Consider the following 57,671-nt stretch of genomic DNA (forward strand, 5'->3'; position numbering starts at 1 on the left):
CGGCAGCTGCACCGGCCGCGAACGGCAGGGCGAACAACACCAGCGCAGCGCTGGTCCAGAGCACTCCCTCGAGCGGCTCGGGTTCCGCACAACTGAGGAAGCACCCGGAGAACGACGCGACGGCGCCCACCACGAGCACGAACACCGGGAACGCCACGACCACAGCCGTCAGCAATCCGATCAGAATCCCCAGCAGTGGCCTGCGCTGTCCCCCGGTGTCCGGCACGGCCACCACCTCCCCCGGGTGAATCATCGCAGGTGCTGCTCCGCGACTCCGAACTCAGCGCCGATCAGCAGGTCGACCTGCTGATCGAAGCCCAAAGTGGTTAATCATCGCGCCGCACTGTTTCGGACGCGCGCACAGTGGAATACGGCCTGCCATGAGCGATTCGTCCGAGTTGGTCGTGACACTTGCCCGCGGCCGCCGTCACCGCTGTGGAGCAGCGCCTGGTCCTCGGGTGAACTCACCTCACCAGAAAATCGCCGAGCGCCCGCCCAGCAGGAGGGCGCGGCAGGGAGTGCCGCCACCGGCAGAAGAGCTGATGACACGTGTCGCCAACGGTGACGAGCAGGCCTTCGCTGCGCTCTACAACCACGGCGCCGGCCCGGTATTCGGCATGATCAGCCGGATCCTGGCCGACAGGCCGCATGCTGAGGAAGTCACCCAAGAGGTGTGGCTGCAGGTGTGGCAAACCGCTGCCCGATACGACGCGAGCAAGGCCTCGGTGATGTCGTGGATCATGACGTTGGCGCACCGCCGCGCGGTCGATCGGGTCCGTTCGGTCCAGTCCTCGCGGAACCGGGAGCGCAGCGCCCTGTTCGAGAGCGTGCTCAACCGCCCTTTCGATGAAGTCACGGAATCCGCGGAGGCCGCCGAGGAGTGCCGCCGGGTCCGCCGCTCCCTCTTCGCACTGACAGAGCTGCAGCGTCAAGCGTTGCTCATGGCCTACTACCAGGGCCATACGTATCAGGAGATCGGACAGGCGTTGCATGTCGCGCTGCCAACGATCAAGTCCCGCATCCGCGACGGGCTGATGCGACTTCGAGACTGCCTGGAAGTCACCCCGGATCGTTAGAACGACATTCTCGCCGTCAGAGGGCGCGAACTAGATCAACATCTAGCGATGAAACCCCGGTCAAACACTGTGGGCCTAACGTGTCAGCATACGAACCGCGAAGTGCTGGTTGAAGGCCCTGAAATCACGGTTTGCCCAGTCGGCACGCGGCGGGTCGCAGCGGCGGGAGGTGCGCTGCGGTGAGCACCGCGACATCCCCGGTCCGGCGGGACCGCGCGCTGTGGGTGCAGTGCGCCTGTACCGCGCTCGTCGCGCTGGGCGCGGCCTACGCCTCCTACCGACACGGACGAGAGTTCGCTATGCGATTCGGCGCGGACGAAGCCACGGCCGCCATCTGGCCGTTGATCGTGGACGGCATCTTGACCACGGCCACAGTCGAGCTATGGAAGACGACCAACCCCGGCCGCTCCGCTGGTGGCGGTCGGTGGGCTGCCTGGCTGGCCTTCGTGTTCGGCGTCTGCCTCTCGCTCTGCGCGAACGTGGCGGCGGCTCCCGAGTTGAGCGTGTTCGCCGTCGCGGTGGCAGCGTGCCCGCCGTTGGCGCTCCTGCTTGCGGTCGAACTGCTCAACCGCGCGCTGAAGCGGCACCGCGCCGAGACCGCGAACGACACCATCACCGAGAACGGCGAGACACCCGAGATCGGGTACGAGACGGGGCGGGTGGTGCGTCTCGCGGTCGTCCCGGAGCAGTCGCGACCGACGGCCGACCCCACGGCAGAGCAACGGATGTGGGCGTACTACGTGACCGAGCACTCCAAGGGACGCACGCCGACCGGCGCGGAGCTGGACCGGATCGCTGGGACAAACAACTACGGCCGAAAGGTACTGCAGCGGTGGCGGCAATCCAGGCTCCTTCCACCCGGCTGAGACCGCACCCCAGGGGGTGTGTCCCCGCCGAGGCCACACCTAGGCGAGTCCTTTGATGTACGCGACCCGGCCCGCGATCGCGGCCGTCAGGTTGCGTGTGGACACCTCTGTCATCGGTTCCTCGTAGATGCCGCCACCCTTGACTGTGCTAATAAGGCATGCAGCGTCATATAGGCGTTCGCGTACGAGGCGCTGGAAGAGGAGTTGATAACGGGTTGTGTAGGAGGAGTTGTCAAAGGCTGGGTCAGTTCGGTACAGCGACTTGCCCCGGTCGCGGACCGGCTCCGTTGAACCGGGAGCACGTTCGAACACGAGGGCGAAGCCAAGCCATGGCTTGATCGCCCCCACAAGCCCGGCCTCGTAGGCACGCCACAGGTCAACAGCGTTACCGATCGCTTCCTCGGTCCGGTTGTTGAAGTTGTTGCCGAACGAGCCGACCTGAGACTTGCACTCGATGGCTGCTACCAAGGTGTCTTTGTAGGTCACCACGATGTCCCAGTTCTTCGCGCGCCTGTAGTAGCCAGGAAGCGAGATGATGCCGGTCTGTCGCACGGTGGCGCCGAGGTCAGCAAGCGGAGCGAACTCGCGCGCGATCAACTCTTGCAGGGGGTTGAGATGCAGTCCACCGGTCACCGACCCGCGGGCACCAGCGTCGACCTTCCCCGTTTCGATCTGCTTCTGTGTCTGAAGATCACGGCCCGTCCAGAATGCCTTGACCGCTGCGTTGTAGTCCTCGTAGCTCGCCGTCACGTCGCGCTCTCCCTGCCTCCAGAAGGCGCCAGGTCGTATTGCTTCAGATCGATGCCGTAGGCAGCAGCTGCCGCCTGTGTCGCGGCGTTGGTGTCACGGGTCCGAAACGCGCGTCGTAGGGCGTCCTCGATGTCCGCATCGATCTCTTCGGGCTTGGGTACCCGGATGCGTTTGAGATACTGGGCTTGGAATCGAAGGGTGCCGCCCCGCATCCGCACGCAGTACGCCTCGATGAATGCTTGGGCGATCTGGGATAACAGGATGCCGCCGAGGACCTCCATGTCCCAGGTATCAGAGATGACGTAGTACAAGTTGTGGTGGGGGTAGTAGCCGCCCGTCTCTAGCACGGGGTGGATGGTCGTCTTCATGTCTTGGAGGAGCAGCTTCGACTTGCCGGTGAGGCTGGACTGCACCTTGTCGATCGTGCGGTACCAGGACCGGGGGTCCTTCTTTGCCACGAACCGCTCACGCAGACTCGGATGGTTAGACAAGTACGCCGCCATCTGGGGATAGTCGGCGAGCGATACGAGCGACCCGTCCTCGGCCCACGGATTGATCAGGTAGTTGCCCTGCCACTCGAACTTGCCGGACATGAGGTCGCGGCGCATTGCGAGCGGGAGAGCACGGTCTGATTCCACAACAGTCGGGTCCTGGATGACGTACACCTTGTCCGCTCCGGTCGCGACCCCAATGGAGACCTTCGTCTGGGTGTTCAGGTCATGTAGAGGACCGAAATGGTCATTGAGGTATTCGATCAGCGCCAGCCGCGCGGGGGAGCCAGTGGGCCACGATTCATCGCCGTCGAACCAGTGCGGAAGCCGATGAGCCGTCACCCCTTTGCCGACGAATTCCTCGAAACCGTCGTCCTGGGCAGCCTTCGCCAGCGCGTTCGCGCTGGCAGCCCCGAACTCACTGGTCGTGTCAGCAACGACGGCTGAGGCCTGAGCGTGGTTGCCGAGCACCGTAATCGCTGGGTACGCCGAGACCGACAGCTCGAACGCGTCGACGTCGTGCATCGTCCAGATGTGCTCAACGGCGTAGTTGTGAGCCACCAGTTTGCGCAGGTCAGACCCGTACTGGTTCCGCATCCACCGGTCGGCGCAGATGAAGCCGACCTTGCCATCGGGCTTCAACAGGCGAAGTGACCGTTCGATGAACCCGACGAAGATGTCACCACGGCCGCGCATCGTCAGCCACGTACTGCGGTACCGCGCTGCGAGGTCATCCGAGAGATCGTCATAACGGATGTATGGCGGATTACCGATCACCACGTCAGCGGCATTGTAGTCCACCTCGGGTAGCAGGAAGTCGGCGTGGTTGATCCACTCTGCAGCGAGCGCCGCTGCGGTCGACCCAGGTGCACCGGCTGTGATCAAGAGGTCACGACAGAGCGCACGAGAGATCTCCACGTGCTCGGCTTGGAGGTCGTACGCTCGGATCGCATCACCAAGCGAGGCGAGGTCGCGTTCGTAGGTGCGGGCGCTTGTAATGAGGCGCTCGACGACGGTTCCAAGGAATGCCCCGGAACCGCACGATGGTTCCACGAGGTGGAGTGAACCAAGATCACGGTCGGCGGTGTACCCGGTCAGATCGAGCAGTACCTCGACCACCCATCGACGGGTAAACACCTCGCCGTAGTTTTGGATGGCGGGGGTCGCTACAAGTGTCACGGGCACAGCTTAGGGACCAGCACTGTCGGTCCCTACGTAGACACGCCCCAAGACGTTCAAACGTGGTGGACCGGCAACGGATGTGGGCATGTTCGTAACCGAGCGGTCGAAGGTCCGCACGCCGACCGGCGCGGAGCTGGACCGGATCGCCGTAACCAACGGCCGGTTAGTCAGCGGGCCTGCCTATGACTCTGGCCCGCTGACTGACCTTGGCGCGAAGGTCCCGCCGCAACGGGGGTTTGCATTCGGCTGGAAACCTATGCGGCGTAAGCGATCGCGTCGAACTCGTGCTTCGCGACGCCATCCTGAAACGCGGCAACCTCGGCCTCGGTGAACGCCAGCTCGACGCCCGCCCAGCCGCTACGTCGGAAGAGGTGTATCCCGTCCTCGCGGCGCGTGATCTCCAGGCAGAGACCACCGGTCTCGCCCGCACGAGAGCCGACGAGGTAGGCGTCGAACTCCTCGGCGGTGAACACGAGCCGATGGTCATCGGCCGCGCCGAAGGTGGTCTTGTCGTCGCGCAGCTCGACCCAGCCGTTCCGGCGGGCAACACGCACGCATTGCTTTTCGGGGTCGCTGCGAGTCGCCTTGCGGAACTCGACTTCTGCGAAGGTGGGTCGAGTGGTCTTCATACTGCGATCTCCCTGGGGGTTGGGGTGTTTCATTCGGTGAACTCGCGCACGACCTTCTTCATGAACGTGCGGCTCTCATCGAAGCGAAGTGCGGCGTTGGTGAGACGCGCCCAGGCTGACTCGTAGGCGGATAACGCCTTCTTGTCGTCCAGGTAACGAATCTCGCCTTCGCCCTCGGTGTACGCGAGTTCGAGTGGCCCGGCCGCGCCGGGCGACGGGACGCGAAGCAAGGTGAACCGGTTGCCGATCGCCGAGCGGCGGCCAGGTGGCACGTCGTACGGCATCACCTGGATCATCACGTTGGGGCGGTTCGAGAGCGCGACCAGATGCTCGATCTGCTCGCGCATCACATCCTTCGGAGCCCACAGGCGTCGCAGGCACGATTCGCTCAAGACGAACAGGACGCTGGGTGGCTCGGTCCTGTCGAGGATGTCCTGCCGCGAGAGCCGAGCCTGCACCAAGTCCTCGATGGTCACGCCATCGGCCGTTGGGCGGTCGGCATGCATGGCTCGGGCGTATGCCTCGGTCTGCAACAGGCCGGGCACGACCTCGACCTCAGTCGAGCGCATCTGGTCTACGTGCTTCTCCAGGTCGACCAGCAACCGCAGGTCTTCTGCGTAGACCCTGTTGTGGCCCGTGGACCAGAACCCGCGCTTGTGGTTGTCGCGCCGGAGATCTCGCAGCGACTCCAGATAGCCCTCGTCTTTGAAGCCGAGCCCTTGCGCGAGGAGTACAAGGTCGCCGGGCGAGATGCTGCTACCGCCGCTGATCAGACTGGCGATCCGAGGTTGACTGGTCTCGATGAGCTTCGCGGCCTCGGCCTGCGAGACTCCTGCACTCTCGATCATGTGCGCGATCTCGCGCCCGAGCAGCAGCTTCTTCGCCGTGCGAACAGTTGGTGCCATTAATGCGCCTCTCTCGTGGGCTTGATGAGCGGCATTCCGAGCAGGGCGATTCCTCCTTCCATCACAGAGGGTATCGCCTAGCGCCACTCGATTGGACAGGTGCTCAAGGCTTGATAATAGAGCCGAGCTGTATCAGACTGCATATCTACCAGGCGAAAATGGCCCGGTTCAGGATGTGGAGACAGTAGCTTATAAGAGAGGCACCTATGCAGACACCCCCCGCCATCACGAATACGCCCCCGACCAGGAGAGATGTCGGTTGTACCGACGGCTTTAAGCGGCCGAAGAAGGTCACCACCTACCTCGGCGGCGACCGCGTTGTCCTCCTTGCGCCCCCGGCTGAGGCGGCGCTGATGACTCCCGAGGCCGCGCGAGAGCTTGCCGACCACCTGAACGAGCACGCCGACGACGTCGAGACCCGGCGGCGGGTCGTGCCCTTCGCACGCCGATGAGACCAGCCCGGCCGACCTGCGGATCCCCAGGCGGGGCGAGCCGGGCCCATGTGGCGGGCGGCGCGACGTCGAGTCTGACGGTTCCCGCAAATACCAGACTCCGCGCGCCGCTCGCCGCCCCTCAATCAGGACGAGGTGAACGATGACCATCGAGGCCGAGCGCCTGTTCGTCACGTGGTTCCGCAGCGGAACCGACGGCCAGGACCACGCCATCACCGATGAGGCGAACGCGCTGGCGCACGAGCGCTGCGAGGACGCCGAGGCCGTCTGCGGGCACGTCGTGACCCCGGTGTCGCTGACCTTCCCTCCTGGACCGCGCTGTCCCGCGTGCGTGCGGTTCGTCCGCGCTCGCGAGACGCTGCGCGACTTCGATCTGTGGATGGACAGCTCACCCCGCCGTAGCCGCAAGCCGTCCTTCCTACGGCGGCTGTTCGCAAAGCCCCCTGTCCGATCCGTTGCCGCCGAGGCAATCCCCCGAGCGGATCGGCCAGGGCCAGACCACGGCGGCCCCGTTGAGACCCCGACCTCCGACGGGGCCGCCGTGCACCACCCCCCAAGGAATGATCATGGTCACGCCGCCCACCAGCGAAGAAGCCCCGCACATCGCCGCCCTGCGTCGGGCGGTTGAACTCGGGTTCCAGTTCAAGCCGCTCGCGTTCAAGCCCGAGGACGGTGGAGTACCGGCGGCGCTCTACGCCGAACGCTGGTCGCGTGACGGGGTGGTCGAGACCATCACCATGCAGGGGATGACGGAGGCCATCGCCGCGCGCATCCGCGTCGAGGACTACCCGCACGGCGATCCGATCTGGCAGCTCGCGGGCACGGTTGCCGAGGTCATCGCCGAACTGCTCGCCCTACCTGCGCACGATTCCCCCGGTGCGCCGACCCTCGCCCGTCGGGCGTCCAGCTCCCTATGGCTACCTGGCGACTCGTGACGCCGCAGTGGCCGTCGACCGAATGGCCCGGCTCCGAGTGGCCCGGCTACTTCACGCGGACGCTGCTGCACCACGTGGAGGCCAACAACTCCGAACGACTGTCGCCCGTTCTCGGCATCGCTGACTGCGGTGCCGTCTGCATCCGCCCGCGCAAGGGCGGCGACTACTCGTGGTGCTCACCCTGCCCGAAATGTTTCCCCCAACGCTGAGTAGGCAGATCGGCCCCGCAGGACCACTCGGCTAGTCCAGTGACGCCGTGATCCATCGCCGATACGTTCGATTGGTCAGGGAAAATCGCAGATCAGGAGGAGTGAAGCCGATGAAGCACGACTACCGGATCGAGGGTCACGTGAACGGGCGGCACGTGCTCGGGCGCGGCTCGGGAGAGATCGACCCATCGACCGGCGTCAGCGAGATGGACGTGCGCTTCGAGCGGATGGCCGACGGGTGGGACCCGCGCACGATCGTGCTGATGTGTTGCGACCGTGCGCTGATCATGGCTGCTCAGGAGACGATGGGAACGGTCGGCATGTACCGGGCCTCCGGCGGGGTGCTGTCGATCGGCGGACATCTGCCGGGCAACTCGCGCGACAGCGTGATGCGCACCGCCGACGGTGAGCTGATGGCGCACGTGCAGGCCACCTCGATGACCGACTTCCGCGCAGAGGAGGCGTTCGACCACTCGCGCATCGAGGGCGGGTTCTCCCACCTGCAGCGCGGGATCAACGGGATCAAGCACATCCCGGCGTTCGACGGCGTGATGATGCAGGCCGGACCGAACCTCGTGGTCGTCACGACCCGATTCAGTGCTGAACTGGAGGACGGCAGCACCATCTACGGCTCGACCAACTACCCGCACTACCTGCCAGAGCAGGCGGTCGAGATCCCGTACTACCAGCTCCTGCGGGTGGAGTCGGTGGAGCAGGAGTTGGACGGCAACCACCTGTACTCCAAGGTCACCACGCGAGTGCTGCCGCTGACGCCGCCCGGCGACGACACGGTGAGCGCGACGGTCGAGCGCCTGACGACGCTGGCCTGACCTCGACACGGAGCGGCGGCTACCTCACCACGGGTAGCCGCCGCTCCACGTCGTTTAACCGTTAGCCTTGGCCTCACCACTATCACGACCAACGCCCCGTAACTGGAGAGGCCCGATGTCCCGTCGTTACATCACGACCGCCATTCCGTACGTGAACTCCAAGCCGCACCTCGGCTTCGCGATGGAAATGGTGCAGACGGACGTCATGGCCCGTCACTGGCGGCACCGTGGACACGAAGTTCGCTTCCTGTCCGGCACCGACGACAACTCGCTGAAGAACGCCATCGCGGCCGAGGCCGAGGGTGTGCCGACCAGTGAGTTGGTGGACCGCAACGCCGCCGCGTTCTACGGGCTGCGCGACCCGCTCCAGATCAGCTTCGATGACTTCATCCGGACCAGCGCCGACCCGCGCCACAAGGTCGGCGTCGATCGGCTCTGGAAGGCCACCGACGCCTCCGCCGATCTGTACCGCAAGGACTTTGAGGGCCTGTACTGCGTCGGTTGCGAGCAGTTCTACAACGAAAGCGAACTGGTGGACGGGCTCTGCCCCGAGCACCTGACCGCGCCCGAACTGGTCAGCGAGGAGAACTGGTTCTTCAAGCTCTCCAAGTACGAGGACCGGCTGCGGGAGCTGATCGAATCCGGCGAGCTGCGCATCGAACCGGAGAGCCGCCGCAACGAAGTCCTCGGCTTCATCAAGACCGGCCTCCAGGATTTCTCGATCTCGCGCTCGACCGAGCGGGCGCGCGGCTGGGGTATTGAAGTCCCCGGCGACCCGTCCCAGGTGATCTACGTCTGGTGGGACGCGCTGGGTAACTACATCACCGCCCTGGATTACGGCACCGACGGCGAGAACTACCGCCACTGGTGGATCAACTCCGACGAGCGCACGCACGTGATCGGGAAGGGCATCGTCCGCTTCCACGCGGTCTACTGGCCCGCCATGCTGCTCTCGGCCGGGCAGCCGCTCCCGACGACGATCTTCGTGCACGACTATCTGACGGTCGAGGGCAAGAAACTCGGCAAGAGCCTCGGCAACGCGATCGATCCCGTGGCCATCGTCAACGACTACGGGGCCGACGCTCTGCGCTGGTGGCTGGTCCGCGAGGTGCCGCGCGTCGGCGACGCCAACTACACCACTGAGCGACTCATCGGCCGCTACCACGAAGACCTCGCCAACGGGCTGGGCAACCTGGTCAACCGGGCAGTCAGCATGGTCCACAAGTACCGGGGCGGCACCGTCCCGGCGCTAGCGGACCCGCTGCCCGAGCTGCCGCTGACCAAGCTCATCGACGCGGCCCCGGCGGCGGTGGACGCCGCGATGGACCGCTTCGACTTCCGGGCGGCCACGGCTGCGGTATGGCAGATCGTGGAGGAGGCCAACCGCTACGTCGTGGAAGTCGAGCCCTGGAACCTGGCGAAGGCCGAGAAGAAGGGCGACGCCGACGCGGGCCAACGACTCAGCGACGTGTTGGCGCTGCTCGTGCACGCCTGCCGCGCAGTCGCCGAGGAACTGCCCCCATTCCTCCCGGAAGCCGCCCGCCGGGTGGCCGCCCAGCTTGGCTCCGGGACCGATCAGCTCGACAAGCCGCAACCGCTGTTCCCCCGGATCGAGGTCCAGACAAACACCGCAACGGCATGACCTCGCATGCCCCACACCTTCCACGCCGGGGACTCTTAACGGCGACACCGAGATTCACCCGATTGGTGTATTGATATCGGGAATAAACGCAGGCATTCTGGATAGTCCTGGGTTGTGACGTCGAGTTGCCCGCCAGCTGACCGGAAGGAGAGTAGCGCGGGTGGCGGTGGTGTCGCAGCGTGGGCGTCACCCTGGTTGACCGGCCGGACGACCCTCCTCGGATGGGGGCGTTTGGAGTTGAGGTCCCGGTGGCGCGCAGCGTCCCGGCCGTGTCCAGCGCACGCGGCACCCCTGATGGGGTGTCTTGATGGTAATGAGGGTTCATGTACCGGCTATCTAGAGCCGGACCCCTTGAGCATCCGCGACAGTGCCCGAGACCGAAGGCTTCCGCGCTGCTGATTTTCTCGCCGTCCGGCGTTCTGACAATCCCTCGTGTACGCACCCGCTGGGTGCGCGCCTGATCGTCGTACGCCGCGCCCGGCAAGCCCCCTATTCCCTGTGCTGCGCATCCATGGCGGTGCCGTGTCTCCAAACGGGCTCAACGGTCTCTTGCCTCACGCGGCGGGCTGTTGGGGCGCTGTCCGGGTGAAGATGGCGTGCTTGGTGTCGAAAAACGGCGTTGTTTCCGGCTTCTTGGGGTGAGGCCGGTCTGCAAAAACCGGCGGGTAACCGCGCTTTAGAACAGTGAAGGGAGGGATGCCGCTGGCCTGACCGGGAGGCGTGAGCATCGCGAGTGCTGAGAACAACTGAACAGGAGATGTCTGTGGTCTCGCCTATACGGCGGACGGGTTCGTGCTACCCGCCCGTGTTATCGACGCATGTCTTCGTGGGAGGTTTTTCCGTTGCTACACAACAACTTTAACACGCCAGGGATAGCAAGTGCAGTCCCGGCCGTAAAGGGTTCGTCGTCGTGCACCGGGTCGCCGGTGGCGGGGTTGATGTGTGATCCGTGGCAGACGTTCAACGGGTTCATGTCGTGGGTGTCGTACACGCTGTGGTCGCTGATTCAAGTCTGGTGGCCGCTGCTGGTCGTCGCGGCCGTGTGCGCGTTGGTGGCGGGCGCGGTGCTGGCGCGGGTGGTGCGGTTGCGGCGGGCGCGGGAGATCGCGGGGGCGCGGTTTTTCGAGATCACCCCGCCGCACCGGTTGCCCTCTGAGGGGGCGGTGCCGTTGTGGCGGCTGCTCGCGGCGAAACTCGCCGAACGGCGGTCACGGACACGGGTCGCGTTGGAGCTGTGGGCCGACAATGCCGATGGCCGTATCCGCGCCGGGCTGTGGGTTCCCGGCGGTGTCGCGGCCGAGGAGCTGGCGGACGCGGTGGGGCAAGCCTGGCCCGGCTGCGGCCTGGTCGAAACCACCCCGCCCCAGTTGCCTCGGGGCGCGGTGGGGGCGACGGAGCTGGTGCCGGGTGAGGGGCCGTGGGCACCGCTGGTCGATCACCAGCACCGACCCGATCGCGGCCCGGTGGCGGTGGAGGACGAACCGTTGCGCGCGGTGCTGGACTCGCTGAACAACATCGCGACTGGGGGTTTGTTCGCGTCGGTGCAGGTGGTGGTGTCCCCGGCACGCGGCACCGGCCGGCGCGGCCGGGGCGCAGTCGGCCGGCGCGGTCTGGCCGGGTTGCTCGGCCTGGTGGCGCGCGGTCTGGTGCGTTGCCTGCTCTCGATCGTGGACCTGTTCCTCTCGTCGTCGTCTTCGTCGTCGCGGGGTTCGTCGTCGCCGTCGCGCACGGCCGAGGCTGATCCGCTGGTGGTGGCGCGGCGGCGGGCGCGGGAGGCCAAGCAGAAGGCGGGGCCGCATCTGCGGGCCACCGTGCGGCTGGTGGTCGCCGGAACTCGCAAAGCGGGTCCGGCGCGGCGGGGTAGTCACGACCTCGCGGGGGTGCTGGCCGCGTTGGCGACCGACGAACACGTCACCGCCCGGCTGCGGGTGCGCCGCGCGGTCGGGAAGGTCGATCGCTACGAGCACGGACGCGGGTTCATCGCCAGCACCCGCGAACTCGCGGCACTGTGGCATCTGCCGCACGAGCCCGGTAGCCACGGGCTGTCCCATCCGGAGGTGCCGCAACGCAAGGCCGACCGCGCCCTTCCCCGCTTGGATGACTACCGCCACCGCCGAGGAAACCAGGCACAGGACCGGCTTGGTTCGCGGCGCGGTCGCCGTGAGGGGTTCGGGGGTGAGCGCGATGCGGCCTGACACCGACCACCACGGCGCACACGATGCCGACCACGCCCGTAGCGGGCTGGCGGTGTCGCCGTTCACCGACCCTGCCCGGCAAGCGCCGAAGCTGCTGGGCGCGACCACGACCGGTCTCGCGGAACTGGTCGGGCTGGCCGTGCCCGACGCGCGGCACCACCTTCACGTGCAAGGGGTGACCGGGGTGGGCAAGTCCACGTGGCTGGCCCATCACGTGATCGGCGAGGCCGACGCCGGGCGCGGCGTGGTGCTGCTCGATCCGCAAGGCGACCTCGCCACCAACGTCCTCGACCGGTTGCCCGCCGGGTGCGGGGATCGGTTGGTGATCCTCGACCCCGACGAGCAGAAGGCCCCGGCGGCGTTCAACGTCTTGCACGCGGCCGATCCGGGGCTACGGGCGTTGGTGGCCGATGGGGTGGTGTCGGTGTTCCGCCGCCTGTATGCGGCGTCGTGGGGGCCGCGTATGGACGACCTCATGCGCGCGGCCTGCCTGACCCTGATTCGCCGGGAGGGTTCGACGCTGGCCGATATCGTGCCGCTGCTGCAACACGCGGCGTTTCGCCGTGAGGTGCTGGCCGAGGTCGGCGAACCGGAGGGGCTGGAAGGGTTCTGGACGGCGTTCGATGAGGCCACACCCGCCCAGCGCGGGCAGTTGTGCGCGCCGGTCACGTCCCGTCTGCGGTCGGTGCTGACGCGCCCGTTCGCGCGGACGCTGCTCGGTGCGCCCCGGTCGAGTTTCACTCTCGCCGATGTGCTCGACGGCGGCATTCTCATCGCCCGCTTGCCGAAGGGCGGCATCGGGGAAGACTGCTCGCGGTTGGTGGGGTCCTTGCTGATTGCCGGGTTGTGGCAGGAGATCACCCGCCGCGCGACCCGGCCGCCCGCGCGGCGGCCGGACGCGACGATCGTCATGGACGAGTGCCACAACTTCCTGCACCTGCCCATCGGCGTCGAAGACGCGCTAGCCGAAGCCCGCGGTTACCGGGTCTCGCTTGTGCTGGCGCATCAGCATCAGGCGCAGTTGCCGCCGGATGTGCGGGAGGGGATCGACGCGAACGCCCGCACTAAGGTGTACTTCACGGTGTCGCCGGACGACGCGCGCCGCCTGGTGCGGCACGTCGCCCCGGACATCGACGAACACGGGCTACGCCGCCGCCCGGCGTTTCAGGTCGTCGCCCGCGCCGTCGCGCATGGACGGGACACCCCGGCGTGCACGCTGGACACCCTGCCGTTGCCGCCCGCGCCGCGTGGCCGTGGCGCGGCGCTGCGGAAAGCAGCGCGCGCACGGACCGGGCTGTCACGACAGGCGCGCGGTGAGCGTGAGTCGGCGCGCAAGCTCGACACCACACCCGCCGCCAGCACGGCCGCGCAAGCGTTACGGCAGCACTGGAACACCAACCCCAGCAACGGTTTCGGTGACAGCAATTCGGTGGACAACTCGGTAGGCAACTCGTGGGCAGCTTATGAGCTGCCTACCGAGTTGCCGCCCGAGGCCGCCTAAAACCCCTGCGTAGGACCACTGTGGAGGACTCATGTCCGTGCCCCAACATCCTAGGAATACCTACCCCCAACCCCCAAGGGTGCAACTACAACCCGCCAGCAACGGCGAAGCACTGGCCCGCTCACGCGGCCTGACCGAGCGGGACATGTCGCTGCTGTCCTACCTGGACCGGCACCGCGTACTCACCGCCTTACAGGTCACGCGGCTGCTGTTCGGCTCGGCGCACCACGCCCGCCACCGGCTCACCGCGCTCTATCAGCGTGGGGTGCTGGCGCGGTTCCGGCGCGAGGTCTGGCCAGGCTCCCAACCGTGGCGCTACACCCTCGGCCACGTCGGCGCGACCGTGCACGCCGCCGCCACCGACACCCCGCTACCGAAACCCTCGGCGGTCACGGAAAAGGTGTTGCGGCTGGCGCACTCGCCGCACACCGAACACCTACTCGGCGTCAACGAGTTCTTCACCCACCTCGCCGGACACGCCCGTCTCCATGAGGGGTGCGCGCTGGGGCAGTGGTGGCCCGAGACCATCACCGCCGACGCCTGCGGCGGCATCGTCCGCCCAGACGGCTACGGCGAATACACCGACCCGAACGGCACCCTCGGGTTCTTCTACGAACACGACACCGGCACCGAAACCCTCCACACCCTCACCGACAAGATCACCAAATACGCCGAACTCGCCCAAGCAGGAATCGGCAAACCCGTCCTGTTCCGGCTACCCAGCGTCGCGCGCGAACGGCACTTGCACGAGGCCATCACGCGCCGATGGCCCGGCAGGCTCCCCGTCCCGGTCGCCACCTTCGCCGCCGATCACCCGGCACCGAACGAGCCCGCGACGGACGCGGTATGGCTACCTGTCGGACAGACCCGACGCCGCGCACTCACCCAGCTCCCGGCACCGCTCGGCGCACCCGCACACCGAGTGCCGCGACGGGGAGCAGCATGAACAACACCCAACACGCCACCGATCCGCACGGGTGCCGGTTGTCGGCGGCGCGGCTGGCGGCGATGGCCGCCGCCCTGTCGGTACCGGACGGCGGTTTCACCGTCGACCCCATCACCGGCACCGACACCCGCACCGGCTACGCCGTCTCCGTCCACCCGGAGTGCGAACGCCTCTACCGCCGTCGCGTCACCGCCGATGACCTCACCGACTACCTCACCCACACCCGGACCGCGCTCACACTGGCGTTGCCGGGGCGGGTGTTCGCGGCTGGCGCGACCCCGACACCGGCCGCATCTACCTTCGACGTGTCCGCCGTCGCGCCCACGCTGACCGCCGCGCTCGACCTCGGCCGCCGTGCCGGGCAGCGCGCCGTGTTCGACCTCGCCGCCGCACAGTCCATCCCCATCCCGGCACGCGCGAACGCGCGAGACGGGGCGGGAAAAGCGGTCTCGCGCGTCGCACCGGAACGAGACTTCGCGTCTCGGCCAGTCTCGCCGGTCTCGGAACCGGTCCCGCAACCTGTCTCGCCCACTGATTCGGAGGTGACCAACCCACCACACGCACACCCTGCCCGCCGACGCCGCCAAGGAGACACCCGCAATGCCCGCCTCCACGCCGCGCCCACCCCGCAACACCAACGCCCAAGCACACGCCGAAGCCGACAACGACCCCGGCGGCGTGGTGCTACCGTTCCGCCGACCGTCCACACGAGACCACACATGGACGGTCGAGAGCATCGATACCGAACCCCTGACCGCCCAGCAGTACGACGACGCGGTGACCGCGCTGGCCGCGCTCATCGGCCAATGGAAAACCCGCCACGATACCAACGGTAACAACGAAAAAGCCGCCTAAAGAGGCCGAGGAAACCCATTGTTCCGCTTCACTTTCCCGCCCGGATTTGGGACAATGGAAGCAATGGGGATCACGGCCGCTACCAGCGGTTTTCAGTGAATTTTAGTAGCGTGCCGGGGGCTTGCAGAAACCTTGCACCACCTGGTTTCACCGGCAAGTCCCCGGCACGCCCGCACCACACAGGGAGCCCGGTAACCATGACGCGATCGGCGACGAAACGGCGCGGTCTCAAGACCACCCGCACCCTCGATGACCTCGACACGGTACGGGTCGGGATCTACGTCAGGCGTTCCACCGACGACGAACACCAGCCCTACTCCATCGAAGCCCAAGACAACCGCCTGGAGTCCTACGTGGACTCACAACCTGAGTGGCGACTCACCAAGCGGTTTCACGATGACGCCTCCGGCGCGACCACCGACCGTCCGGGACTGCAACGCGCACTCGCCGCCGCGCGTGCCGGACTGATTGACGTGCTGCTGGTCTACCGGGTTGACCGGTTCTCCCGGAACCTGTCCCACATGGTGACCCTGCTAGACGAACTCGACCACGCCGGGGTGGTGTTCCGGTCGGCTACCGAGCCGTTCGACACCGCGACGCCGATGGGGCGGATGCTGGTGCAGATGCTCGGCATGTTCGCCCAGTTCGAGCGCGACACCATCATCGACCGGGTCATCAACGGGATGGAGCGCAAGCACGCCAACGGCAAGTGGAAGGGCGGGAAACGCCCGTTCGGCTACCAGGTGGACAAGACCACCGACACCCTCGTTCCCGACGAGTCCGAAGCCGTCATCGTCCGGTTGATCTTCGACCTCTACACCCGCGACCGGCTCGGCACCCGCTCGATCGCGAAGGTGCTCAACGACCGGGGCCACCGCACCACCACCGGCGGGCGCTGGTCCGGACACCAAGTACTCCGCGCCCTGAACAACCGCGTGTATCTCGGGGAACTGTCGTTCCGGGAAGCCACCAAGACCGACACCCACCCCGCACTCATCACCGCCGCAACATGGGAGAAGGCACAAACCATCCTCGACGCGCGCGGCGAGTCCCACGCCCACCGCGCCGCCTCCGGCTCCGACTACGTGCTGACCGGGCGTCTGCGCTGCCCCAAGTGTGATAAGGCCATGATCGGGACACGGGCGACCGGGCGGAACAAGACCTACCGCTACTACACGTGCTGGAACCTCGCTCGCTACGACGCCACCAAGTGTGACGCGAAACGGCTCAACGCCGACGCCGTAGACGCCGCCATCCTCGACGCGCTGACCGACTTCTACCGCACCCGACACGACCTCATCACCGACGCGATCACCGCCGAGCAAGCCCAGCACCGGGCCGCGCACGCCGACCGCCGCGCCGAACTCGCCACCATCCTCACACAGATCACCAACACCGATCAGGCCATCGACCGCTACCTGACCGCGTTCGAGAACGGCACGATGGATGAAGAACTCGTCGCCGACCGCCTCACCGGTCTACGGGCGCGGCTCAAGGAACTCCGCGCCCGCCGCAACGACCTCACCGCCGACCTTGACGACGGCCCCGCCGCACCCGACGCCGCCGCGCTCGCCGAGGTCGCCGACCACATCGGCGACGTGATCACCGAGGGCAGCCACAACCAGACCAAAGCCCTGATTGAAGCTCTGGTCGCCAAAGTCACCATCACCGGGCCGAACACGCTCAAGCCCGTGTTCCGCATCCCCCAACCCCGCAAAACAAACGAGGCCGCAACCGCTGTACCAGCAGAAACGGCCCCGAAAGGAGTGGTTCGCACAATGACTACATCGGTGGAGCTGAGGGGAATCGAACCCCTGACACCCAGACATCATCGACCTGGCTGAGTACGAGTTGCCCGTGCTCGACGAGCCGGTGCCGGCGATGTTCGCCGACTACCGCCACAGCCACACCAAACGATGGTCGACGGTGACCAACTCGTGCAACGCGTTCGTGTTCTTGATCTCGCCCGGCGTGCTCTCGCCAGGTGAGCACCGTTCCTGGAAGAGTCCCCCTCAGTCTGCTCAGCGTTGAGGGACGGCAGCGGCTGGTTGGTTACGCAGCGACTTCAGACGATCAGCGCCGTTAGGCGTTGCCGTATGACTGTGCTCGTCTCAGTCACGATTCTGTCAACGAGTTCGGCGACCGTAGGGATGTCCCGGATGATGCCTGTACCAGGCCCGCGCTCCAGATGCCGCCCTCCAGCTCCCCGTCGTCGAACACAATGCGCCCACGTGCCCCGGCGACGAGTTCGCGAACGTCAGGGAACTCCCCGCCGTTATCGAGGATGTCCACCACACGACGGCTGACCGTGTTGCTTGCCACTCACGCGGTGTTCCGCAGCGGCCGGAAGATCAGTTCGGTGTCCCGTTCGCTGTTAGCCACGATCTGTTCCTTGACCCGCTGATGCACCGGCGACTCGGCCGTGCACAGAAACCGGGTTCCCATGCTGATGCCGTCTGAGCTTGCCCCGGTGCCGCCACCAGGCCGCGGGCGTCGGCGAAACCACCGGAAGCCAGGATCGGCACGGATAGTACGTCTGCCGCAGCCGGCTTCGGGGTGGAGTTGTTAGAGGCCACGGTTTACGGCACTGCGAGCTGACGTCCGGCAAAGAAATCGTGCCTCTGGCGAAGGGACGATTCTTGGTCCGGTACTCAGACTCTTCGTACCTTTCCGGACACTGCGCCGGTTGCCTGTTGAGCGCTGCGGTTTCAGTTCCGCAGTGTGTATGGCTTGAGCTTCGGCTCCTGTGCGGCCTTCGGAGCGAGCGCGAGCTGGTCGGCGATGACGCCGACCAGCGCGGCGTAGTTTCCGGGGAACTGCACGGCATCGACACCGGGCATCAGAAGTTGCCCGCAAACCGCGCCGTCGATCCGTTTGGGTTCGGCGGGTCCGGGATTATCGAGTGCGTCGCGGGCGAGCGCGTAGGCGATTGGGTCGTAGGTGCCCACGGCCAGATGTTCTGACGTCAGCGCGGTGGGACACACATCCTGCAATGCGACGTTGGTGATGGCACCGCCTCCGCCATGCAGTGAGGTGGTACCGCTATCGTCGAGGTTGGGTTGGACGAACTCGTCGGTGCGCGTATAGATCTGGGTGTAGGAGATGCCAGGGAAAGTTTCCTGGTAGGAGTTTATCGCCTGGGTATAGTGCGAATTGAACTTCTGTTGCCACATAGACTCCGAACAGCCAGGCACACACATCGCGTTGATAACGATGCTGCCGTGATTGGTAGCGCCGAGTCCGATGTAGTCGTCGACCTTGTCCCGAAGATCAGGCCAGAACCGGAGGGCGAAGCGGGGTTCAGTTCCGCCCTGGCTGTGGCCGACGATGTCGACCTTGTTGCCGCTGGTCTCATACACCTTCCGAATGGCGTTGACCACGTACTCGGCCGAGATCTGTGCGTCCGTCATGGCATTGTTCGGTAGGGTCACCGAGCAGTAGGGCCGCCCGATTTGGTCCAGGGCTGGAAACCAGTTCCAGCCGTAGTCCTGCTCCGGCGTGAGTGTCGTGCCCGGCACGAATAAGACGACTTCTTCGCTGGTGTCTCGAGCGCTGGCAGTGCACTTGAGAGCTCCGTCGAGCACGGCCTGGGGGACTGACAGTGTCGGACCCGGCTGATCGACGGGCGCGAACTGCTCGTCGGGAATGGTCGGCGGCGACAGCGGCAGCACGGACGGGTTGACGATCCGGAACAGCGACTGGGGCGGCGGCGACGTGGGAGCTGCCGGGGCTGCCAGGGCTGACCCAGTCACCAGGCCACAGGCAGAGATGGATGCGATCGCCGCCACCGCGAGGCGCGGCAACATTTTTGTGTTCATGTTTGTCTCCGTTACACACACGACGTTGTGTTGCACGGCGGAGCATAAGGTGAACCATGTAAGATGTGCAACACAGGACCGTGGACGAGTCGGAAGTCAGGTGGCTAGTGGTGATCAACCCCGCGGGCGGTGACACTCCATTGCGGCCGACACCGCTGCAGCGGCAGCTTCAGCAGGGGCTCAGGTCACCGCGGGCCACACCTCTGGAGGCCCTGAAGATTGCGGGAGAGTGGTTCAAGCACGGTCGCCGCATCGACATCCAGGGACTGGCCGGCGAACTCGGCGTAAGCAGGGTGACGTTGCACCGTTGGGTGGGAACCCGCGAAGAACTGTTGATAGAGGTGCTCTGGGCCAGCACCGACCGGGCACTGTCCCGATTGCACGATCAGGTCGTGGGCGAGCAGGTAGCGACTAGCCATGCAGCGGAAGTACTCAGCAGATGGGCCGAGGAAGTCATCCGCCATCCCGGAGTCCGGCAGTTGCAGGCCGAAGAATGCGAGATGTTCGCTCGCCTGGTAACCCTGAATCACAGCGAGTTTCAGCGCAGGCTCATCGACAGGGTGGCACAGCTAATTGCCGACGATCGGCAACAGAATCGGATCACGATTGAGCTGGACGTCCACGAACTGGCGTACACCACTGTGCGCATCACCGAATCCTTCATCCACACTCCGGCGATCACCGGCGGTGCCCCAGACCCGAACAGCAACGCCCGCGTGCTGCACGCCCTCCTGCGCTGAAGCTCGGAGGACCATGTGGTCTACGAACGCCGACCTGGTACCCAGCCACTGAGATCCCGTGCCTGGGAGGTGCGTCGTATCGAGAACAGAGGCCGACTCTCCCGCGGCGCTCGATCGCACCCCGCGATCGAGCCTGTCCGCTCGCTCGTCTACCCACACGTTGGGAATACTCGATCCCACCACAGCTCCCAGGAACCGAAAGTTAGGGAGCCGAAATGGTGTAAAACCCCAGGTCAGACACTGTGGAGCTGAGGGGAATCGAACCCCTGACCCCCGCCTTGCAAAGGCGGTGCTCTACCAATTGAGCTACAGCCCCGGACGCGGGCGATGGCCCGCGGGACGATCAGTTGTTGCTGGAGGCGTCCGAAGAGTTTGCCTTCGCCGGTGCGCTGCCGTTGGTAGAAGCTCCACCCAGCGGCGTGCTGGTCGGCGCGGTGGCCTCACGCCACAGGTCGGCCTCGGCCTTGGCGTCCTTGTTGCGCTTGATGGCGAACAGTACGCCGCCCGCTACGGCCGCGAGCGCCAGCAGCTTCTTCACGTGAAGCCCCTCCCTCAACAACTTGTGAGTGTGCTCCTGCGATGTTACTGCACGCTCCCTGGCCGCCGTTTATCCGGTGGGGGTCACGGGTACGTCACTGGTGACGACGTCCTTTCGATGATTGGAGACGCCGGTGGCTGACAAGGATCAGCAGCAAGAAGGCATCAAGGGAGCTGTCGAGGACATCAAGGGCCGGGTCAAGGAAACAGCCGGCACCTTCATGGGCAACGACTCAATGGAGCGCGAAGGCGAGGCCCAGCAACAGAAGGCCGACGCCCAGCAGACCGCCGCGGAGAAGGAAGCCGAAGCGGAGCAGGCTAAGCACGAGGCCAACATCGCCGAAGGCCGCGAACGCTCCCAGCAGTAACCCCGACCGCCGCGAGTGCGCCAACGGGAGAACCCTGCTGGCGTTCTCGCGGTTCCACGTGGAACAGAGCGGACCGGGACCGTTCAGTCGATCCGATCCGCGGTCTTCGTCACCAGTGACCGCACGATCTCCACCCGCCCGCAGTCGGCATCCAGCATCGCCTTACGTGCCGCCAGGAAACCCTCTCCGAGTGACTGCCGTTCGCTCTCCGAAAGTTTCACTCGTGCGTCGTTGAGCAGCGTCTGCTCCTCTTCATTGGTGTGGTGGTTCACCACCTCCACCAACTCCTCCAGCTTCTCGTCGTAGGCCTCACCCTCGACGTCGCCCACTTCGAGGAACGCCAGCAGCGCCTGGTTGATCTCCGCGTGCTCCTCCTCCCCGTGCTCGACCTCTTGATCGGTCGACGACGCGTGCCGGCGCAGCTCCGGGTACACCTCCCGCTCCTCCGCATCTGCGTGCGCCACCAGCAGCGCGGCGAATTCGGATCGCAGCACGCTCCGCTCGGCTGAGACATCGCGGAGCCCACGCATCAACTCCTCGAACTCGCGGTGATCTGCCAGGATCAGTTCGACGACATCGGGCACGACGTGTCCTCCCGTGCTGAGGGCCAATTGGAGCTATCAGCTTCGCCATGCCGATCACAGTGCGCAAGTACTCCTGTGCGGAACGCGGGATTTCGGCATTTTCGACCGGCCGCACCAATCCGGAAACGCCGCGGCAGCGAATTAGAAGTGTGTGACCACCGTCATGCGCGCCTGCGCAGTGATCGTCCACACGGGGCGGTGTTACTGCGCCTTCGCAGAACGCGAACCAGGAGGATTTTCGATCATGCATAGAAAGGCACTACGAACTGGGCTCGGACTGGCAGCCGCTGCCGGACTGATTCTGACCGGCTCGGCCACCGCCGCGGCCGACCAATCCGATGGTCAGCACGGCAACCAGAACCGTACGGTGACCGTCTTCAAGCTCGACGAGCTGAACGACAGCGGCGCTCGCGGCATCGGTGTGGTCAAACTGAACGGCAACCAGGCCGATGTCCGGATCTTCGCGTCCGGCCTGCTCGCCGACCACCCACACGCTCAGCACTTCCACATCGGGGGTGCTGGCCAGTGTCCGACCAGCGAGCGCGACACCAACGGAGACGGCATCGTCAGCACGGTCGAGGGCCAGCCTGACTACGGATCCATCGGTACCTCGCTCACCACCAGTGGTGACACCAGTCCCGCCAGCGGCCTGGCCGTCGACCGCTTCCCGACCGCGCCGAACGGTTTCGTGCGTTACGACCGCACCATCACCGTCAGCGACGAGTCGGCGCAGAACTTGCGGGACGGCAACGCCGTGATCGTGCTGCACGGCATCGACGCCAACAACAGCGGCACCTACGACGGTGACGCCCCCAGCGAGCTGAACCCCGCGTTGCCGCTGGAAGCCACCGCACCCGCTGCTTGCGGGAACCAGACCGTGCTCGCCGGCGCAGGCGCCGACCGCGGTCTCGGGCTGGACCTTGGCCTGAACCTGTTCGACAGGCGCTAAGGCAGCCGATAGGACGCTCGGAGGCCGGTTGGCGACAACGCCAACCGGCCTCTGACGTCGGTCCACCCTGGAAGTCTTGAACCTCCGGAGCCCTTCCCAGCGAGCACACCGCGGAGGTCACCGAGTAAGACCCGTCCGGCCCCCGGCCGGTGATCCACCCGCGAATGCAGTCAGGCCCCGTTTCCCTGAAGTGGGAAACGGGGCCTGACTGTTCTGTGGGCCCAGGAGGACTTGAACCTCCGACCTCTTCGTTATCAGCGAAGCGCTCTAACCGCCTGAGCTATGGGCCCGCAACGCCTGGAAAGATTACAGGATGGCGCAGCACGCTCCGACACCGGGTTACTCACGCTCGGACAGCGTGACCTCCAGGCCGCCGGCCAGGTCGGCCGAGACGTTGTAGATGAAAGCACTGACCGTGGCCAGGGCCGAGATCAGCACGATGTTGATCGCCCCGACCACGGCCGCGACACCGAAAACCGGCCCGACACTGATCAGCGGCTCACCGGCCGCCTCGTCGCCATCACCCTGCACGAGCGAGCTGTAGGTGCCGTTCAGCTTGTCCCACACACCCATGCCGTCGAGCACGGTGTACAGCACACCCACCGCGACGAGCCAGACGAAGAACAACGCGAGTCCGAGCACGAGCGACAGCTTCAGCACCGACCACGGGTCGAACCGCTTGATCTGCAAGCTCGCCCGCCGCGGACCACGCCCCGGCCGCCGCAACGCCGTCGGCGTCGCACGGCCGCGTGAGCCCGTGGTGCCCATTCCGACGCGCTCACGGGTACGGGTCGCCTGGTCCTGCTGGCCCGCTTCCCCACCGCCGAACAGACGATTGGCCGCGGAGCCGCTCACCACCGTCTGGTCGGCGCCCGCGTTCCCGTACCCGCCGTTGGCCGACTCGTCCGCGGGCAGCTGGCCCGCGGGCAGCTGGCCCGCGGACCACCGCTCGCCGTACTCGTCGACGGAGGTCTCGCGCTCCTGCCCGGTCGCGGCGGACGAGCTGGCGTTGTCCTGGGCAACGCGCTGCCAGGGCGGGGTGTCCCCGCCGCCGCTTCCGCGCTGTTCGGAGTTCTCAGGTGGTGTCACGAAGTGTCATTCCTTACCCAGCGAGCGCTACTGCTGCTCCGGCTCTTCCGACTGGTTCGACGGTTCCGACGAGGTGTCGTCGCTTACCACGACGTCCGAGGGCTCGTCCGCGTTGCGTGCGACGGCGAGCAAGGTGGTGCCCTCTCCGAGGTTCATCAAGCGCACTCCCTTCGTCTGCCTGCCGGCCTTGCGGACCTGACCCGCCGCGGTACGAATGACACCGCCGCTGGAGGTGATCGCGTACAGCTCGTCGTCGGCGTCGACGATGAGCGCACCCACCAGCCTGCCACGTTTCCGGTCGTACTGAATGGTGAGCACGCCCTTGCCGCCGCGACCCTGCACCGGGTAGTCCTCGATCGGTGTGCGCTTGGCGTACCCGCCGTCGGTGGCGACCAGGAGGAACTTGTCCTCCTTGACCACCCCGATCCCGAGCAGTTCGTCGCCCTCGTTGAACCGCATGCCGAGCACACCGGACGTCGCCCGGCCCATCGGCCGCAGCGCCTCGTCCGTGGCGTGGAACCGGATGGACTGTCCCTCCGACGACACCAGCAGCAGGTCGTCCTCCGAGGACACCAGCACCGCTCCGACCAGCTCGTCGCCCTCACGGAGGTTGACCGCGATCAGCCCGCCGGACCGGTTGGAGTCGAAGTCACTCAGCCTGGTCTTCTTGACCAGGCCCTTCTGCGTGGCCAGCACCAGGTACGGGGCGACCTCGTAGTTCCTGATCTGGATGACACCGGCGATCTGCTCGTCCGGCTGGAAGGCCAGCAGGTTCGCCACGTGCTGCCCGCGGGCGTTGCGGTTGGCCTCCGGCAGGTCGTATGCCTTTGCCCGGTACACCCGGCCCTTGTTCGTGAAGAACAGGATCCAGTCGTGTGTGGAGCACACGAAGAAGTGCTGGATGATGTCGTCCTGCTTGAGCGTCGCGCCCTGCACTCCCTTGCCGCCCCGCTTCTGCGAGCGGTACAGGTCGGTCTTGGTGCGCTTCGCGTAGCCGGTGCGGCTGATGGTGACGACGACGTCCTCGACCGCGATCAGGTCCTCGACAGACACATCGCCGTCGTAGGGGATTACCGTCGTACGCCGGTCGTCGCCGTGCTTGTCGACGATCGCGGTCAACTCGTCGCCGATGATCGCGCGCTGTCGCTCCGGCCGGTCGAGAATGTCCTTGAGATCAGCGATCTCGCGCTCGATCTCGGCGAGTTCGTCAATGATCTTCTGCTGCTCGAGAGCCGCGAGCCTGCGCAGCTGCATGTCCAGGATCGCGGTGGCCTGGATCTCGTCGACATCGAGCAGCTCGATCAGGCCGGTCCTGGCCTGGTCCACGGTCGGCGACCGGCGGATGAGCGCGATGACCTCGTCCAGCATGTCGAGCGCCTTGACGAAACCACGCAGAATGTGCGCGCGCTCTTCCTTCTTGCGCAGCCGGTACCGGGTGCGCCGGACGATGACCTCGACCTGGTGCTTGACGTAGTGCCGCACCATCTGGTCCAGGCGCAACGTGCGCGGCACACCGTCCACCAGCGCCAGGAAGTTGACGCCGAAGTTGTACTGCAGCTGGGTGTGCTTGTAGAGGTTGTTCAGCACGACCTTCGCCACCGCGTCGCGCTTCAGCGTGACGACGATGCGCATACCGCGCCTGCTGTTGGATTCGTCCGCGATGTCGGAGATGCCGGTGAGCTTTCCGTCCCGCACCAGCGAGGCGATGTTCTCCACCAGGTTGTCCGGGTTCACCTGGTACGGCAGTTCGCTGACGACGAGGATCGCGCGGCCCTTCGCGTCCTCCTCCATCTCCACGACCGCACGCATACGCACGGAGCCGCGGCCGGTGCGGTAAGCGTCCTCCAGGCCCTGGGTGCCGAGGATCTGGCCCCTGGTCGGGAAGTCCGGGCCCTTGATCCGTTGCAGCAGCGCGGCGAGCAGCTCGTCGTCGGTGGCTTCCCAGTTCTCCAGTGCCCAGATGACACCGGAGGACACCTCACGCAGGTTGTGCGGCGGGATATTGGTCGCCATTCCGACCGCGATCCCGGACCCACCGTTGACCAGCAGGTTCGGAATCCGGCTGGGCAGTACGTCCGGTTCCTGCGTACGACCGTCGTAGTTGTCCGAGAAGTCGACGGTGTCTTCTTCGATGTCGGCCAGCATGTGCATGGCCAGCGGGTCGAGGCGCGCTTCCGTGTACCTCATGGCGGCCGCTGGATCGTTGCCCGGCGAGCCGAAGTTGCCCTGCCCGTCGATCAGCGGGTACCGCATCGCCCACGGCTGCGCGAGGCGTACCAGCGCGTCATAGATCGCCGAGTCGCCGTGCGGGTGGTAGTTACCCATCACGTCGCCGACGACGCGAGAGCACTTGTTGTACCCGCGGTCCGGCCGGAAGTTGTTGTCGAACATCGAGTAGAGCACCCGGCGGTGCACCGGCTTGAGGCCGTCGCGCACGTCCGGCAGCGCCCGGGACACGATCACGCTCATCGCGTAGTCGATGTAGGAGCGCTGCATCTCCTGCTGGATGTCGACCGGTTCGACGCGGTCGTGATCCGGCGGCAAGGTTTCCGTCATCTCGTCCTTCTCAGGTGGACAGTCCTATACGGACAGCAGTGGCACGTGCTGGATCACACGTCCAGGAAACGCACGTCCTTGGCGTTGCGGGTGATGAACGAACGCCGGGCCTCGACGTCCTCGCCCATCAGCACGGAGAACAGTTCGTCCGCCGTCGCGGCGTCGTCGATGGTGACCTGCTGCAGCACGCGGTGCGCCGGGTCCATCGTGGTGTCCCACAGCTCGTCGGCGTTCATCTCACCGAGACCCTTGTACCGCTGGATCGCATCGTCCTTCGGCAGCTTGCGGCCGGCCTTGGCGCCTGCCTCGAGCAGGCCGTCGCGCTCCCGGTCGGAGTAGGCGTACTCCGGATCCGCCCTCGGCCACTTGATCTTGTACAGCGGCGGCTGCGCGAGGTACACGTAACCGTGCTCGACCAGCGGGCGCATGAACCGGAACAGCAGGGTCAGCAGGAGGGTACGGATGTGCTGGCCGTCGACGTCGGCGTCGGCCATCAACACGATCTTGTGGTACCGGAGTTTGTCCAAATCGAACTCGTCGTGAATGCCAGTACCCAACGCGGTGATCAGTGACTGGACCTCGTTGTTCTTGAGGACCCTGTCGATCCGCGCCTTCTCCACGTTGATGATCTTTCCGCGGATCGGCAGGATCGCCTGGTACATCGAGTCCCGGCCCTCCTTCGCCGAACCGCCCGCGGAGTCACCCTCGACGATGTAGAGCTCGCACTCCTCCGGCTTCGTGGACCGGCAGTCCTTCAGCTTGCCCGGCAGGCCACCGATGTCCAGGGCACCCTTACGGCGCACCAGATCCCGTGCCTTACGTGCGGCCATCCGCGCCTGTGCACTGGAGACGGCCTTGTTGATGACCGCCCGCGCCTCGGAAGGGTTGCGCTCGAACCAGTCGGACAGCCACTCGTTCGTCGTGGTCTGCACGAACGACTTGGCCTCACTGTTGCCCAGCTTCTGCTTGGTCTGGCCTTCGAACTGCGGTTCGGCCAGCTTTACCGAGATGATCGCGGCGAGACCCTCGCGCACGTCGTCACCGGTGAGGTTCGTGTCCTTCTCCTTGAGCAGCTTCTTGTCGCGCGCGTAGCTGTTGACCACCCTGGTCAGCGCGGCGCGGAAGCCCTCTTCGTGCGTACCGCCCTCAGGAGTGTTGATCGTGTTGGCGAAGGTGTAGACCGACGGCGTGTACTGCGTGTTCCACTGCATGGCGACCTCGACCTGGACGCCTTCGCCCTGGGACTCGAAGCCGATCACGCTCTTGTGGATCGGGTCCTTGCTGCCGTTGATGTGCTTGACGAAGTCCTCGAGCCCACCGGGGTAGTGGTAGGTGAGCTCGGTGATGTTGGCGGGGGTGCCCGCCGCGTCCACGGCTTCCTCTGTGGGTTCCGCCTCCGGGCGCTCGTCGCGCAGCACGATGGTCAGGCCCTTGTTCAGGAACGCCATCTCCTGCAGCCGCCTGGAAACCGTCTCCACACTGAAGTGCGTGGTCTCGAAGATCTCCGGGTCAGCCCAGAACGTGATCGAGGTACCGGTTTTACTCGTCGGGCCGGCGTCGATCAGCTCGCCCGGCTTGGAGTGGTCGTAGCGCTGGGTCCAGATCCGGCCGTCCCGGTGCACCTCGACGTCGAGCTGGGCGGACAGTGCGTTGACCACCGAGACGCCCACCCCGTGCAGACCACCGGAGACCGCGTAGGAATCACTGTCGAACTTGCCACCGGCGTGCAGCACGGTGAGCACGATCTCCAGCGTCGGCCGCTTCTCCTTCGGGTGCATGTCGACCGGGATGCCACGACCGTCGTCGACGACCCGGACCCCGCCGTCGGCCAGCAGCGTGACTTCGACCCGCGTCGCGTACCCCGCCATCGCCTCGTCGACGGAGTTGTCCACGACCTCCCAGACGAGGTGGTGCAGACCGCGCTCTCCAGTGGAGCCGATGTACATCCCAGGGCGCTTGCGGACCGCTTCGAGGCCCTCGAGCACGGTGATGGAGGACGCGCTGTACTCATTACTCTTAGCTGCCACCGGCTGCATTCTCCTCGTCTCGCCCGCGCGTGAACGCGGACGTTCGCCCACTCCCCCAACAGTCTACTTGGCCAGGTCCGCTCACATGCGCCAAGGACACCCCTGATTTGCTCACAGAGCCACGAACGTGAAGTCGGATGTGTCCGATGGTACCCGGCGGCCACCTCGAAGCGCTCCGGCGTCCAGACAACGGCGGCCCGATCAACCCCGACACGCCGAGAGGTTCAACCGGTCGAACTACCCGCGGCCGGACACCGCTGCCGGCCCGGCCTCATCCGTACGTGTCGCGCGGACCGCGACCCGACACATGCCGCGGCCCCTTACGCCAGCTCGGGGCCGCCGGACCCTGGATCCGCATACGTTTGACCACGCCGTTACCGACCACACCTGCGATCTTGACCAGCAATTGCCCCTGCAGCAACCGCAACTGCGTCGCCCAGGCCGTCGAGGTGGCCTGCACGGTCAGTTCGCCGTCGCGCAGCGCGATCGGCTGGGCGTGTTCGGCGACCTCCTCGCCGACGAGCTGTGTCCATTGCCCGAACACCTGCCCGGTGGCCAGCCGGGTGTTCCAGCCACGTTCGACGGCGAGGCGCGAAACGATTCTGCCGAAGGGCTGTGGATCACGCTGGTCGGAACCGGCCCCGGACCACCTGCGCCTGCGCGGGTTCTGCCCGCGTCCGTTACCAGCGCCACCGCCGCGGCCGGCGGGGTTCGGTCGCCGGACACCCGGCTCGTGGCCACGGGTACTGGCCTTCTGCCTGGCCGCCTCGAGGGCCGCCCTGGCAAGGTCCCGACCGCTGCCCTCGTTCGGCCCAGTGGCGCTTTCACCCTTCGTGTCCGGCAGGGGAAGCTCACCCGGCCGATCCCGCACTGACGGGGGGTCAGACTCCCCATTCGGCCGTTTAGTCACTCCGGGCGATAACCCGTTCACAGTGTTATCCACACTATCCACAGGTTTGTCCCCAGATCGGGGCGAATGAACTGTGTCCCCGGTCACCCGGGGTGTTCTGCCTCGTGGACCTTGCCATTGCTTCCTGCGCTCAGGCACGGGTCACCCCACTTTCCGACACCGCGAACCGGACTCCGTTCAGCTCCGAAGGCACATCCTCGTCCACCGCGGCCGTCACCAACACCTGCTCTGCCCCCGCGGCGACCTCCGCGAGCCGGGACCTGCGCTTGCGGTCGAGTTCGGCGAACACGTCGTCGAGCAGCAACACCGGCTCACCGGCCTCGGCGCGCAGCAGTTCGTACGAGCCCAGCCGCAGCGCGAGGGCGTACGACCAGGACTCGCCGTGGCTGGCGTACCCCTTGGCCGGGGCCTCGCCGAGAATCAGGTCGAGTTCATCCCGGTGCGGGCCGACCAGACTGACCCCGCGCTCCAGTTCCGCCGTGCGCGACTCACCGAGCGCCTGCAACAGCACCTCGGTCAGCTCCGGCACGCTCGCGGCCGGACCACCCGCGACGCCGTAACCCGCCGGAAGCGCCTCACCGAGGCTCGATCGGTAGCCGATCTCAGCCGGCCGTGAGTCCGGCGCCACCCCCGCGTACGCGGCGCTGGTGTGCGGGGCCAGCGCCGCCACCAGGTCGAGGCGGCCTGCCAGCAGCTGCGCGCCGGCCGCGGCCAGGTGGTTGTCCCAGACGTCGAGGGTGGACAGCGCGTACGGGTCCTCCTTGCCGCCACGTCGTTTACCCGCGGTCTTCAGCAGTGCGTTGCGCTGCCGGAGCACCTTCTCGTAGTCACTGCGCACACCCGCGTAACGCGGCGCGCGCAACACCAGCAGCTCGTCCAGGAACCGTCGGCGCTCGCCGGGATCACCGCGCACGAGGGCGAGGTCCTCCGGGGAGAACAGCACGGTGCGCAGAATGCCGAGCACGTCCCGCGGCCTGCCGACCGCACCCCGGTTCACCCGAGCGCGGTTGGCCTTGCCCGGGGTGATCTCGAGCTCGACGGTCAGCTCACGGCCCTCGTTGACCACGGCGGTGCGCACCAGTGCCCGTTCACATCCGTGCCGCACCAGCGGGGTGTCGGTGGCGACCCGGTGCGAACTGAGGGTCGCGGTGTAGGCGATGGCTTCGAGCAGGTTGGTCTTCCCGCGTCCGTTGGGCCCCACCAGCACGGTCGGGCCAGGTTCGAGCGGCAGGTCGAGCAACTCCCAGGAACGGAAGTCGGTGACCTGCAGATGACGGAGATACATGGCGGTGCCTGCGACGCGCCGGCTACTCCCCGGCCTTCTTCACGGAGTGCCCACCGAACTGGTGTCGCAGCGCCGCGACGGCCCGCATGGCCGAGGACTGCTCCTGGCGGGAGGCGAACCGGGCGAACAGTGCCGCGGAGATGACCGGTGCGGGCACCGCGTTGTTGATCGCTTCTTCCAGCGTCCAGCGGCCCTCGCCGGAATCCTCGACGTAACCCTCGAGGTCGTCCAGCTCCGGGTCCTCGTCCAACGCGTGGACCAACAGCTCCAGCAGCCAGGAACGCACGACGGTGCCGCGCTGCCAGCCCTTGATCACCTCGGGCACGTTGTCCACGATGTTCGACGCCTCGAGCAGTTCGAAGCCCTCGGCGTAGGCCTGCATCAGGCCGTACTCGATGCCGTTGTGCACCATCTTCGCGTAGTGGCCCGCCCCGACCGAGCCCGCGTGCGAGAAGCCCTCTTCCCGTGAGCCCTCCGGTCGCAGCGCGTCGAAGATCGGCATCGCCTTGGCGATATCCGCGTCGGATCCACCTGCCATCAGGCCGTAGCCGTTGTCCTTGCCCCATACCCCGCCGGAGACGCCGACGTCGAGGTAGCCGATTCCCTTACTGGCCAACAACTCGGCGTTGATCTTGTCGTCGGTGAACCGGGAGTTGCCGCCGTCGATGAGCAGATCGCCCTCGCTGAGGAGGTTGCTGAACTCGGCAACCGTCTCCCGGGTCGGCGCACCGGAGGGCACCATGACCCAAACGATTCGCGGAGCGTCCAAAGCGGACACGAGCTCCTCGAGCGACCCGGTGTCACTCACATCGGGATTGCGGTCGTAGCCGACGACCTCGTGCCCGGCGGCGCGCAGCCGCTCGCGCATGTTGAACCCCATCTTGCCGAGGCCGACGAGTCCGAGCTGAACCATGAAGATCCCCTCTGTTGGCGAAGGTGCTTTCCGAAGCGCTCGAAGATCCCCGGTACTCAGCCGGGCAAGCGAACAGGCATCAGCAGGTACAGGTAGCCGGGAACCACCTGTCCCTGCTCATCCGCCGGCTTGATCAACGCGGGGCGGTTCGGAGTCGTGAATGTCAGTTCCGCACGATCGGTGTGCAGCGCGCCGAGTCCGTCGACGAGGTAGCCGGGGTTGAAGGCAATGGTGACCGGCTCACCCTCGTACTCGACCGGCAACTCTTCTTCGGCACTGCCTTCGTCGTCGCCGCCCGCGGAAAGCCGCAGCGACCCTTCGGCGAACTCCAGCCTCACCTGGGTGCCACGTTCGGCGACCAGCGAAACCCGCTTGATCGACTCCGCGAGCGCGGACACCTCGAGCACCGCCCTCGACGTGTGCTGCGCGGGCAACAACTGGCGGTATGGCGGGAATTCCGCGTCGAGCAGGCGGGTGGTCGCGTACCGGCCGGAGCCGGAAAGCCCGAGCAAACCTTCGCCGCTGGCGAGCGCGATCTGCACGGTGGCACCGCTCGCGCCGAGCGATTTGGCTGCCTCGGCGAGCGTCCTGGCTGGCACCAGCACCGCGGCGTCGGCCAGCCCTTCGGCAGGCTGCCAGTTGACCTCGCGCATGGCGAGCCGGAACCGGTCGGTCGCGACGAGGGTGAGGGTGTCCCCCGCGATCTCCACGCGCATACCGGTCAGCATCGGCAGGGTGTCGTCCTTGCCCGCCGCGACGGCGACCTGGGTGACGGCCTGGCCGAACGCCTCGCCGGCGAGTTCGCCGGCCAGTGCGGGCTGAGCTGGCAGTTGGGGATAGTCCTCGACCGGCATGGTCGGCAGGCTGAAGCGGGCGCTGCCGCAGGTGATGGAAGCGCGGGCGCCGTCGACCGAGATCTCGACCGGCTGAGCCGGCAGCGCCTTGGTGATGTCGGCGAGCAGCCTGCCCGAGACGAGAGTTCGGCCACCGTCCGCGATCGTGGCTGGAACGCCGACGGTGGCGGAGACCTCGTAGTCGAAGCCCGACACGGTCAGTGCATCGCCACCTGCGGAATCCGGATCTGAACCGGCATCGAGCAGAACCCCGCCCAGGACGGGCACGGGTGGTCGGGACGGCAGGCTGCGTGCCACCCAGGCCACGGCGTCGGCAAGCCCGTCCCGCTCGACGCGGATCTTCATGCGCCCATCCTTTCGACAGCCGAGCCGGTTCGGCTCGAAAGATCGACCTACACCGCCGAGGTCGCCCCGATGGCGGGGACAGCCGGTGAGCATCCGAGCGTTGCAGCCCGGCTTGCGACGGCACCGACGCCTGGCGGCCCTGGTGTGGACTTCCACGGTAGAGCGTGACGGCGGTGGCCGTCATCTGACCCCGGCCTGAACTTTGTCGACACATCGACACGGATCGCGACCTGTCCCCAACTTCGTTCGCCGCTTGTTTTTCTTTAGTTCTTCTAGAGAGAAGCTTTTTCAGTGACAGTAATAAGGGCTGTGGATTGTGTGGATAGCCGCTTCCCGCCCTGCTCTGTAGGCGCGGCGGCCTGTGGACACAGGGGGTGGTCATCCGGTGGACAGTTTCGGCCTTCGGTGGAGAACTTCGGGCCGGCCCCAAACCGTCCACACTGATCCACAGTTGTCCACACAGCCATCCCCAACTGTGGGTCGAGCTGTACCCAGGCAGTGCACCGGTCTACCCACACCACGAACCGCCCTAGCGGGTGACGGGAAGGGCATCCACAGGCTCCGTTGTGTCCTGGATCTCCTTCCGCCGCGGGGAAATCCGTTGGCATACCGGCAAAAGCGGGCTCATGTTCCGTGCTCTTTGGTCGCTCGCCACGCCGTCGCCTCGCCGTCGCCGCCGCCGCGAGCGCCGCGCAGCCGACCCCGATCCCTTGCCGCGCGCCGAGGAACTCGTGCCGCAGCACGGCGGACAGCACGGCTATGCGCGCCCCGGTAGGGAGCACCACCGGATTCAGGATTATTGCGCCGTTTTCCGCCACACCCATAGGAAGGGCCAGCACCGGCCGCCCACGGAGTGGGGGCGAGTGCGTGTGGTCCCAATGGATCCGCGCCGCTTGCGGGATCCGCGGGGGCTGGCCGAGCGAGGAACGGCTACGGCTCCCGCGGAGGCGTCGCACCTGACACCGTCGGCGGTCTCGCAGCAACTACGTCAGTTTTCCCGTGAATCCGGGGCCGGCTTGCCATGACCGGACCGCAGACGGGTGCAACTGAGTCCGGCCGCGCGAATTCTGTTGGCGGGACACCGATCGCCGCGCGGCACGCTCTGCCGGCCGCGGCACGCGACTACTGTCGTGCCCGCTGCTTGATCCGTGAGGTCAACTCCTGGACCTGGTCGTAGATCCGGCGCCGCTCCGCCATCTCTTTGCGGATCTTCTTGTCCGCATGCATGACCGTTGTGTGGTCGCGGCCGCCGAACGTCTGACCGATACGCGGTAGCGACATATCCGTCAGCTCCCGGCAGAGATACATCGCGATCTGCCGCGCGGTGGCGAGCGCCTTGGTCTTGCCCGGCCCGCACAGGTCGTCCAGCGTCACGTCGAAGAACTCCGCGGTCACGCCCATGATTGTCGGAGCGCTGATTTCCGGCGCCTGCGAATCCGGGATCAGGTCGCGCAGCACGATCTCGGCGAGCCCGACATCCACCGGCTGCTGGTTCAGCGAGGCGAACGCGGTGACCCGGATGAGCGCGCCCTCGAGCTCGCGGATGTTGGCCTCGATCCGCGCTGCGATGAACTCCAGCACGTCCCCGGGAACCGCGAGCCGATCCTGGGCGGCCTTCTTCCGCAGGATCGCGATGCGGGTCTCGAGTTCCGGCGGCTGGATGTCGGTGATCAGCCCCCACTCGAACCGGGTGCGCAGCCGGTCTTCCAGGGTCTCCAGCCGTTTGGGCGGCCGGTCCGAGGAGACGACGATCTGCTTGTTCGCGTTGTGCAGCGTGTTGAAGGTGTGGAAGAACTCCTCCTGGGTGCCTTCCTTGCCTTCCAGGAACTGGATGTCGTCGACCAGCAGGATGTCGATATCTCGATATCGGCGCTGGAACGCCACCTTGCGGTCGTCACGCAGGGAGTTGATGAAGTCGTTGGTGAACTCTTCGGTCGAGACGTAACGCACTCGCATGCCGGGGAAGAGACGCTGGGCGTAGTGCCCGACGGCATGCAGCAGGTGTGTCTTGCCGAGTCCGGACTCGCCCCAGATGAACAGCGGGTTGTACGCGCGGGACGGGGCTTCCGCCACCGCGACCGCCGCCGCGTGCGCGAACCGGTTCGATGCGCCGATCACAAAGGTGTCGAAGGTGTACTTCTCGTTGAGCCGGGTCTTCGACGTCTGCGGCTGGGCAGGTGCGGTGTAGGGCTGGCCCGCGTGGGGCCTGCCGGAGAAGGTCGGCCAGATTTCGTGTACGGCGGCGAGGGCCTCGCCCTCTTCGTCGACTTCTTCCTCGCCACCGTCGATCGGATCGGTGCCCATTCGGCGCGGGGCGGCGTGCTGGTTCGACGGCGGACCCGACAGCTCCGGTTTCTCGGTCCTGCTGCCGTGTCTGGCGGAAGGTACGCGGCCACCGTCGGCCGACGGCATCGGCGGAGGTGACTGCGAGTTGGCTTGCTGCGGATTCGCCGGCGGCCGAGGGCCTTGGTGCGCCTGCGATCCCTGCTGGTTCGGATGCACGGGACGACCCGAGTGGCCCGGCTGCCCGGGTCCGGGGTGCCCGGGGTGGCGTTGCTCCGCTGGCGGTGGCTGCGGGCGAGAGTTGTTTCCGTTGTCCACCCGACTGGGGGACGCGGAGTAGCGGTTGACCGCGGCTGGATTGGGTGCGCCGAGCGAGTGGGTCGCGGCATCCGAGGTGTCCACCTTCACGGCCAGCGATACGTCCCGGCCCAGCCTGCGCGACAGGGCCTCGGTGATCGGGTCCCGGAGGGCGCGCTCGATCGCCTCCTTGGCGAAGTCGCTGGGGGCCGCCAGCAGTGCGGTGCCGTCGAGCAGCCCGATTGGCCTGGTCACCCGCATCCACGCACGCTGTTGCGGCGACAGAGTGCCGTCGGAGAGCTCCCTGACGACCTGCTCCCAGACGACCCCAAGATTGACCTGGTGCTCGGACACCTGTGTTGCTCCCCTCCCCTCGAACACTCTCGCGCGACCACTCTGCGGATACGCTGACCACACGATCGAGCGTCATAGCAGTTGGCCATGGTCACCCGCACAGCAGGTATCCACATAGTTGTCCACAGCTGTGCACTAATGCACGGCGCCCGCGCTTCGGCACCGTCACTCGACCTGAGGTCAAGTACGCCAGACGGAGTCTCCCACCTTCCGACGGCGGTGCAGGCACCTCCCGGGCGACCTGAGAAGGGGCACGCTAACAAGCTGCGCGCCCTGCCACAAGACGCCCGCGGGTGCAAGGGTTCCACGGTATACGGCGTGTTGCCAGTTGGTGCTGCAGCGTGGTCCTCGATCATGAACGTAGCTGGTTGCCCTCTGCGACCGAGGGGGCGGTTTCGGGGTCACCGAACCGGGTGCGTACCCTCGTAAGGTCTGCCGCCGACAGCGGGCCGTTTTCGCGTGCCCGTGTCAGCGAGCCCGACAAGTTCGGACCGTATTGTTGGTAGGAGACACCACAGACAGACGTGCTGTCCGCACGACACGCCCGTCAGCGGGTGCCGAAGTCGAGACCAGGAGAACTTAGCCGTGAGCAAGGGCAAGCGCACCTTCCAGCCGAACAACCGCCGCCGCGCGCGTACCCACGGGTTCCGGCTGCGCATGCGGACTCGCGCCGGCCGCGCCATCGTGGCCGCTCGTCGCCGCAGGGGCCGCGAGCGGCTCTCCGCCTGATACGCCCGGCGGGACGACGTGCTCCCTGCCCGTGCTCGTGTGCGGCGCAGTGACGAGTTCCGCACAGTCATGCGCGGCGGCGCCCGAGCGGGGCGTCGCCGCCTTGTGCTGCATGCGATCGATGCCGACGAGTCGAAAGCCGGTTTCGTGGTCAGCAAGGCCGTGGGCAACTCGGTGGTGCGGCATCGGGTGACCCGGAGACTGCGGCACCTCGTCGTGGCACGCCTCGGAACCTTGTCGAGGGACAGTGCGTTGGTAGTGCGGGCACTTCCTGCCGCTGCCGAGGCAAGCAGCGCCGAACTCGGCGCGGATCTGGACTCGGCCTTGCGCAGGCTCGACCTGCTGCCGGCCAGACCAACCGGCGAATCCCGGCGGAACGTCGCCGGGCACGGCAACACGCGACCGGCACCATGACCAGCTCATGGACGGCACTCATCTTGGTGCGGCCCAGTGGTGCAGCCCCGCCGGCGAGTGAGGCAGAAGAAACACGCGACCGGCACTGCGACCAACTCGGGAACGGCACCGAGCGTGGTGCAGCCCCGCCGGCGAGTGAGGCAGAAGAACGGACAGCGGTGTGAACGAACCTCGGGTTGACGGCTGGGACACAGCCGAGAGCCGGGAGGCGCCCGTGGCGCCCCGGCCGAGCCCAGCCGCCTGGGTGCTGTTGCTACCTGTCCGGTTCTATCGCAAGGCCATCTCCCCCTTCTTGCCGCCCCAGTGCCGCTTCTACCCCAGTTGTAGTGCGTACGCGGCGGAATCGCTGACCCGGCACGGCGCCGCGCGCGGCTCGTACCTGGCGTTGCGCAGGTTGTTGCGCTGCGGCCCATGGACAGACCCCGGTCGCGATCCGGTTCCGGAGACTTTCTCCTTCCGGCATCACCCCCAGAGACCTGATACATCTACCGAGGAGTAGCTCAGTGCTCGACTTCATCTACTACCCCGTGTCGTTCATCCTCTGGTGTTGGCACAAGGTCTTCGGATTCGTCTTCGGTGAAGCCACCGCCGTCTCCTGGGTGCTGGCGATCATCTTCCTGACGTTCACGGTTCGCGGCATCATGTTCAAGCCGTTCGTGAACCAGGTGCGGTCCATGAAGAAGATGCAGGACTTCGCACCTGAGATTAAGAAGGTGCAGAAGAAGTACGCGAACGACAAGCAGCGCCAGGCGCAGGAGATGCAGAAGCTCCAGCGTGAGCACGGGGTGAACCCGCTCGGTAGCTGTCTGCCGATGCTGCTGCAGATTCCGGTCTTCATCGGTCTGAACCACGTGCTGCGGATGTTCGCGCCCGGCAAGTCGGAGAACTACTTCTTCAACGCGGACGGCGTCGAGTCCTACGTCCAGGCCGACCTTTTCGGCGTCAACCTCGGGGACGCCATCAACCACGTCTCGATGATGGGCGGCAGTGCCGCAGGCGGCGGTGGCTGGGACTGGAGCGTCGCTCCGGTCGCGATTCCACTGATGATCGTCGCCAGCATCGCGACCCACTTCACCGCGCGGCACTCGGTGGCCCGGCAGAACCCGGCTTCCGCCACTCAGCAGACCGCGATGATGAACAAGCTGACGCTGTGGATCTTCCCCGTTGGTGTGCTCATCTTCGGTGCCTTCTTCCCCATCGGGCTACTGCTCTACTGGCTGGCGAACAACGGCTGGACCCTGATGCAGCAGCGGCTGGTTTACACCAAGATCGACAAGGAAGAGGAAGCCAAGAAGACCGAGGCCGTGGAGAAGCGGACCTCGCTGGCTCCGAAGCCGGGCGCGAAGCCGCAGGCGGGCCAGAAGCCACAGGTCGGGCAGAAGCCAAAGCCCGGACAGAAGCCGGGGCAGAAGAAGCAGGCGAACACCGACTCCGAGGGCACTGAGAAGGACGACAGCCCGAAGGCCAGCGAGCCGAAGAACGGGAACCCAAGGAACGGGAGTCCGAAGAACGGCAGCCCGAACGGTGGCGCTTCGAAGAACGGGACCAAAGCAAAGGGCGGGAACAGCGCCAGGGGTGGCGCCTGGGCGAAGAACGGCGGCGCCCAGCAACGCCCGGCCAACCAAGGCAAGAAGGCACCGGGTCGGAAGCGTCGGTGACGCGGCCGGGGCTGGGAGAGGAGACGGACATGGCGGAGACGGTCGAGGCGATCGACACTGACAAGGACGCGGCGGTTTCACAGGAAACCACTGAGGAGACGCGGGACTCACGTTCCTCTGGCGTGGACGACGACGTGCTCGTCCAGGAGGGCGACATCGCGGGCGACTACCTGGAGCGCCTGCTGGACCTTCTGGACTACGACGGCGACATCGACCTGGACGTGGAAGCCGGGCGGGCCATCGTGAGTATCGACGGTGGCGAGGATCTGGAGAAGCTCGTCGGCGCTCGCGGCAACGTACTCGAGGCGTTGCAGGAGCTGACTCGGTTGGCGGTGCAGCAGGAGACCGGTTCGCGAAGCCGGCTGATGTTGGACATCGCGGGTTGGCGCGCGGACCGCAGGGAGGAGCTCCGCGAGCTCGGCCGGTCGACCGCGGAGTCGGTACTCGCGAGTGGTGAGCGGGTGCGGCTGCAGCCGATGAGCCCGTTTGAGCGTAAGGTCGTCCATGACGCGGTCGCCGCCGTGGATGGCGTGCAGAGCGAGAGTGAAGGCGAGGACCCGAAGCGTCGAGTGGTCGTGTCCCCCGCTTCGTAGTCAGCAGCATCGTCTGCAACGCGGCCCGCCGGATTCCGGCGGGCCGCGTTTTTGTTTCCGGGCCGATTGAGTTTCACGTGAAACTCGCGGACTGTCGCCCGGCCCGGCCGAGTGCATCGGGGACAATCAAGGGAGCCGTTTCACGTGAAACGGCGAGCAACAAGGAGTGATCAGTGAGCGTGGAGAACGCGGACGCCCCGCTACCGGAAGCGGCAGGCACGGTGTTCGGCGACCGAGTGGACATGGCGAGTGAGTATGTGAGCCTGCTCCGGGAGCACGGAGTGGAGCGAGGGCTGATCGGGCCGCGCGAGGTCGACCGGCTTTGGGATCGCCATGTACTCAATTCCGCGGTCATCAGCGAACAGATCCCGGGTGGCGCTCAGGTGGTGGACGTAGGCTCCGGTGCGGGTCTCCCGGGAGTGCCGCTCGCGATCGCTCGACCGGACCTCGATATCGTGCTCCTTGAGCCGATGGCACGCCGGGTTGACTGGCTGACCGAAGTGGCCGAGCGTCTCGACCTCCATCTGACTATCGTGCGAGGACGCGCAGAGGAGCGGGAGATCCGCCGTCAACTCACTGCGGCGGATGTGGTGACGGCTCGCGCCGTCGCTCCCCTGGCTCGGCTGGCGGACTGGTGTATGCCGCTGGTCCGGCCCGGGGGTCTACTCATCGCACTCAAAGGTGCCAGTGCGAGCGAGGAGTTGGAACGCGACCGGGCGGAGGTGAGCAGAGCCGGTGGTGTCGACTCGGAAGTACGACAGTGCGGGTCCGGCTTACTGGAAACCGCGAGCACCGTGGTGGTGATCCGGCGAGCAAGGCCAGCGGCCGGACAGGATCGCCGGAGCAAGGGACGCCCGAGGAGTCAACTCCGGGGCTGAGTGAACGAGCCCGCGGGTGAAAGGATTGTCCGTGCACGACGACCACAGCCGACGCGTGATGTTCCACGTGAAACGGCGAGCGACATGCTCGCCCTTCAACCCAGAAGTACCGACCGTCATGACGACGAAGGAGGCGTAGCGCCCGGTGAATCCCCGAACCCCACAGGACGCTCCGGGTGCCGGCCACGAGTTGGCCTGGACGCCGATCGCGGAGGAAGCAGTACGCGCGGCTCGGGTGCTACACCCCGAGGAAAACCAGCTCCCCCGGCCGCTCCGGCGGCGCGTGCTGACCGTTGCCAATCAGAAGGGCGGCGTCGGTAAGACGACCAGCGCCGTGAACCTCGCGGCCGGCCTCGCCCTACATGGACTCAAGACGCTGGTGATCGACCTCGACCCACAGGGCAACGCGAGTACCGCGCTCAATGTGGACCACCGGTCCGGAACGCCCTCCGTCTACGAGGCTTTGCTGGGCGAGGTCTCGATCGCGGACGCCGCGGCGGTCAGTGAGCAGTCCCCCAATCTGCTCTGCGTGCCGGCGACCATAGATCTCGCGGGTGCCGAGATCGAGCTCGTGTCCATGGCTACACGTGAAGCGCGACTGAAAGAGGCGCTCACGGACGAGGCGCTGGACCAGCTCGGGGTGGACTACATCTTCATCGACTGCCCGCCCTCACTGGGCCTGCTGACGGTGAACGCGATGGTGGCCGCCCAGGAGGTCCTCATCCCGATCCAGTGCGAGTACTACGCACTGGAGGGGCTGGGGCAGTTGCTGAGCAATATCGAGCTGGTTCAGCGGCACCTGAATCCGGAGCTCGCGGTGTCCACCATCCTGCTCACGATGTACGACGGCCGGACCAAGCTGGCCGATCAGGTGACGCAGGAGGTCCGCGGACACTTCGGCGATGTTGTGCTGAAGACCGTGATTCCGCGAAGTGTGAAGGTCTCCGAGGCACCGGGCTACGGGCAGACGGTCCTTGCTTACGATCCCGGTTCCCGGGGTGCGATGAGTTATCTGGACGCGGCGCGTGAAGTCGCGGAGCGTGGTGCGCAGGAAGGACGAGCATGAACGAACGCAGGGGCGGCCTGGGCCGGGGTCTGGCAGCTTTGATCCCCACCGGGCCGGTAAGCACCGAGGGGACCGCCACGGCGGAGGTGCGAAACGGCGACACCCCGTCGCGTGCAGGGGACAAGGATTGGTTCGCGGCCAACGGGGAGATGGACGCTGCGGCCGGCGGTGAGGTCGCGGGGGCGGTGTACCGAGAGGTCCCGGTCAGTGCGATCAAGCCGAACCCGAAGCAGCCTCGGCAGGTCTTCGACGAGGAGGCGCTCGCCGAACTCGAGCACTCGATCCGCGAATTCGGTCTCATGCAGCCGATCGTGGTGCGTCAGTTGCCCGATGACGAGTATGAGCTCGTCATGGGTGAGCGCCGGTTGCGCGCCTCGCAGCAGGCCGAGTTGGAGGTCATCCCGGCCATCGTCCGGCAGACCGCCGACGAGGCGATGCTCCGCGACGCGCTGCTGGAGAACATCCACCGGGTGCAACTGAACCCGCTCGAAGAGGCGGCGGCCTACCAACAGCTCCTCGAGGAGTTCGAGGTGACTCACGAGGAACTGGCGGGCAAGATCGGCCGCAGCCGCCCGGTCATCACCAACACGATCCGCCTGCTCCGACTCCCCCTCCCGGTCCAGCGGCGGGTCGCGGCCGGTGTGCTGTCCGCGGGGCACGCCAGGGCGCTGCTCTCGCTCGAGGACGCCGGAGGCCAGGAAGAGCTGGCGGCGCGCATCGTGGCGGAGGGACTGTCGGTCCGAGCCACCGAGGAGGCGGTGACCCTCAGCAAGAGCGAGAACAAGGCCAAGCCGAAGGCGCCCGCGCGCAAGCCCATGCAGGCGCCCGGTCTCCAGGATCTGGCCGAGCGGTTGTCCGACACCTTCGACACCCGGGTGAAGGTGGACCTCGGGCGCCGGAAGGGACGGATCGTGGTGGAGTTCGGCTCGGTGGACGACCTCGAGCGCATCGTCGCGATCATGAACCCGAATAAGACAAATCGGACAGAAGAAATCGAGGAGTGATCACCCAGGGGCTTTTCGTCACGGTGATGATTGCCCAGTGGTGAGCGTTGATCACGTTTCGTGACTGGCGTCAACGCAGCACTGAGTAAGCAAACCGGCGGCGGGCGAAGCCTCGCACTTTCCCGGGAAAGTGCGAGGGGTGGTCAGCTGGCCCGGGTTATGGCGCGCGACACGAGTTCCGCGAACACCGCGCCGAGGGAGGTCCCGGAGGCTTCGACGGCCATCGGCACGGTGGAGGTCTCGGTCAGCCCCGGCGACGGGTTCACCTCGAGGAACTGGATCGTCCCGTCGGCGGCGATGACGGCGTCGGTACGGGAGATGTCGCGCAGACCCAGCACCCGGTGGGCCGCGATGGCGAGTTCTGCCACGGCCTTCGCCGAATCGTCGGAGACACGGGCCGGGGCGAAGAAGTCGGTGAGTCCAGCCGTGTAGCGGGCCGTGTAGTCATAGACGCCGCTCTCCGGCACGATCTCGACCGCGGGCAGGGCCTGAGGCCCGTCGGCGCCCTCGATGACCGTCACGGCCACCTCAACGCCCTCCACGAACCGCTCAGCGAGGACGGTGTCACCGTAGGCGAAGCAGCCGACCATCGCCGCGGGCAATTCCGTCGCGTCCCGCACCACCTGGGTGCCGAGTGCCGATCCGCCCTGGTCCGGCTTGAGGATCATCGGGATACCGAGGCGCTCCACCATCGCGTTGAGCACAGCCTGCGCCCCGAGTTCCCGGAACGTGCTGTGCGGAAGCACCACCCAGTCCGGCGTGTTGAAGTCGGCCTCGGAGATGAGCGCCTTCGCGGTCGGCTTGTCCCACGCACGCCTGCAGCCCTGCGAGCTCGTGCCGACGTAGGGCACCCGCAGCATCTCCAGCACGGTCTGCACCGAGCCGTTCTCGCCCTCTCCCCCATGCAGTGCGACGACCGCCGCGTCCGGGCGGTGGTCCCGCAACCGGTCGAGCAGTCCGGCGTCGGTGTCCCACTCCTCGACGGTGAGCCCCTGCCCGCGCAGCGCAGCCGAGAGCCTGCGGCCCGATCGCAGCGAGACGTCACGTTCGTGGGAAAGGCCGCCTGCGAGTACGGCAACGGTACGGTCGGCCACGGGGGATCTCCTTCGGTCATGCTGCGTACTGTCCGATCAGGACAGATATGATCTGCGCTTTCGTGGCGTCCGCTCGGGAATCACGCCGTGTCCGGTGAAGGGGACTGTGGTCCCTGCACCGCACGGGCGGTCACGTTACCGAACGTCCGCACCAGGTCCATTTCGGACTCCAGGACCCCGGCCAGCCTGCGGACACCCTCGCGGATTCGCTCGGGAGTCGGATAGCAGTACGACAGCCGCATCTGCCTGCTGCCGAAACCATCGGCATAGAAGCCGGTGCCCGAGGCATAGGCGACCCTGGCCGTCACCGCTCTCGGCAGCATGGCCTTGGTGTCGACGCCTTCCGGAACCGTGACCCAGACGTAGAATCCGCCGTCCGGTTTCGTCCAGCTGCAACCGGCCGGCATGTGCTGCTCCAGGGCACCGATGATCGCGTCCCTGCGCTCGCGGTAGTTCTCCCGGAAGGTCTTGATCTGGCCCTTCCAGTCGTGCGTGGCGAGGTAGCGCGACACCACCAGCTGGTTCAGCGTCGGTGGGCACAGCGTCGCCGACTCCGCCGCGAGGACCAGCTTCTCCTTGACCGCGTGCGGGGCCAGTACCCAGCCAACGCGCAGGCCGGAGGCGAAGGTCTTGGAGAACGAGCCGAGATACACCACGTTGTCCGGATCGCTGGCCCGCAGCGCCGGGTAGATCTGGCCGTCGAAGCCGAGCAGGCCGTACGGGTTGTCCTCCACCACCAGCACGCCGTGGCGGGCGCAGATCTCCAGGATCTCGGCACGGCGTTGTACCGCGAGGGTGACGCCCGCGGGGTTGTGGAAGTTCGGGATCGTGTAGAGGAACTTGACCCGTTTGCCCTGCTTCTCGGCCTGCACGAGCGCCTCGGTCAGCCCGGCGGGGTCGAGGCCGTTCTCGTCCATCGCGACGTGCACGACCTGGGCCTGATAGGCGGCGAAAGAGCCGAGTGCGCCGACGTAGGAGGGACCTTCGGCGATCACCACGTCACCCGGGTCGCAGAACAGCCTGGTCACCATGTCCAGGCCCATCTGGGAACCGACCGTCACCACGACGTCGTCGGGATGCGCCGAGATGCCCTCCATCGCCATGATCTCGCAGATCTGCTCGCGCAGTGCGGGAACACCGTGCGCGGAGCCGTACTGCAGCGCGACGAGCCCTTCCTCGGCGATGAGTTCGGCCATCTGGGTGGACAGCGAGTCCAGCGGGAGCGCGGCGAGGTTCGGCATGCCACCGGCGAGCGAAACCACCTCCGGCCTGCTGGCCACCGCGAACAACGCTCGGATCTCCGACGCGGTCATCCCCGCCGTACGTGCGGCGTAGCGATCGAGGTGCGGATCGAGGTTGTGGTGGCCGGACCGGGCCGGCACGGGGCCGGGCCTCCCGGGCTCGAGCTCTGAGGAGTCAGTCATCGACACATCGCAAGCTGGTCAGGTGGCGGATGGCTACCGGAAGGTAGTTCCGACGAGTGTAACCGGAGGGTGTTGTAGGCCTCCCGGTCTTTCGACGCTCGTCACATCGGCATATCCTCAGTTCTGCGCGCCGGTGTGGCGCTTGCGTGGATCACAGCAGCCAGGGGAGGTCGGGGTGTCGCGACGCGTCGTGGGCGTCACACTGGACAACCTGGAGCAGTTGCCCCGGCACTGCCGCCGCTGCGTGTACTGGGAACTCGCGCCCCACCTGCGGGCACAGGCCGAGGAGTTCGGCGAGACCGAGGTGGAGAAGGAGGCGTGGGTCTCCGCGGTGCTGCTGGAGTGGGGATCCTGCGGCCGGATGATCTTCAGCGACAACCTGCCGGTCGGTTTCGTCCTCTACGCGCCGCCGACGGCGGTACCGAGGGCGAGCGCGTTCCCGACGTCCCCGCCCAGCCCGGATGCCGTCCTGCTGACCTCGTTCAATGTGCTGCCCGAGTTCCGTGGCGGCGGGATCGGCCGGGTGCTCGTCCAGGCGGTGGCGAAGGACCTCACCAAACGCGGGGTCCGGGCGATCGAGGCCTTCGGCGACACCAAGGCCGCGCCGATCGAGTCCGGCACGGCCGACGCCGCCGATACCGCCGACGGGGACGAGGGCGGCGAGGGGCACCGGTGCGTGCTGCCCGCCGAGTTCCTGCAGAGCGTCGGTTTCAAGACGGTGCGCCCGCACCCACGGTGGCCGAGGTTGCGGCTGGAGCTGCGCTCGTCGATCTCCTGGAAGGAAGACGTCGAAGCAGCGCTGGAGAAGCTGCTGGGCCAGGTCTCGGTGACAACCGCGGAGCCGAGCGTCGCCCGCGCCTGAGCGGCTACCCGCGGGCGAAACCGCTGGTACTTGTTACTCCGCCTTGGCGAGTTCGTGCGCGAGCACGTCGGCGAAGGTGAAGGTCCCGGTGGGCTGGTCGCCCTCACCGAGCAGATACAGCCGCTTGACGGCGATCAGGATGCCCTCGGCCACGACGTCCCGGAACGCCGGGTCGGACAGCCTGCGCCGGTCGCCGGGGTTGCTCAGGTAGCCGATCTCGATCCGCACGGCGGGACAGCGGGTGAGCCGCAGGATCTCCCACGTCTTCGGATGCGTGCGGCAGTCCAGCAGGCCGGTACGGGCGGCCAGCTCCCGCTGGATGAAGCCTGCCAGCAACTCCCCCACCGTGGACGTCGTGCCGTAGCCGTTGCCGAAGTGGAAACTCGCGACACCCTGGGCTTCCGGCGAGGAATTCTGGTCGTTGTGCAGGGAGAGGAAGAGATCCGCGCCGGCCTCGTTGGCGAAGGCGGCACGGTCGGCCTCGGCAGGGCCGTTCGCGGGCCCTCTGGAGATCAACGCCTCCATGCCGGTGGCCTTCATCCTGCCCTCGAGCCTGCGTGCCAGATCCCAGGCGATATCGGCCTCACGCAGGCCCTGGACCTGGATGCCCGCGTCCTCGCCGCCGTGCCCGGGATCGATGACGATGCGCTTGCCGCGCAGCCGCGGCCCTGCCCTGCGCACCTGCTCCTGCTCGCGGAGGAAGACCGGTCGGCCACCACGGGCCCTGGGGGACAACTGGCTGAGCGCCCGGACCACGGCCGCACCGCAGATCCCGTCGACCACGAGGCCGTAGTCCCGCTGGAAGTTACGCAGTCCGTGTTCGGTCTGCGGGCCGAACACGCCGTCCGGGCGGCCCACGTCGTAACCGAGTTCGGTGAGCCGGTCCTGCAACGCGAAGACGTCGTCACCGTTGACCGGTGCCGAGATGAGGTAGGCCAGCGGGCGGCTACCGAGGTGGTAGTTGGCGCCACGCAGGGCGCGATAGGTCGCCGGGCCCACGATGCCGTCAGTGATCAGGCCCCTGCGCTGCTGGAACGCGCGCACGGCGTGCTCCACCGTGAGATCGAACGACCCGTAACCATCGGACCCGTTCATGCGCGGGAGCAGATCCATTGCGGCGAGCATGGACCTGATCTCGGAGACGTCCGGTCCGGCGTCGCCGCGGCGGAGTACCCGCATGCACTCCTCGCTCTTCCTTGGGCACCGATGGCGTACTCGATGCGGTACGGCTGTCTGATCCGGGCGAACCCGGGGTTCTATTGTGCCCTGTGAACTCTCGGTGAGCGCGCAGGGCCGGTCTGTGCCGCACCACACGTCACCGCCGGGTAGTCCTTACACGGGGCGTCACCCGGACAGCCACCCTGAGTTCATCCGTTGGGCTAGGTGCGGCCCAACGGACGAAACCCGGAGGCCGCGTACGTAGACGCATGCCCCCGGGTTTCGGTTGTCCTACTGGTCAGAAATCACCCGATGACGTCGGAGAGGTCCGAGAGCAGCGCGGCCTTCGGCTTGGCGCCGACGATCTGCTTCACTGGCTTGCCGCCCTGGAACAGGATCAGCGTCGGGATCGACATCACCTGGTAGTCACGGGCGGTGTTCGGGTTCTCGTCGATGTCGAGCTTCGCGATGGTCAGCTTCTCGCCGTGCTCGGAAGCGATCTCCTCGAGAACCGGCGCGACCATCTTGCAAGGCCCGCACCAGGTCGCCCAGAAGTCGACCAGGACCGGCTTTTCGCTGGTCAGGACGTCATCGGCGAAGCTGGAGTCGGTCACCTTAACGGGAGCGGTCATTGTCTGTCTCCTCATTCTTGTGGAAGTTGGTCGGGCAGGCGGGTCAGCTCGCCGGGCTGGCGGCGTATCCGCCGCCGACCAGCTCGGGAGCCTCGTGTGCCTGTTCGGTCACGGCGTGCTCGGCGAGCCAGCGCTCGGCGTCGATCGCGGCGGCGCAGCCGGAACCGGCTGCCGTGATGGCCTGCCGGTAGGTGTGGTCCACCAGGTCGCCCGCGGCGAACACGCCGTCCAAGTTCGTGTACGTGCTGCGGTCCTTGGTCAGCACGTAACCCTCGTCGTCGAGGTCCACCTGGCCGCGGACCAGCTGGCTGCGCGGGTCGTGGCCGATCGCCACGAAGAATCCGGTGACGTCGAGCGTTGAGTCGTCGCCGGTCTTCGTGTCATTCAGCTTCAGGCCCTTGACCGTGCCGTCGCCGACCACCTCGGTGATCTTCGCGTTCGTCCGCCAGCGGATCTTCTCGTTCGCCCGCGCCCGCTCCAGCATGATCTTCGAGGCCCGGAACTCGTCGCGCCGGTGCACGATGGTGACACTGCGGGCGAACTTGGTCAGGAAGGTCGCTTCCTCCATGGCCGAGTCCCCGCCGCCGGCGACCGCGATGTCGTGGTCGCGGAAGAAGAAGCCGTCGCAGGTCGCGCAGGACGAGACGCCTCGGCCGAGGTGTTCCTGCTCGCCCGGCACGTTCAGGTAGCGGGCGGCAGCACCCATGGCCAGGATGACCGAGCGGGCGGCGTAGCGCTGCCCGTTCACGGACACGTATTTGATGTCGCCGGTGAGGTCGAGCTCCTCGACGTCCTCGGCGCGCAACTCGGCGCCGAAGTTCTTGGCCTGGACCCGCATCTCCTCCATCAGGTCGGGACCCTGGATCCCTTCCCGGAAACCGGGGTAGTTCTCCACCTCGGTCGTCGTCATCAGCGCGCCGCCGAACTGCGAGCCCTCGAACACCAAAGGCTCGAGTTGTGCCCGCGCCGCGTACACGGCCGCCGTGTATCCGGCGGGGCCGGACCCCACGATGATCAGGTTCCGAACTTCCTCTGCAGCCACCCGTGACCTCCGCTCGTCGTGACTACCACCGTCAACACGATCGCAGGTCGTTGTGTTCCCGGAGTGACCGGGGGAACGACTGTAGGTGGATCCGGCGTCAGCCGCCGGCGCCCTTGCCGACGGTCTTGTCCAGCAGCAGTCCGGGGTTGTCCGGTCCGCAGTCCGGGGACAGGGCGACCAGCCGGAACTGGGCGAACTCGCCGGTGGTGTACAGCACCAGCACCGCTTCCCTGCCGTCGAGGGTGGCGGGCCGCACTCCGGCGGGTTTGACGCCCGGATCGATACCGGCTGCTTCGAGGCAGGCGTCGAGCCGCTGCTCATCGCCGAGCGGTCCGAAGTCGCGAACTCCACTGACCTCGCCGAGGGCGGAACCGAGACCACCCTCACTGCGAAGCGACAGCGGCGGAGTGCTCGTGTCCGCAGGGGTGGGTGCGGCGGCGGGGAGCCCGTCGCCCTGCTGCCCGTTCGGCACGATGACGGCCACCGCCACTACGGCGGCCGCCGCGGCGGTGAGCACCCCCGCACCCCAGCCGAGCATCCGGTTGCGCTTACGCCGGGCGCTGTCGAGGCTGACCACCGGCGCCACCGGCGGTTCGTCCCGCCCTGGTTCCGCGGTCCGGGACACCTCCGCCGCCAGCGCCGCGTCGATCCTGGTCGCGACCTCGGGTGGCATCGGTGCCGCGGGTGCCATCGGCAGCGCACCGAGGTCTGCCACGGTCGAGTCGAGGGCGTCGAGTATCGCCCGTGCTTCCGGGTCGGCGTTCACCTGCGGCCACAGCCGGTTCGCCACTGCCTCGTCCAGCACCCCTGCGTGCAGGTCGGCGAGCAGGTCGACAGACCATGGCGGACCGACGGTGCCACCGATCCCCCGGTTCTCGTCCGTCATCGTCCCTCCCCGCTCCGTTTGCTTTCGTGAGTTGGGACGTCGCCGTCGGTGTCCGGGTTCCGCAGATGACCGAGAACCTTCGCGAGTTTGGCGCGGCCTCGGGCGCACCGGCTCTTCACCGTTCCCTCGGCGATGTTCAGCATCTTCGCCGTCTCGGCCACCGAGTATCCCTCGACGTCCACCAGCACGATCGGGGCACGCTGGTCCTCGGGGAGCTGATCCAGTGCCGCTTGGACCACCAGGGACGTCTCCCGCTCGGCCATGGAGTCGCGCGGCACGGCGGGTTCGTTGTGCCCGGTCTCGGGTAACGGCACCGTCGGCCTGGCCTGCCGCCTGCGGATCCGGTCGAGGCACGCGTTCACCACGATGCGATGCAGCCAGGTCGTGACCTGGGACTCGGCGCGAAACTTCCCGGCTGCGCGGTAGGCGGAGATGAACGCGTCCTGCAGGGCGTCCGCCGCCTCCTCCGGATCCCGCACGGTGCGCAGGGCGACGGCCCACATCCGGTCACGGTGTCTGCGGACCAGTTCGCTGAATGCGTGCGGATCGCCTGCGGCATGTGCCGCGATGAGGTCGGCGTCCGTGGGTGCGGCTGCGGTCACCCGGAAGAGACTACTAACCCGGCAGGGTCAGAGTTTCCCAGGACCAAGACGCAGTCGAGCTGTGTTGATCACGGTTCACTTCGTGGGGAGAAACTCCAGCTCACCGATCTCCGAGACGAACTTGCCCTCGGGCCCGGAGAGTTCGGTGATCCAGACGATCACGTACTGCGACTGCACCGGCTGGTCCAGGCTGATCTCCTGCTGCCCGCCGCTCAGTTCGGTCTCGGCCACCTTGCGGGTGTCGGCGAGCGGAGCGTCAGGGCTGTCCGTGACCAGGATCTCGACCTTCGTGCCGGGACTGTCGGCTTCGATCCGCACCTCCGACAGGTTGATCGACTCCTCGAAACCCGCGATCAGGCCGACGCCGGGCTTCAGCGCGGGCAACTGCTGCTGGTACTGATCGGTCCGCCAGACGGTTCCGGGGTCGCCGTCCACGGCGAGTCCGGTCCTGCCCTCGTTGTCGCCGACGCCTTCGGGGTTGTAGACCTCGATGCTCGCCGGGGCGACCGGATCGCCTACCGCGCCTTCCGGCGGCGGCTGGGACTGCGGTTCGGTGGGCTCGGCAGGTGGGGCCGAGGTGGTGGACTCGGCGACGTTCACCGGCGGGCCACCCGAACTGGGGTCGTCCTGGAAGAAGCTGATGGCCATCATGCCCAGCCAGGCGAGGATGCCGACGGCGGCCACGACCAGCACGGTCACGCCCAGCGCGAGTTTGCGCCGCCGTGCCGCGTCCTTGACCGGCTTCTTCGTGGTCCAGATCCCACCGTCGGAATCCACCCGGTCGTCCGATTCCCCCGTACCGACCTGCTGGATCAGCTGGGTTCGTTCCTCGGCCTCCGCGACCTGGTCCAGCACTCGCAGGATCGCCGACGCCGTCCGGATTCCACCGTTGCCGCCGTCCTCGATCGTCCGGCCGGCCAGCGCCGAGAGCTCGGCTGGCACGCGCGGTTCCAGCGATCTGGCCGGTACGACACGGCCGCTCGGTGAGCGGGGCGCGGCGGGAATGGCAGACGGGCCGCCCGGCAACGCCCAGCGCCCGGTGAGCAGCAGGTAGAGCACCCCGCCGAGGGCCTTGACGTCGTCGCGCAGCGTCGCGTCCGGCAGCGGGCCGGGAAACGCGAGCCGGAGCTTGCCGTCCGGGGTCAGGCGCAGCCGCTGCGGATGGTCGATGCCCAGCACGAGACCGGACTGGTGGGCGTTCTCCACGGCCTCGGCCAGTGCCTGGACCATCCTGGCCGCGGTGGCCGGAGGTGCGGGTTTCGTCGTGACCAGGTCGACCAGGTCGCTGCCCTTGGTCCACTCGGCGACCACGATCCCGAGCAGGCCTTCGCTGGAGGTGATGCCGTTGCCGAGGCTGAGCACGTCGAGGACCCTGGCGACGCCACCGTGCGCGAACTTTGCCGCGTGTGCGGCACGGTCGAGGGTGCGGCGGGCCTGCCGGGCTGCTTCGGCGTCGGCCGGGTCGCCCACCAGCATGGTCAGCGCGACGTCCCGGCGCAACTGGCCGTCACGGGCTCGCCAGAGGTGCGCGCCCGCACGTTCGTCGATGCCGAACTGCGCGAGCAGGCGATAGCGGCCATCACCAACCACGCCCCCGGGTGCAAGTGACCCACCACGGGTGCGGACACCAGAACGGGGCCGACCCTCCACCTGCTCGCTTCCTTTCCTGTCCACCTGCTTGTAGGACGAGGGTACGTGAACCCGCGGCCATTCGAGGTGACCGAGCCGCGTGCGTGGGGTCAGCCCCGTTTGACCAATCGGGTGATCCTGGTGGTCAACGGAGCCAACTCGTCCACCTTCAGCGCGATGAGTACCCCGAAGGAGACGGCGATACCCACCGCTCCCTGCAGGAACAGCCTGATCCATGCGGCCAGTACGGGGTTGAGCGAGTCGGGTACGAGCCAGCCGACCAGCACCGCGGCGAGCACGCCGAGACCGCTCGCGACCACCGTGAACAGAATCACGCCGAGTACCCGCTTGCTGCGCAGATTGCCGAGCTGCACCCACAGCCAGACCTGGCCGAGGAGCGCTCCGACGACGAACACGGCCGAGTTCACCATCATCACGCCGAGGACGACGTTGGCCGGATCGAGCGTCGCCGCGGCCAGGTAGAGCAGCGGGACCTTCACCGCCGTCATCACGACCATGATCAGCGTCGGCGTGCGCGAGTCCTTCATCGAATAGAAGACCCGCATCTGCAGCATGACCAGCGCATAGGGCAACAGGCCGAACGCGGAGATGGCCAGGGTCTGGCCGAGACGCTCGGCATCGGCGAGCTCACCCTTGCCGAAACTGAACAGGGCGATACCGATGGACGTGCCCGCGACGGCCATCACCGCCGAGATCGGCAGCAGGGTCAGCGTGGTCAGCCGGGAGCCGTAGGAGAGGTCGCCGATCAGGCGTTTGGTGTCGCCGTCCGCGGCGGCCCGGCTCATCCGCGGCATGATCGCCGTGAGTAGTGACACGCCGATGACTCCGTACGGCAACTGGAACAGCAGCCAGGCGTTGGAGTAGGTGGTGATGCCGCCCTCGTCGCCGCCGCTGAGCACCCGCGTGTTGACGACCATGCCGATCTGGCTCACCACGACGTAGCCGAGGATCCAGACAGCCAGCCCGCCGAACTCCTTGAGCCGGTCGTCGATCCCCCAGCGCCACTTGAACCGGAAGCCCGACCGTCGTAGCGCGGGGAACAGGAACAGTGCCTGCGCGACCATGGCGGTGAGCACGCCGAGGCCGAGCACGAGCACCTTCGGTTCGCTCATGTACTCGACGTTGAGCGTCGGATCGCCCGGTACGAGGGCGTAGAGCCCGATGGTCACGAAGATGACCAGGTTGTTCACCACCGGCGCCCACTGCGCGGGGCCGAAGACCTGTTTGGCGTTGAGCACGGCCGAGAGCACCGCGAACAGGCCGTAGAACAGCAGGCCGGGGAGCAACAGGTAGGCGAACGCGGTGGCCAGTTCGATATTGGCGCCGCCGGAGTCCTCCATCAGTATCGAGGTGAGCAGCGGCGCGCAGACCGTGGAAACCACCGTGCCGACCAGCAGCACGGTCACCGCCATGGTGATCAGCCGCTGGGTGTAGGCCTCGCCGCCGTCCTCGTCGTCCTGTGATCGGACGAGCAGTGGCACGACGACACTGGTCAGCACCCCGCCGAGCAGCAGTTCGTTGATGATCAGCGGTAGCGTGTTGGCCACGGTGAAGGAGTCGTAGACCACGCTGATCCCGGCGACCCATGCCAGCATCACCTTCCACGCGAAGCCGGTGATCCGGCTGGTCAGCGTGGCGATCGCCATCCGGCCGCTGGCCTTGGCCAGCGAGGCCGGCTTCTTCGTGTCGGCTTCCGCCTCGGACTTGGCCCTGCGCTCGGGGGCGTAGCCGACGGCCGGGAGCCGATCACCGATCGGCTCGGAGGGCCGCGGTCCGTCGAGGATGCGCGGCAGCATCCGGGTGGCCAGTTCGTCGTACGGCCGGAGGACGTCCGGATCGGCCGCGGGCCAGCGGACGCCGGGGGGCACCCCCCGATCCCTCGGGATGTACTGCGTGGCCTCCGGCCCCTTCGGGTCCCCGCCTTCCTGCTGCCACGGCCGCCGCACCGGTGGCGGTTGCCGTCCTGGCGGCGGTGGTGGCTGACGCGGTGGTGGTGGCGGGGACTGTCGCGGGGGCTGTTGCCTGCGGGGCGGTTGCTGCCCACCTGGCGGGGGCTGCCCACCTGGCGGGGGCTGCCCACCTGGTGGGGGCTGCCCACCTGGTGGGGGCGGTCGCCGCGGCGGACGGGGTGGCTGGCCCTGCGGCGGTTGCTGCCGGGCATTCGGCGGCGGTTGACTGCCGTCGACCGGCGGCACACCTCGCTGCGGCCTGCGATCGGGCGGCGGATGTGGTGGCGGTGGCGGCACCGGTGGCGGCGGTTGCTGGGCGTCCGGAGGGGGCGCCGCGCGTTCGGGCCGTGCAGGGTGCGCCTCGCGGTCAGGTCGCGAAGCGGGTCCTCTGTCCAACACGTGCCCCATCGTCGGCGGTCAAGTCGTCGACCCAGCGTAATCTCCGCGCGGGAGAAGTGCGGCAGCATCTCTCCTCGGAGCCGGCCATCACTGTGTCTCATTCATGTTCGGGTGATACACAGCCGCTGGCCCGGCTGTTGTTCTTGTCTCACCCGCACGCGGCAGGCTCCGGCCAGCCTCCGTCGACCGCTCTTGTACGACCCTCACTGGTTCGCGGCCTTCCGCTCCTGGATCCGCCGGTAGATCCTGCGGCCGGAGAGCAGCAGCAGCGCACCGGCCGCTCCCGCGGTCAGGACCAGCGTGATAACGCCGTATTCGTTTGAGTTCAGCTCGAATCTCGCGGGTGTGCCGAGCTCGGTCCCGCCCGGCGTGGTGAGCGAGACCACGACGCTGAACCGCCCAGCGCGCAGCGCCTCGGTGGGAATTCGCTGCGTGACCTTGGCGCCCGCGGGAATGGTGAGGTCCCCAACCGGGGCGGGGCGCAGGCCCGATGCGTTCGCGAGTTCGACCCGGACGGTCATCACCACCGGCAGGTCGTTGGTCAGGTAGATGGGCAGCGGCGACGACCCCGAGGCCAGGGTCAGCGGCTGCCCAGGGGTCTCCACGGTCACCCGCTTGCGCAGGGCATCGACCTGGGCGCGCGCGTCCGCCACGGCGTTGCGCCTGCTCAGCAGGTCCGGCCAGGCCGCCGAGGAGGCCCGGATCAGGCCGTTGCGCAGCGGCCGGGTCAATTCCTGAGGTTCGATCTGCAGGGTCGCGTCCACCGACATGGCGTCGACAAGGTCACCGATCGTCGTGTCGATCTCCGACATCGCGTCCGTGACCGCACCGGAAACCTCGGCCGAGACCTCGGAGGCCGCGTAGCCGATCCTCGCCTCGCCGACCGGCTCCTCGCCGAGCAGTTGCTGCAGGGAGGCCGGGGCCGCCTGCCCGTCCGCCATCAGCTCGCCGACCGTGTCCAGCAGTGTCCGCAGCTCGTCCTCGGGGGCGGTCCACCCGTGCGGGGGAGCCACCAGCACCGGGCCGCTGCTCTGCTCGTCCCCGAGCCCGGTGCGGAAGGCCAGTGTCGCCAGCCCGTTCTGTACCGCGACGTCCGGTTCGTCCGCCGGGGTCAGCGCACTCCCGGCCGCCAGGGTGCCGGACAGTGATCTGGCCACGAGCGAGTCGAACGGCTGTGCGCGCAGTGCGGTGCCCGCCAGCCGGACGCCCGAGTCGCTCGGCCGGGTCGGCTCCAGTCCGTTCGAAGGTGTCAGCACCGCGCCGACCCCGGCCTCTCCGAGCCAGGACACCGCGGTGCGGTCGAGCGGGCCCGAGGGCCAGAGCACGCCGCCGAGGGGGCGCATGCCGAGCAGCCGCTGGATGGTGGGACCACCGTTGACCGCGGCCGCGCTCAGGTTCTGATCGGCCGAGCCGTCCCTGCGTACCCGCGACAACGCGCTGAGGTCGGCGTCGGCGAAGGGGAGTTGCACGATGCACTGGCCACGCACGAGTTCCCGGAGCGAGACCAACCACCGTTTCGCCGCCTCGGTGCCGCGGCCTGCCACGACACCCGACTGCGTGCGCACCTGGTAGCCGCCCGCCATCGCCTCGACCGTTTCCAGCAGGTCTGGATCCAGGGCGTAACAGAGCGAACCGAACACCTGCTGATCGCTTCGGGCGGCCTCGGCCGCCGAGACCAGGGCGTCGAGCCGCCCGCCCGGTGCGAGGTCGACGGCGAGTTCGTCGTCGGAAAGCACGACCTGGCCGTTGTAGGGCGCGGCGACGATCCTCGGCCTCGTGTCCGCGATCGGCCACAGCATGGCGACGTCGGTCGTGCCGTCAGGTGGTTCCGGGGCAGGCCCGCCGGGCACGCCGACTGCCGGGAGCAGCATGTTCATCGAGGCCAGCCGGGCGGGGCCGCCGTACTCGGGGGTGCCGTTGACGTTGACCAGCAGTGGGTAGACCCCGGTGCTGTCGACCCGCAGGGAGCCGGGGCCGGCGTTGAGCGACGCGGTGATCCGCAGTGCTGCCGAACGGCCGGGGTCGAGGCTCTCGGTGACGTCGATGAAGGTGGTCATGGAGGCGTCGGTGGGCGGTGGCTCGCTGAGCGAGTCCGCGATGGCCCGCTCGGTGCCCTGGCGCTCACCCAGCTGCAGGCGGGCGGTGAGGTCGCTGATGCGCCGGTCACCGATGTTGGTGATCGTGCCCGAGACCGTCACCGTTTCGGAGTCCGTGTCGAGCATCCTCGGCGCGAACTCGTCGATGTCGAGTTGTAACCGGTTCGGGGTGTCCGGCAGCGGCTGCGCGGAGGCGGTGGCCCCGGAGCTCCCGACAAGGCCCGACGCGGCGAGGAACAACAGCGCCAGTGCGGCGGCGGCGAGGCGGGATCTCGCCAGGTGCGCGCTCACGACTCACCCTTCGCGGTCGATGCGGGCTCGTGCCGCCCACTCATTGCTTTCCTGCGTGCCCTCACTCGCGGGCTTCTCCGGTGATCTCGGCGTCCATCTCACCAGTGGCGAACAGTTGGCGGGCTTTGCGTACCAGTTTGCGCTCGTCGGCATAGGCGAGCTTGTCCTCGAGTTCGCCCACCGGCACCCAGGCCACCTCGGTGACCTCCACGTCCTCGTCGGACAGTTCGCCACCGGTGGCCTCGAGCAGGAAATGATGCACGGTCTTGTGCACCCGTCTGCGCTCGGCCACGAACCAGTAGTCGATGGTGCCCAGCGGCCGCAGTACCTGCGCGGAGATGCCGGTCTCCTCCTTCACCTCGCGCATCGCGGTCTCTTCGGTGGTCTCGCCGTCCTCGATATGTCCCTTCGGCAACGACCAGAGCAGCCTGCCCTGCCGGTCCAGCCTGCCGATGAGCACCGCCTCGGTGCGGTCGGGGTCTACGACGAGCCCGCCTGCCGATGTCTCGTTGACCGTGGTCAGCCTCCTGCCGCGGCGGCGCCGCGACCGGCGTCCCGGTTTGGCACCACCGGAGCGACCGGCCGATCCAGACATGCTGCGATGCTAGAGCAAATGCCCGCGGCGGTACGCTGGCTTCTCGTGTCCGTGTTGATCAGTCCGTGTAGTAAGCGCGGCTGCGCCGTGCGTTTCGACGGTAGCCGCTGTCCTGGTGGGATCTGAGTGAACGAACTACTTGCGAAGCGCAACGCGGTGGCCGAGCTGATGCGGTTGTCGCCGGTTGCCGACCAACTCGCCGCCAGGTTCACCAAGGCGGGTCACTCGCTGTTCCTCGTCGGCGGCAGCGTGCGGGACGCCCTGCTCGGCAGGTTGTCCACGGACCTGGACTTCACCACCGACGCGCGCCCCGATCGAGTGCAGCAGATCCTCGCGGGCTGGGCCGACGGACTGTGGGACACGGGCATCGCGTTCGGCACGGTCGGTGCCACGAAACAGGGCGTCACGCTGGAGATCACCACGTTCCGCGCGGATTCCTACGACCGCGTGAGCCGCAATCCGGAGGTCGCGTTCGGCGATTCGATCGACGGTGACCTGCTGCGCAGGGACTTCACCGCCAACGCGATGGCGATCGAACTGTCGACCAAGAAGTTCGTCGACCCGCACGGCGGCCTGGAGGCGATCACCGGCAAGGTGCTCGACACTCCGGCCACTCCCGAGGAGTCGTTCGCCGACGACCCGCTGCGGATGCTGCGGGCCGCGCGGTTCGTCTCCCAGCTCGGTTTCACGCCGGCGAAGCGGGTGGTGGACGCGATGACCGCGATGTCGGCCGAGATCAGCCGGATCACCGCGGAGCGGGTGCAGACGGAGCTGTCCAAGCTGATGACCGGGGTGTCGCCGCGAGCCGGGATCGAGCTCATGGTGCGCACCGGGCTCGCCGAACACGTGCTGCCGGAGGTGCCGGGGATGCGCCTCGCGATCGACGAGCATCACCAGCACAAGGACGTCTACGAGCACTCGTTGACGGTGCTCGATCAGGCGATCGACCTGGAAAGCACGCACGAGCCGAACTCGGAACCGGACCTCGTCCTGCGCCTGGCCGCGCTGCTGCACGACATCGGCAAGCCAGCCACTCGCAAGTTCGAGCCAGGGGGCGGAGTGAGCTTCCACCACCACGAGGTCGTGGGCGCCAAGATGGCGCGCAAGCGTTTGCGCGCGCTGCGCTACTCCAAGGACGTGATCGCCGACGTTTCGCAGCTGGTGTTTCTGCACCTGCGCTTCCACGGCTACGGCAAGGGCGAGTGGACGGACTCGGCCGTACGCCGCTACGTCACCGACGCCGGGGACCTGCTGCCCCGGCTGCACAAGCTCGTCC

Annotated in this window: 54 protein-coding genes, 2 tRNA genes and 1 pseudogene (2 of these 57 only partly in view); 26 read left to right on the forward strand and 31 right to left on the reverse strand. The window is 67.2% G+C overall.

Translation table 11 applies throughout. The features are described from left to right. A protein-coding gene (locus tag D0C15_RS09305; RefSeq protein ID WP_116042932.1) for a hypothetical protein crosses the window boundary here: on the reverse strand, nucleotides 1-253 show its 5' portion. Its footprint begins 95 nt before the window's first position; the window shows 253 of its 348 coding nt (coding positions 1-253); its start codon is at nucleotides 251-253; the stop codon falls past the left edge of the window. A 265-nt stretch (nucleotides 254-518) separates the two neighbouring features. Between D0C15_RS09305 and sigK the strand changes: the two genes are divergently transcribed. Together sigK and D0C15_RS09315 are read left to right on the forward strand one after the other, a co-directional pair. Beyond that, complete coding sequence (sigK, locus tag D0C15_RS09310) at nucleotides 519-1,076, forward strand: ECF RNA polymerase sigma factor SigK (RefSeq protein ID WP_342768563.1); 558 nt, start codon at nucleotides 519-521, stop codon at nucleotides 1,074-1,076. Between the two features lie 179 nt (nucleotides 1,077-1,255). Continuing rightward, the gene (locus D0C15_RS09315) at nucleotides 1,256-1,942 is read left to right on the forward strand and encodes a DUF2637 domain-containing protein (protein WP_116042937.1); all 687 of its coding nucleotides are present in this window, start codon (nucleotides 1,256-1,258) and stop codon (nucleotides 1,940-1,942) included. A gap of 39 nt (nucleotides 1,943-1,981) precedes the next feature. Here the strand turns inward: D0C15_RS09315 and D0C15_RS09320 are convergent, their stop codons facing one another. From D0C15_RS09320 to D0C15_RS09340, 4 genes are all read right to left on the reverse strand, one after another. Next, complete coding sequence (locus D0C15_RS09320; RefSeq protein ID WP_162829969.1) at nucleotides 1,982-2,692, reverse strand: PaeR7I family type II restriction endonuclease; 711 nt, start codon at nucleotides 2,690-2,692, stop codon at nucleotides 1,982-1,984. After that, a complete protein-coding gene (locus tag D0C15_RS09325) occupies nucleotides 2,689-4,362 on the reverse strand; it encodes an Eco57I restriction-modification methylase domain-containing protein (protein ID WP_211323133.1) in 1,674 nt (557 codons plus the stop codon). Before D0C15_RS09325 ends, D0C15_RS09320 begins: the two co-directional genes overlap by 4 nt. A 257-nt stretch (nucleotides 4,363-4,619) precedes the next feature. After that, a complete protein-coding gene (locus tag D0C15_RS09335; protein ID WP_245975666.1) occupies nucleotides 4,620-4,994 on the reverse strand; it encodes a DUF397 domain-containing protein in 375 nt (124 codons plus the stop codon). A gap of 29 nt (nucleotides 4,995-5,023) precedes the next feature. Further along, nucleotides 5,024-5,899 carry a Scr1 family TA system antitoxin-like transcriptional regulator gene (locus tag D0C15_RS09340; protein WP_116042949.1) on the reverse strand — a complete coding sequence of 292 codons (876 nt, stop codon included), beginning with the start codon at nucleotides 5,897-5,899 and terminating at the stop codon, nucleotides 5,024-5,026. Between the two features lie 206 nt (nucleotides 5,900-6,105). On the opposite strand from D0C15_RS09340, the gene D0C15_RS09345 reads away from it, so the two are divergent. Next, nucleotides 6,106-6,351 carry a hypothetical protein gene (locus tag D0C15_RS09345; protein WP_116042951.1) on the forward strand — a complete coding sequence of 82 codons (246 nt, stop codon included), beginning with the start codon at nucleotides 6,106-6,108 and terminating at the stop codon, nucleotides 6,349-6,351. A 121-nt stretch (nucleotides 6,352-6,472) separates the two neighbouring features. Here D0C15_RS09345 and D0C15_RS34015 read toward each other — a convergent pair whose 3' ends face one another. Continuing rightward, nucleotides 6,473-6,628 (reverse strand): hypothetical protein, encoded by a 156-nt coding sequence (locus D0C15_RS34015; RefSeq protein ID WP_162829970.1) that lies wholly within the window; start codon nucleotides 6,626-6,628, stop codon nucleotides 6,473-6,475. Nucleotides 6,629-6,917: 289 nt separating this feature from the next. On the opposite strand from D0C15_RS34015, the gene D0C15_RS09350 reads away from it, so the two are divergent. The 10 genes from D0C15_RS09350 (at nucleotide 6,918) to D0C15_RS34020 (ending at nucleotide 17,495) form a co-directional block, all read left to right on the forward strand. After that, entirely contained in the window at nucleotides 6,918-7,286 is a 369-nt protein-coding gene (locus D0C15_RS09350; protein ID WP_116042953.1) for a hypothetical protein, read from the forward strand. Beyond that, entirely contained in the window at nucleotides 7,283-7,495 is a 213-nt protein-coding gene (locus tag D0C15_RS09355) for a hypothetical protein (RefSeq protein ID WP_116042956.1), read from the forward strand. The genes D0C15_RS09350 and D0C15_RS09355 overlap by 4 nt, the downstream gene beginning before the upstream one ends. A gap of 110 nt (nucleotides 7,496-7,605) precedes the next feature. Further along, entirely contained in the window at nucleotides 7,606-8,325 is a 720-nt protein-coding gene (locus tag D0C15_RS09360; protein WP_116042958.1) for a hypothetical protein, read from the forward strand. Between the two features lie 115 nt (nucleotides 8,326-8,440). Then, the gene (metG, locus tag D0C15_RS09365) at nucleotides 8,441-9,967 is read left to right on the forward strand and encodes a methionine--tRNA ligase (RefSeq protein WP_116042961.1); all 1,527 of its coding nucleotides are present in this window, start codon (nucleotides 8,441-8,443) and stop codon (nucleotides 9,965-9,967) included. Nucleotides 9,968-10,905: 938 nt separating this feature from the next. Next, nucleotides 10,906-12,162, forward strand: a complete 1,257-nt coding sequence (locus D0C15_RS09370) for a hypothetical protein (protein ID WP_211323134.1) — start codon at nucleotides 10,906-10,908, stop codon at nucleotides 12,160-12,162. Further along, nucleotides 12,152-13,663, forward strand: coding sequence for a type IV secretory system conjugative DNA transfer family protein (locus D0C15_RS09375; protein ID WP_162829972.1), 1,512 nt, complete (start codon nucleotides 12,152-12,154; stop codon nucleotides 13,661-13,663). Before D0C15_RS09370 ends, D0C15_RS09375 begins: the two co-directional genes overlap by 11 nt. A 79-nt stretch (nucleotides 13,664-13,742) precedes the next feature. Further along, the gene (locus D0C15_RS09380) at nucleotides 13,743-14,609 is read left to right on the forward strand and encodes a replication-relaxation family protein (RefSeq protein ID WP_162829973.1); all 867 of its coding nucleotides are present in this window, start codon (nucleotides 13,743-13,745) and stop codon (nucleotides 14,607-14,609) included. A 600-nt stretch (nucleotides 14,610-15,209) separates the two neighbouring features. Continuing rightward, a complete protein-coding gene (locus tag D0C15_RS09385; RefSeq protein WP_116042972.1) occupies nucleotides 15,210-15,464 on the forward strand; it encodes a hypothetical protein in 255 nt (84 codons plus the stop codon). 197 nt (nucleotides 15,465-15,661) lie between these two features. Further along, nucleotides 15,662-17,308: a recombinase family protein gene (locus D0C15_RS09390; protein WP_116042975.1), complete on the forward strand. Its 1,647-nt coding sequence runs from the start codon at nucleotides 15,662-15,664 to the stop codon at nucleotides 17,306-17,308. Between the two features lie 13 nt (nucleotides 17,309-17,321). Next, on the forward strand, nucleotides 17,322-17,495 hold the full coding sequence (locus tag D0C15_RS34020; protein ID WP_162829974.1) for a hypothetical protein: 174 nt from the start codon (nucleotides 17,322-17,324) through the stop codon (nucleotides 17,493-17,495). Nucleotides 17,496-17,529: 34 nt separating this feature from the next. Here the strand turns inward: D0C15_RS34020 and D0C15_RS09395 are convergent. After that, nucleotides 17,530-18,013: pseudogene (locus D0C15_RS09395) on the reverse strand (NAD(P)H-dependent flavin oxidoreductase); the annotation flags it as partial. A 159-nt stretch (nucleotides 18,014-18,172) separates the two neighbouring features. Continuing rightward, a complete protein-coding gene (locus D0C15_RS09400; protein WP_245975667.1) occupies nucleotides 18,173-19,282 on the reverse strand; it encodes an esterase/lipase family protein in 1,110 nt (369 codons plus the stop codon). Nucleotides 19,283-19,392: 110 nt separating this feature from the next. Here D0C15_RS09400 and D0C15_RS09405 point away from each other — a divergent pair, with 110 nt between their 5' ends. Further along, nucleotides 19,393-20,022, forward strand: a complete 630-nt coding sequence (locus tag D0C15_RS09405) for a TetR/AcrR family transcriptional regulator (RefSeq protein ID WP_211323135.1) — start codon at nucleotides 19,393-19,395, stop codon at nucleotides 20,020-20,022. A gap of 243 nt (nucleotides 20,023-20,265) precedes the next feature. Here the strand turns inward: D0C15_RS09405 and D0C15_RS09410 are convergent. Next, a tRNA-Ala gene (locus D0C15_RS09410) sits at nucleotides 20,266-20,338 on the reverse strand. Between the two features lie 27 nt (nucleotides 20,339-20,365). Continuing rightward, a complete protein-coding gene (locus D0C15_RS09415) occupies nucleotides 20,366-20,560 on the reverse strand; it encodes a DLW-39 family protein (RefSeq protein WP_091668939.1) in 195 nt (64 codons plus the stop codon). Between the two features lie 133 nt (nucleotides 20,561-20,693). On the opposite strand from D0C15_RS09415, the gene mbp1 reads away from it, so the two are divergent. Then, nucleotides 20,694-20,927, forward strand: a complete 234-nt coding sequence (gene mbp1 / locus D0C15_RS09420) for a microaggregate-binding protein 1 (RefSeq protein ID WP_116042983.1) — start codon at nucleotides 20,694-20,696, stop codon at nucleotides 20,925-20,927. Between the two features lie 83 nt (nucleotides 20,928-21,010). Here the strand turns inward: mbp1 and D0C15_RS09425 are convergent, their stop codons facing one another. After that, entirely contained in the window at nucleotides 21,011-21,511 is a 501-nt protein-coding gene (locus D0C15_RS09425; protein WP_116042986.1) for a hemerythrin domain-containing protein, read from the reverse strand. A 244-nt stretch (nucleotides 21,512-21,755) separates the two neighbouring features. Between D0C15_RS09425 and D0C15_RS09430 the strand changes: the two genes are divergently transcribed. Beyond that, on the forward strand, nucleotides 21,756-22,460 hold the full coding sequence (locus tag D0C15_RS09430; protein ID WP_211323136.1) for a hypothetical protein: 705 nt from the start codon (nucleotides 21,756-21,758) through the stop codon (nucleotides 22,458-22,460). Nucleotides 22,461-22,676: 216 nt separating this feature from the next. On the opposite strand, the gene D0C15_RS09435 is transcribed toward D0C15_RS09430, so the two are convergent. The 9 genes from D0C15_RS09435 to dnaA form a co-directional block, all read right to left on the reverse strand. Continuing rightward, nucleotides 22,677-22,750, reverse strand: a tRNA-Ile gene (locus D0C15_RS09435). A 49-nt stretch (nucleotides 22,751-22,799) separates the two neighbouring features. Further along, nucleotides 22,800-23,549, reverse strand: coding sequence for a DUF3566 domain-containing protein (locus D0C15_RS09440; protein ID WP_116042988.1), 750 nt, complete (start codon nucleotides 23,547-23,549; stop codon nucleotides 22,800-22,802). A gap of 27 nt (nucleotides 23,550-23,576) precedes the next feature. Beyond that, complete coding sequence (gene gyrA / locus D0C15_RS09445) at nucleotides 23,577-26,105, reverse strand: DNA gyrase subunit A (protein ID WP_245975668.1); 2,529 nt, start codon at nucleotides 26,103-26,105, stop codon at nucleotides 23,577-23,579. A 53-nt stretch (nucleotides 26,106-26,158) separates the two neighbouring features. Then, the gene (gene gyrB, locus D0C15_RS09450; RefSeq protein WP_245975669.1) at nucleotides 26,159-28,132 is read right to left on the reverse strand and encodes a DNA topoisomerase (ATP-hydrolyzing) subunit B; all 1,974 of its coding nucleotides are present in this window, start codon (nucleotides 28,130-28,132) and stop codon (nucleotides 26,159-26,161) included. A 271-nt stretch (nucleotides 28,133-28,403) separates the two neighbouring features. Next, nucleotides 28,404-28,976: a DciA family protein gene (locus D0C15_RS09455; RefSeq protein ID WP_116043195.1), complete on the reverse strand. Its 573-nt coding sequence runs from the start codon at nucleotides 28,974-28,976 to the stop codon at nucleotides 28,404-28,406. 196 nt (nucleotides 28,977-29,172) lie between these two features. Continuing rightward, a complete protein-coding gene (gene recF / locus D0C15_RS09460; protein WP_116042994.1) occupies nucleotides 29,173-30,327 on the reverse strand; it encodes a DNA replication/repair protein RecF in 1,155 nt (384 codons plus the stop codon). Between the two features lie 22 nt (nucleotides 30,328-30,349). Beyond that, the gene (gene gnd / locus D0C15_RS09465) at nucleotides 30,350-31,240 is read right to left on the reverse strand and encodes a phosphogluconate dehydrogenase (NAD(+)-dependent, decarboxylating) (protein ID WP_116042997.1); all 891 of its coding nucleotides are present in this window, start codon (nucleotides 31,238-31,240) and stop codon (nucleotides 30,350-30,352) included. 56 nt (nucleotides 31,241-31,296) lie between these two features. Beyond that, nucleotides 31,297-32,439, reverse strand: coding sequence for a DNA polymerase III subunit beta (dnaN, locus tag D0C15_RS09470; protein ID WP_116042999.1), 1,143 nt, complete (start codon nucleotides 32,437-32,439; stop codon nucleotides 31,297-31,299). A gap of 1,122 nt (nucleotides 32,440-33,561) precedes the next feature. Continuing rightward, nucleotides 33,562-35,373: a chromosomal replication initiator protein DnaA gene (dnaA, locus tag D0C15_RS09480; RefSeq protein WP_116043001.1), complete on the reverse strand. Its 1,812-nt coding sequence runs from the start codon at nucleotides 35,371-35,373 to the stop codon at nucleotides 33,562-33,564. Nucleotides 35,374-35,958: 585 nt separating this feature from the next. Here dnaA and rpmH point away from each other — a divergent pair. The 8 genes from rpmH (at nucleotide 35,959) to D0C15_RS09520 (ending at nucleotide 41,715) form a co-directional block, all read left to right on the forward strand. Then, nucleotides 35,959-36,102: a 50S ribosomal protein L34 gene (gene rpmH, locus D0C15_RS09485; RefSeq protein WP_091668901.1), complete on the forward strand. Its 144-nt coding sequence runs from the start codon at nucleotides 35,959-35,961 to the stop codon at nucleotides 36,100-36,102. A gap of 18 nt (nucleotides 36,103-36,120) precedes the next feature. Next, complete coding sequence (gene rnpA, locus D0C15_RS09490) at nucleotides 36,121-36,516, forward strand: ribonuclease P protein component (RefSeq protein ID WP_116043003.1); 396 nt, start codon at nucleotides 36,121-36,123, stop codon at nucleotides 36,514-36,516. 214 nt (nucleotides 36,517-36,730) lie between these two features. After that, nucleotides 36,731-37,015 (forward strand): membrane protein insertion efficiency factor YidD, encoded by a 285-nt coding sequence (gene yidD / locus D0C15_RS09495; protein ID WP_342768566.1) that lies wholly within the window; start codon nucleotides 36,731-36,733, stop codon nucleotides 37,013-37,015. Nucleotides 37,016-37,019: 4 nt separating this feature from the next. Further along, complete coding sequence (yidC, locus tag D0C15_RS09500; protein ID WP_116043007.1) at nucleotides 37,020-38,174, forward strand: membrane protein insertase YidC; 1,155 nt, start codon at nucleotides 37,020-37,022, stop codon at nucleotides 38,172-38,174. A gap of 29 nt (nucleotides 38,175-38,203) precedes the next feature. Continuing rightward, entirely contained in the window at nucleotides 38,204-38,767 is a 564-nt protein-coding gene (locus D0C15_RS09505; RefSeq protein ID WP_116043009.1) for a Jag family protein, read from the forward strand. 173 nt (nucleotides 38,768-38,940) lie between these two features. Then, nucleotides 38,941-39,645: a 16S rRNA (guanine(527)-N(7))-methyltransferase RsmG gene (rsmG, locus tag D0C15_RS09510; RefSeq protein ID WP_116043011.1), complete on the forward strand. Its 705-nt coding sequence runs from the start codon at nucleotides 38,941-38,943 to the stop codon at nucleotides 39,643-39,645. Between the two features lie 145 nt (nucleotides 39,646-39,790). Further along, complete coding sequence (locus tag D0C15_RS09515; RefSeq protein WP_116043013.1) at nucleotides 39,791-40,711, forward strand: ParA family protein; 921 nt, start codon at nucleotides 39,791-39,793, stop codon at nucleotides 40,709-40,711. Next, nucleotides 40,708-41,715 carry a ParB/RepB/Spo0J family partition protein gene (locus tag D0C15_RS09520; RefSeq protein WP_116043015.1) on the forward strand — a complete coding sequence of 336 codons (1,008 nt, stop codon included), beginning with the start codon at nucleotides 40,708-40,710 and terminating at the stop codon, nucleotides 41,713-41,715. Before D0C15_RS09515 ends, D0C15_RS09520 begins: the two co-directional genes overlap by 4 nt. 143 nt (nucleotides 41,716-41,858) lie before the next feature. Here D0C15_RS09520 and D0C15_RS09525 read toward each other — a convergent pair whose 3' ends face one another. Together D0C15_RS09525 and D0C15_RS09530 are read right to left on the reverse strand one after the other, a co-directional pair. After that, entirely contained in the window at nucleotides 41,859-42,809 is a 951-nt protein-coding gene (locus D0C15_RS09525) for a D-alanine--D-alanine ligase family protein (protein WP_116043017.1), read from the reverse strand. An 80-nt stretch (nucleotides 42,810-42,889) separates the two neighbouring features. Next, the gene (locus D0C15_RS09530) at nucleotides 42,890-44,233 is read right to left on the reverse strand and encodes an aminotransferase-like domain-containing protein (RefSeq protein WP_116043020.1); all 1,344 of its coding nucleotides are present in this window, start codon (nucleotides 44,231-44,233) and stop codon (nucleotides 42,890-42,892) included. 175 nt (nucleotides 44,234-44,408) lie between these two features. Here D0C15_RS09530 and D0C15_RS09535 point away from each other — a divergent pair, with 175 nt between their 5' ends. Then, the gene (locus D0C15_RS09535) at nucleotides 44,409-45,095 is read left to right on the forward strand and encodes a GNAT family N-acetyltransferase (RefSeq protein ID WP_116043023.1); all 687 of its coding nucleotides are present in this window, start codon (nucleotides 44,409-44,411) and stop codon (nucleotides 45,093-45,095) included. Between the two features lie 33 nt (nucleotides 45,096-45,128). Here D0C15_RS09535 and D0C15_RS09540 read toward each other — a convergent pair whose 3' ends face one another. The 9 genes from D0C15_RS09540 to D0C15_RS09580 form a co-directional block, all read right to left on the reverse strand. Next, nucleotides 45,129-46,274: an N-acetylmuramoyl-L-alanine amidase gene (locus tag D0C15_RS09540; RefSeq protein ID WP_116043025.1), complete on the reverse strand. Its 1,146-nt coding sequence runs from the start codon at nucleotides 46,272-46,274 to the stop codon at nucleotides 45,129-45,131. A 284-nt stretch (nucleotides 46,275-46,558) separates the two neighbouring features. Next, nucleotides 46,559-46,885, reverse strand: a complete 327-nt coding sequence (gene trxA / locus D0C15_RS09545; RefSeq protein WP_116043028.1) for a thioredoxin — start codon at nucleotides 46,883-46,885, stop codon at nucleotides 46,559-46,561. Between the two features lie 43 nt (nucleotides 46,886-46,928). Next, nucleotides 46,929-47,927 carry a thioredoxin-disulfide reductase gene (gene trxB, locus D0C15_RS09550; protein ID WP_116043030.1) on the reverse strand — a complete coding sequence of 333 codons (999 nt, stop codon included), beginning with the start codon at nucleotides 47,925-47,927 and terminating at the stop codon, nucleotides 46,929-46,931. A 97-nt stretch (nucleotides 47,928-48,024) separates the two neighbouring features. After that, nucleotides 48,025-48,813 carry a hypothetical protein gene (locus D0C15_RS09555; RefSeq protein WP_116043033.1) on the reverse strand — a complete coding sequence of 263 codons (789 nt, stop codon included), beginning with the start codon at nucleotides 48,811-48,813 and terminating at the stop codon, nucleotides 48,025-48,027. Next, complete coding sequence (gene sigM / locus D0C15_RS09560; protein ID WP_116043036.1) at nucleotides 48,810-49,415, reverse strand: RNA polymerase sigma factor SigM; 606 nt, start codon at nucleotides 49,413-49,415, stop codon at nucleotides 48,810-48,812. The genes D0C15_RS09555 and sigM overlap by 4 nt, the downstream gene beginning before the upstream one ends. 75 nt (nucleotides 49,416-49,490) lie before the next feature. Further along, on the reverse strand, nucleotides 49,491-51,089 hold the full coding sequence (locus D0C15_RS09565; protein WP_425455373.1) for a protein kinase family protein: 1,599 nt from the start codon (nucleotides 51,087-51,089) through the stop codon (nucleotides 49,491-49,493). A gap of 65 nt (nucleotides 51,090-51,154) precedes the next feature. Next, the gene (gene murJ / locus D0C15_RS09570; protein ID WP_425455374.1) at nucleotides 51,155-53,422 is read right to left on the reverse strand and encodes a murein biosynthesis integral membrane protein MurJ; all 2,268 of its coding nucleotides are present in this window, start codon (nucleotides 53,420-53,422) and stop codon (nucleotides 51,155-51,157) included. 194 nt (nucleotides 53,423-53,616) lie between these two features. Beyond that, complete coding sequence (locus D0C15_RS09575; RefSeq protein WP_245975671.1) at nucleotides 53,617-55,800, reverse strand: DUF6049 family protein; 2,184 nt, start codon at nucleotides 55,798-55,800, stop codon at nucleotides 53,617-53,619. 61 nt (nucleotides 55,801-55,861) lie between these two features. Beyond that, nucleotides 55,862-56,395 (reverse strand): NUDIX hydrolase, encoded by a 534-nt coding sequence (locus D0C15_RS09580; RefSeq protein ID WP_116043044.1) that lies wholly within the window; start codon nucleotides 56,393-56,395, stop codon nucleotides 55,862-55,864. Between the two features lie 126 nt (nucleotides 56,396-56,521). Between D0C15_RS09580 and D0C15_RS09585 the strand changes: the two genes are divergently transcribed. Then, on the forward strand, nucleotides 56,522-57,671 hold the 5' portion of the coding sequence (locus tag D0C15_RS09585) for a CCA tRNA nucleotidyltransferase (RefSeq protein WP_281270679.1). The gene runs 302 nt beyond the window's last position; only the first 1,150 of its 1,452 coding nucleotides appear in the window; the start codon lies at nucleotides 56,522-56,524; its stop codon lies beyond the right edge, outside the window.

Source organism: Amycolatopsis palatopharyngis, from assembly GCF_003385185.1.
Lineage (GTDB): Bacteria > Actinomycetota > Actinomycetes > Mycobacteriales > Pseudonocardiaceae > Amycolatopsis > Amycolatopsis palatopharyngis.

Bases quoted from the DNA above. Each gene is read 5' to 3' on its own strand.
- D0C15_RS09430 (WP_211323136.1), top strand. From the start codon at position 21,756: ATGCATAGAAAGGCACTACGAACTGGGCTCGGACTGGCAGCCGCTGCC.
- recF (WP_116042994.1), bottom strand. From the start codon at position 30,327: ATGTATCTCCGTCATCTGCAGGTCACCGACTTCCGTTCCTGGGAGTTG.
- D0C15_RS09350 (WP_116042953.1), top strand. From the start codon at position 6,918: ATGGTCACGCCGCCCACCAGCGAAGAAGCCCCGCACATCGCCGCCCTG.
- dnaN (WP_116042999.1), bottom strand. From the start codon at position 32,439: ATGAAGATCCGCGTCGAGCGGGACGGGCTTGCCGACGCCGTGGCCTGG.
- D0C15_RS09375 (WP_162829972.1), top strand. From the start codon at position 12,152: ATGCGGCCTGACACCGACCACCACGGCGCACACGATGCCGACCACGCC.
- D0C15_RS09400 (WP_245975667.1), bottom strand. From the start codon at position 19,282: ATGAACACAAAAATGTTGCCGCGCCTCGCGGTGGCGGCGATCGCATCC.
- D0C15_RS09555 (WP_116043033.1), bottom strand. From the start codon at position 48,813: ATGACGGACGAGAACCGGGGGATCGGTGGCACCGTCGGTCCGCCATGG.
- gnd (WP_116042997.1), bottom strand. From the start codon at position 31,240: ATGGTTCAGCTCGGACTCGTCGGCCTCGGCAAGATGGGGTTCAACATG.
- D0C15_RS09530 (WP_116043020.1), bottom strand. From the start codon at position 44,233: ATGACTGACTCCTCAGAGCTCGAGCCCGGGAGGCCCGGCCCCGTGCCG.
- gyrA (WP_245975668.1), bottom strand. From the start codon at position 26,105: ATGACGGAAACCTTGCCGCCGGATCACGACCGCGTCGAACCGGTCGAC.
- D0C15_RS09390 (WP_116042975.1), top strand. From the start codon at position 15,662: ATGACGCGATCGGCGACGAAACGGCGCGGTCTCAAGACCACCCGCACC.
- D0C15_RS09540 (WP_116043025.1), bottom strand. From the start codon at position 46,274: ATGCGGGTACTCCGCCGCGGCGACGCCGGACCGGACGTCTCCGAGATC.
- metG (WP_116042961.1), top strand. From the start codon at position 8,441: ATGTCCCGTCGTTACATCACGACCGCCATTCCGTACGTGAACTCCAAG.
- D0C15_RS09505 (WP_116043009.1), top strand. From the start codon at position 38,204: ATGGCGGAGACGGTCGAGGCGATCGACACTGACAAGGACGCGGCGGTT.
- D0C15_RS09340 (WP_116042949.1), bottom strand. From the start codon at position 5,899: ATGGCACCAACTGTTCGCACGGCGAAGAAGCTGCTGCTCGGGCGCGAG.
- D0C15_RS09360 (WP_116042958.1), top strand. From the start codon at position 7,606: ATGAAGCACGACTACCGGATCGAGGGTCACGTGAACGGGCGGCACGTG.
- trxA (WP_116043028.1), bottom strand. From the start codon at position 46,885: ATGACCGCTCCCGTTAAGGTGACCGACTCCAGCTTCGCCGATGACGTC.
- D0C15_RS09520 (WP_116043015.1), top strand. From the start codon at position 40,708: ATGAACGAACGCAGGGGCGGCCTGGGCCGGGGTCTGGCAGCTTTGATC.
- D0C15_RS09385 (WP_116042972.1), top strand. From the start codon at position 15,210: ATGCCCGCCTCCACGCCGCGCCCACCCCGCAACACCAACGCCCAAGCA.
- D0C15_RS09580 (WP_116043044.1), bottom strand. From the start codon at position 56,395: ATGTCTGGATCGGCCGGTCGCTCCGGTGGTGCCAAACCGGGACGCCGG.
- D0C15_RS09345 (WP_116042951.1), top strand. From the start codon at position 6,106: ATGCAGACACCCCCCGCCATCACGAATACGCCCCCGACCAGGAGAGAT.
- D0C15_RS09370 (WP_211323134.1), top strand. From the start codon at position 10,906: ATGTGTGATCCGTGGCAGACGTTCAACGGGTTCATGTCGTGGGTGTCG.
- D0C15_RS09335 (WP_245975666.1), bottom strand. From the start codon at position 4,994: ATGAAGACCACTCGACCCACCTTCGCAGAAGTCGAGTTCCGCAAGGCG.
- murJ (WP_425455374.1), bottom strand. From the start codon at position 53,422: ATGGGGCACGTGTTGGACAGAGGACCCGCTTCGCGACCTGACCGCGAG.